The sequence below is a fragment of the Aquitalea palustris genome, from assembly GCF_003693445.1.
In the GTDB taxonomy this organism is placed as follows: domain Bacteria; phylum Pseudomonadota; class Gammaproteobacteria; order Burkholderiales; family Chromobacteriaceae; genus Aquitalea; species Aquitalea palustris.
On record NZ_RFAR01000037.1, the window covers coordinates 1 to 56,696 of the forward strand.

Here is a 56,696-nt window from a genome sequence, read left to right on the forward strand (position 1 = left end):
GCTGCCGGCAGCACTGCTTGTACGTAAACGCCTTTGGGGGACAACTCCAGGCTCAGCCCCTGCGACAAAAACAGCACAAAGGCTTTGGTCGCGCCATAAATCGACATGCCGAATTCCGGCGCGAAACCCACCACCGAGCCAATATTGACGATGGCACCGGTACCGGACTGCGCGAGGCGCGGTGCAATCGCGGCAGCAAGCCGTGTCAAGGCGGTGGTGTTAAGCGTGATCTGGCGTTCAATCGCCTCGGCGGATTGCGCCAGGAAGTCTCCCGATTGCGCCATGCCTGCGTTATTGATCAAGATGCCGATACCTGCGTCATCACGCAGCCTTGCCTCCAGTACGGACAGTTCTGCCGTGTTGGTCAGGTCGGCTTGCAGCACCTCGACAGATACCTGGTGCTCGGCACGCAGGCGCGTGGCCAAGGCCTCCAGGCGCGATTTGTCACGCGCAACAATAATGAGATTGTGGCCGCGACGTGCAAAGCGTTCGGCATAGGTGGCACCAATGCCGCTGGAGGCACCGGTAATGAAAACGGTCGGAAGTGTAGTCATGGCTTTTCTCTGAATCAGTTGATTGGGTGGGAAGCGGAAGTGCCGCGCGCCTTACAGCTTGACCACGACCTTGCCCTTGGATCGTCCCTGGGCCAGGTATTCAAGTGCATTTTTGGCTTGATTGAACGGAAATACCTTGTCGATTACCGGCTTGATCTGCCCTGTTTCCAGTAGCTTGCTGATGGCTGCGAGTTGACTGCCATCCGGACGGACGAACAGAAAGGAATAAGAGACGTCCCGCTGCCGCGCTAGGCGCATGATCTTGCGGCTCATCAAGCCGAACACGAAGCGCAGCACAAAATTCAAGCGTTTTCTGCGGGCAAATGCCGCATCCAGCGGGCCAATGAGCGAGACGATCCGGCTACCCGGTTTGAGAATGGCAAGTGACTTTTCAATGGTGTCACCGCGTGTTGTGCCCAGCACGGCATCGTAGCCACGCAGCACGGTTTCAAATTCCTGCTTTTTGTAGTCGACAACCTCATCGGCACCCAGGCTGCGTACCAGGTCAACATTGCCCGTACTCGTTGTGGTGCCAACCTTTGCGCCCAGGTGCTTGGCCAGCTGGATGGCAAACGTGCCTATCCCGCCGGACCCGGCCGGAATGAAGACCTTCTGGCCCGCCTGCAGATTGGCCCGCTCTTTCAGCGCTTGCCACGAGGTGAGGGCCACCATCGGAATGGAAGCGGCTTGCACAAAGTCCAGATTTTCAGGTTTCAGTGCAGCTGCACGCTCCGGCACGACGGCGTATTCAGCAATTGCCCCGGTGCCCAGGTCGAAAATGCTGGCAAATACGGCATCGCCCGGCTTGAAGCGCGTCACATGACTCCCCACCTCGGTCACGACACCGGCCAGGTCACTCCCCAGGACGGCAGGTAGCTGGAAATGCAGCACCGGCTTGAACATCCCGGTCGGAATCATATTGTCGATCGGGTTAAGCCCGGCGGCGTGAACCTTCACCAGCAGTTCATCAGCTTTGAGTGCTGGCCGGGGCACTTCGGTAATGCCGATCTCTGGCGACTTGCCATAGCGCTTGAAGGTGAGTGCTTTCATGGTTTTCAACTTTCATCCTTGGTTCTTGATTTTTGTCTTGCCTGCTCAACCGGCTCAGCTCAATCCGCGAGAAAGTCCAACACAGCGGACACAAACGTCCGGTAGTGCTGGAACACGCCACCGTGTCCTGAGTCGGGATAAATCGTCAGTTGTGCATTGGGCAAGCGGCGCGCCATGTCTGCGGAATGGCTGCTGTCCACCATCAGGTCACGATCACCGTTGGCGACAAAAACCGGCTGCTTAATCACGGAGAGATCATCTGGCGCACTCAGCCCAGCAGTCTTGATGGCTTTCAATTGGGCAAGTCTGGCTTGCAGGGAAATGCCCTTGTCGCGGTTAGTCGTCCGCATTTTCAGGGCGGTGAAGTAATCCCGCGCAGCGTGCTTTCCTTCAGTGGTACGAGGAAAGAACAGAAAATGTCTGGCATCGCTCCAGGTCAACGCCGCCTTGATGTAGGCCAGAACAGCCACTTTGGTCACTTTTTCAATACCGCCACCACCACGCGGCCCGGTACCGGCCAGCACGATCCGCCGCACCAGATCCGGTGCTTGCAATGCCACCATTTGGGCAACGCCACCGCCCAGGGAGAAGCCGAGCAAATCCACCTGTGTAAACCCCATGGCACGGATAAAGGCAATGGCATCATGCCCCATTTCTTCCACCGTCTCGGGTACACGCCCTGTCGAGGCACCCACCCCGCGGTTGTCAAATGCAATGACGCGACGCTTGGTGGCGATGCCATCGATAACACGCGGGTCCCAATCGTCCAGTACTGCCATCAGGTGATGCAGAAAAATAACCGGCACACCGGAATCGGGGCCCAGATCGCGATAGGCAAAAGACACCCCGCCAGCGTTAATGGTACGGGTTGCGACGTCCTGCCATTTCGCTTTGCGTACCGGCTGCACAACATGCACAGCATGTTGTGCAGCAACTGTCTTGGCGGCCGATGAAGTGCCTGTATTGTTTGTGCGCATCAAAGAAATCTCCCGACGGGTGGATTGCCAGTCCATGAAGTGTTAGTATCAAAGTGATACGAACAATACTACCAATTTCCCGATAAGTCACTATCAAAATAGTATGGACACAGAAAATAGTTGTGAGAACCCTTGCCCGATCTCCCGCAGCCTGAGCGTTGCCGGTGATGCCTGGAGCATTTTGATCCTGCGCGATGCCCATGCCGGACTGACCCGTTTCGACCAATTCCGCAAGAGCATGGGTATTGCGCCCACCATGCTGACCCGCCGTTTGGCGACTCTGACTGAGGAAGGACTGCTGGAAAAACGGCGCTACTCGGAACACCCGCCGCGTGAGGAATACCTGTTGACCGAGGCAGGTCGGGACTTTTTACCGGTGCTGTTCATGATCGGGGCTTGGGGACGCAAATACCGGGGTGGTGGCAAGCTGACGCAGTTCTTTGATGCCGAAACGGGGACTGAAATTCAGGCGATTGCGGTGGATGAAGTGACCGGCGCCAAGATCGGAACGCGTCCGATGCGAGTCGTTGTACCGGATGAGCGCTGACAGCACTGTCAATGTACAGGCTGCCAGCGCAGTGATGATTCAGCTGTCAGTCCGGCTCATTGGCTTCCAACTGCAGGGATGGCAAGCAAGCTGCTGTTTTTGATAGAGGTGTTGGCCTGCTGGCTCGATTGATCTGTAGGCACGGCAAGATCATGGCCAATACCAACAGACATGAATGCGAACACAAGATAAGCCAGTGGGGCTGCAATGATGAACATTTGTTTACTCCTGTATGCAAGATGGAGGGCAACTTATCCTCTATGTCACTCAGGCTGAAGCGAGATTGTTGAGAGGATTAGCATAAGTACTATTTCGGTAGTGACTTTAGCAGCACTCCACCCTCAAGTCACTATCAAATTGATACAAACAAAGAGTTGCTCATCTTGCTGCGTGAAAAAGCCCATTGTGTGCTTTGGTATTTGATGTCAAAGCACTTCCATTGATGTAGAAGCTGGTCTACGTGTTTGACTCCCATCGCCCGCTCCACACCGGATTCCGGCAGATCCCTGATCTGCCAAAGAAAAAAGCCAACCGTCAGCGGTTGGCTTTTTTCTTGTCTGGTCGATATCGGGTCAGCGCTGGGTCAAGCGTTAGCAAGCAGCCAACGCATCCGGAATCAGAATGTGGGATTGGATTTCACGACAGACCAAAGGTTTTGCGCAGCCCCTTCTCGACCGGACCAGCAGGCATGAAACGGCGCAACTTGGCCAGAAGAGAGGCCTCACCTTTCGGCGTATGGCGCATTTTCCACGCGCCTAAAGCAGCATTAACAATGGTAGAGGCGACACCGTCGGGATTGGGCGCTTTCTGGACATTGTTTTGAATGGCTTGGGCAACGACGCCGCGTTCTGCGTCATAGTCGGAGATTCTGGAAACCGTCTGCGGCGCATTGATATCCAGGTTTGTCTTGGTAAAGGAAGGCTCGACCAAGGCCACGCGGATGCCGAATTGGCGAAGCTCGTGATCCAGGGTCTCGGACAGGCCTTCAACAGCATGCTTGGACGCTGAATAAAGCGCCATATAGGGTGCGGGCAGAAAGCCCAACACCGAACTGACGTTGACGATACGTCCGGAGCGTTGCTTGCGCATGTGGGGCAGCACCGCCTTGGAAACCCGCATAAGACCAAAGAGATTGGTATCAAACAGCGTTTGCGCTTCGGCAATCGAGGCTTCTTCCAGTGCGCCCAGCAGGGTCACGCCGGCACTGTTGACCAGCACGTCGATGCGCTTGGCCAGATCGATAACGGTTTGAATCCCTTGCAGAACTGATGTGTTGTCGCGGATATCCATTTCGATGAGCGTTACACCGGCGATGGCCTGCGCTGTTGCAATGTTCCGGACCGTGCCGAATACACGGCAACCTCGTTGGGTAAACTGCTCCGCAGTAGCGCGGCCTATGCCCGATGACACACCAGTAATGATGACAACCCTGGAATTCGACATGATGGTTTTTCCGTGTGTGGTAAATGCTTGGCAAATATGCGGGCCAGGTCCATGACCCTGCCCCTGAGCAGGAGCAGGACAAATGAAGTTGCGCTCAGTCAAGTGTCTCAAGCGCCAGGGCGATGCCTTGACCGCCGCCGATGCACAAGGTCACGATGCCGCGCCGCAGCTTGTCTCGACGCATGGAGTGAATCAGCCGTGTCGTGAGAATTGCGCCGGTGGCACCGATAGCGTGGCCATGCGCAATGGAGCCACCTTCGACATTGACAATGTCCTCGGCAAAGCCAAGTTGCTGTAAGCACAGTAACGAAACGGCGGCAAAGGCTTCATTGATCTCCACACGATCCACATCGGAGGTCTTCCAGCCAGCGCGTTCCATGGCAAGCTTTACCGCAGGTATCGGCCCCATGCCAAACAGGCCGGGTTCAACCGCAGCGACCGCATAGGATGCCAAGCGTACCGATGGCTGCAGACCATGCGTCTCTGCAAAGCTGCGTTGTGCAATCACCATGGCAGAGGCTGCACTGTTGAGCCCTGGCGCATTCCCGGCAGTGATCGTGCCATCGGGGCGGAATGCCGGTTTAAGGCGGCGCAGAGCCTCGATTGTCGTTTCCGGCCGATTGCTTTCGTCCCTGGCAAAAACGACGGTTCCTTTTCGACTCTGCAATTCGACCGGAATGATTTCATCTTCGAATTTTCCGGCTGCTTGCGCCGCCGCAAAGCGCAGCTGAGAGCGCAAGGCCCACTGGTCCTGCTGCTCGCGACTGATATGGAAACGGCTCACCAGATCTTCGGTATGCCAACCGGAATGTTGACCACTGAATGCATCGTTCAGTCCGTCATTCAACATGCTGTCAATGACCTGGCCGTTGCCCATGCGATAGCCCCAGCGCCCAGCCGGAATCAGGTACGGTGCTTGATCCATATTCTCCATTCCGCCGGCAATCGCGCAGTTTCCGTAACCCGCCAGTATTTCGAGCGCGGCAGAGACAATCGCCTGGGCACCAGAACCACAAACTCGATTCACGGTGAAAGCAGGAATATCGACCGGTAAGCCTGCATGAATAGCAGCCTGACGGGCGGGATTCATCCTGGCACCGGCTTGAATGACATTGCCCATCACCACAGCATCAAGGGCTTGAGGCGAGAGGCCAGAGCGCTGCAATGTTGCCTGAACTGCCGCAGCGCCAAGTACCGTTGCGGGTGTGTCTTTCAAGCTGCCGCCATAGTTTCCAATGGCGGTACGTACCGGGTTGCAGATGACAATTTCTCTTTGCTTCATTTCACTTCTCCTTGCGCATCAAGTGGCATCAAGCGGCGAATCGGCTTTTTGATTGAACGGGTTTGATCTTGAACCAGATCGAATACATGGCCGGCAGGAATACCAGGGTCAGGATGGTCCCGGCCAAGGTGCCGCCAATCAGGGTGTAAGCCAGCGTTCCCCAGAACACCGAATGGGTGAGCGGGATGAAGGCAAAAATGGCCGCCAGCGCAGTCAGAATCACTGGCCGTGCCCGCTGCACCGTTGCCTCGACGACTGCGCGGAACGGGTCCAGCCCGGCTTTTTCGTTTTCACGAATCTGGCCGATCAGAATCAGCGTGTTGCGCATCAGGATGCCGGACAAGGCAATCAGGCCCACCAGCGCATTGATGCCGAAGGGTTGCTGGAACAGCAGCAGCGTCGGTACCACGCCGATCAGCCCCAGCGGACTGGTGAGGAAAACCATCACCATCCCGGAGATGGAGCGAACCTGCAGAATGATGATGAGTAGCGTGAGGGCAATCATGATTGGAAACAGCGGCAGCATGGCAGTGCTGGCCTTGCCGGACTCCTCAATGGAGCCAGCTTCTACGATGCGATAGGCACTGGGCAGCATTGCCATGATGGGTTGCAGCTGCTTGGTCATTGCTGTTGATACGTCTGGCGGCTGCAAGCCTTCGGCAATGTCACCACGCACCGTGATGGTTGGCGTACGGTCGCGGCGCCGCAGGATGGGATCCTCCATACGCACCTCGACCTTACCGACCTGGGACAAGGGAATGCGCTGCCCGGCCACGCCGACCAGCGTGAAACCAGCAATCTTCGCGGGATCAAGGCGGATATCACCGGCGGCACGGCCAATCACCTGTACGGAACGGATATCTTCCCGCACCTCGGTCAGCGGCACTCCCGTGAGCAGGAACTGCAATTGCGATGCCACTGCGCTTGAACTCAGACCGAGAGCCTGCAAGCGATCTTGATCAAGCACAAAATGCAGGGTGGGTACGCGCGCGCCCCAATCCGTGTTGACGGTACGCATCATCGGGCTAGCATTCATTACCCCTGCTACTTGCTTGGCAATCTCGCGCAATTTGTCGGGGTCTGGCCCCATCACACGATAGGCAACCGGGAAGGGCGAAGGAGGACCAAACACGATCTGGGTGACACGGACTCTTGCCTCGGGAGCCAAGCCCGCGGCTGCCGCCTCGCGCAGTCGGAACTTGAGGGTTTCCCGCTCCAGGTCATTACCTGTCAGCACCACGATTTTGGCAAAGGACGGATCAGGCAATTCCGGTGCCATGGCCAGGAAAAAGCGGGGTGCACCTTGCCCAATGTAGGACGTCACCACTTTTGCTTCTTTCTGCTTGGCCAGCCACGCTTCTACCTTCGCTGTTGCAGCACTGGTTTGCTGGATCGAAGTGCCATAAGGCATCTGCACTTCAACCAGCACTTCTGGCCGGTCGGAAGTCGGAAAAAACTGCTTCTTCACGATACCCATGCCCACAATGGCCAGCGTAAACATCCCGACAACTGCGCCGGCAACCCACCATTTGCTGGCAATGACGCGCCCCAGTAACTGCCGGAAGCGTTTGTAGCGCGGTGTGTCGTAGAGCGCTCCATGTCCTCCTTCCACCTGCTTGAAGTCTGGTAACAACTTGACCCCGAGATAGGGCGTGAAGACCACGGCCACCACCCACGACGCAATCAGCGCAATCCCGACGATCCAGAACATGTTGCTGGTATATTCACCTGCCGTGGATCGTGCGAATCCGTTTGGCATGAAGCCGATTGCGGTGACCAAGGTCCCCGAAAGCATGGGGGCGGCCGTATGACTCCAGGCATAAGCCGACGCGGCAATACGGTCGTACCCTTCCTCCATCTTCACCACCATCATTTCAATCGCAATGATGGCGTCATCCACCAGCAAGCCCAGTGCCAGGATCAGGGAGCCAAGGGTAATGCGGTCAAAGTTCTTGCCGGAAGCAGCCATGACGACAAACACGGCAGCCAGCGTCAGCGGAACCGCCGCAGCCACCACAATACCGACGCGCCAGCCCATGCTGACAAAGCACACCACCATCACCACCAGCAAGGCGACGAAGAACTTCACCATGAACTCGTCCACTGCGGAGTGGATATTGACCGCCTGGTCTGTCACTTTCGACAAGCTCATTCCCTTGGGGAGTTCGGCATTGATCCTGGTGACTTCGGCCTCAAGTGCCTTGCCCAGATCAAGCCCGTTCCATTCGTCGCGCATCACCACGCCGAGCAATAAGGCCGGTTCACCGCCATTGCGGACCAGGAAGGTAGCGGGGTCTTCATAGCCACGTGCCACAGTGGCCACATCGGACAGCTTCAGCGTGTGCCCCTGTACAACAATCGGGGTCTGCCGAATCTTCTCTAGCTTGTCGAACGCCCCATCGATACGGACAAACACCTCGGGGCCTTTGGTTTCGATCGACCCGGCTGGCGTCAGCACGTTCTGGCTGTTCAAGGCGGCAAATATGTCCTGCGGCGTAACGCCCAGCGTTGCCAGACGATCATGCGAGAATGAGACGAAAATACGTTCCGGCTGCTCGCCGATGATATTGACCTTCTTGACCCCGGCGACATGTAGCAGTTGCTGCCGCAGCGCCTCCGCATCACGCACCAGCAGTCTTTGCGGCTCGCCCTTGGCTTTGAGGGCAAACAGGGCAAACGTCACGTCTGCATATTCATCGTTGACCATGGGGCCAATGACGCCTGCGGGCAGCTTTTTGGCTTCGTCACTAATCTTTTTGCGGGCCTGATAGAACTCTTCCTGAACTTCCGCTGGTGGCGCGCTATCGAGCAGGGAAACCATGGTGAAAGCCAAACCGGGTCGCGTGAAGGTTTCGGTGCGGTCATACCACCGTAGCTCTTGCATACGTTTTTCCAGGGGCTCTGCCACCTGATCCTGCATCTCCTGCGCCGTTGCGCCCGGCCAGGCGGTCACAATCGTCATCTGCTTGATGGTAAATGGCGGATCTTCCGCCCGGCCGAGTTTGAAGAAGGCCAGGACGCCTGCGGCGGAAATCAGCAGGATCAGGAATAAGGTGATGGCGCGCTCCCGTACGGCGAGAGCAGATAGATTGAAGCGGCTCTCGCTCATGGGCGGTCCCCTTCCATAGCGCTATTGAAGACCTGTTTGACAAGCCGGACCTGTTCGCCTTCACGCAGCAGGTGGGCTCCGAGTGCGACGATCTTGTCGCCCGGTACGAGCTTGCCGCTTACGCGTGCATTGTCATCTTCAATACGCTGGACCACGACAGGTTGCCAGGAGACCTTGGCCGGTTTGCCAGTCACGACCCAGACGCCAGGCCCTTTACCCGCGTCGAACAAGGCTGCAATGGGTACCTGCATGCCCGCCGCATCAAGCGCATGACCATACTGAATCTGGATGGAAACGGTCGCGCCCAGCGGCGCATTGGCCAAGTCACCCTCCAGCACATAGCGTGCTTCGAAGGTACGGGTCAGGCGATCGGCAGTCTCCGAGAGCTGACGAAGTTTGGCGGGAACACGATGGGTATCCGATCCATATAGCGTGGCTTGCCCGATGGAGCCTACCGCAGGACGCAAGGTCTCTGGCAGCTGGATGACTGCTTCACGCCGACCGGCATGGGCAAGACGCACGACGGTTTGCCCGGCATTCACCACCTGGCCGGGCTCGGCCAGCGTTTCCATCACCACGCCATCACCATCCGCCAGCAACTCGGCATAACGACTGGCATTACGGGCCACATCAGCCTGGGCTTCTGCTGCGCTCAACTGGGCTTTGGCTGCATCCGCTGCCGCCTTGCTCTGGTCGTAAGCAGAAGCGGAGATGGCACCGGTACCGCGCAGCTCACGGTAACGCGCTTCATCCTGTGCCGCCTGCTGCGCCCGTGCCCGTGCTGCGCTGACCGCTTCCTGCTGGGCATTGGCGGCAAGCCGCAGATCGACCGGGTCGATACGCATCAGCAGTTGGCCGCGCTTGACGGTTTGGCCTGCGTCGACCAGGCGCTCCAGCACCTTGCCGGCAACGCGAAAGCCAAGATCGCTTTGAACGCGGGCGGCTACGGTGCCAGTGAATGAGCGGGATTCAGGCGTGCCGGCCTGCACCAGGGCAGTACGTACCAGCGGGATGCTGGTACGGGAATCTGTCTGAACTTTTTCGCCGCAAGCGACCAGGGCAAACGGCAAGGCACAGATGACGGTAGAGATGGTAAGGCGACGCCGAAGCATGAAAGTCCCTTTGACGAAGTGATCGGGACTTTCAGTATTATTCTTGTGACCAATTTAGTCAATAGTCACTAATCACATATAGCTTCATGGCGACAGGCTGCGTAGTACCAGGCTGGAAAGCTGGGCCGGGGCCACCTCGGTGTAATCAAAGTTGTATTGCAATATCAAGGGGTGCAGAAAGGGCCGTATCACCAGGAAAATTGCCTTGGTCGTTTCATCCAGCGGGGTCTTGCGTTCAAAGTCGCCGCTGAGCCGCCCCTGCTGCACGATGTCTTCCAGCAAATTGCGAATGCGCTCCTCGTAAGCAACGGTCGCCGGCCAGCGCTCACCCGCTGCAGACGCTGCAATCTCGTACAGCTTTCTATCCTGAAAAAACAGCCTGAGGCTTGATTCCACAATGGTTTTAAACATGCGCCGCAGCTTTTCCGGCGGGCCTTCCGCTGCGTCAACAGCAGCTTTGACATCGTTTTCGATCTCGCGCAGGCACTGGCTGCAAATCATCTCGCCAATGGCTTGCTTGGATTCGAAGAACTTGTAGATATAGGCCTTGGAAAAGCCAATGGCTTTGGCAAGGTCAGACACCGTGGTTTTTTCGTAACCATAGAGGCTGAAATGCTCGGTGGCGGCAGTCACGATTTGATCGCGGACTTCGTGATCCGCCGGGCCACGTGCTGCGTTCGGGGATGTGTGTGCATTTTTCATGGCTAGTAGCTTACAGACGTGCTCAAAAATTGACAACAAGTGACTAATATGTATTATGGTCACTATAGTTTATTTTTCTTCGGAGCCTTCCGTGCCAGCCAAACACCCCCTCGCCTTGCTTGTTGCCGCCAGTTTGTTGACCGGCTGTGCCGTTAGTCCTGATTACACGCGGCCCGATATACCGACCTCGGCGAGCTATCTGGGCGCTGCCGCCGTGGAACAACGCCATGCCGCCACCGAGGCCGACCTGGCTACATGGTGGACGGGGTTTGGCGATCCGCAACTGAGTCGATACGTCATGTTGGCACTGGAACAGAATCTGGATCTCGCACAAGCATCCGCACGCGTCCTGCAAGCCCGGGCAGGGCTGGGAGCGGCCACCGCTGCGTTACTGCCCTCAGGCACGATCAGCGGCCAAGCCGCCAGAGCCTACCAGTCGGTTGAAACACCCCTGGGCCAGCTGTTGAATGCGCAACCGGGATTCAAGCGCTATGGCAATACTTACCAGGCAGACCTCGGTGCCAGCTGGGAGCTGGATTTGTTTGCTGGTTTAAGTCGTGACCGGGAAGCGGCACTCGCCGATTACCAAGCCTCTCAGGCAGGTGCAACTGCTACACGTCTGACGGTGGCTGCCCAGACTGCCGACATCTATATCAGCATCCGCGGCTTGCAAACCCGCCTGGACATTGCACGTCAGCAGGTTGAGAAACAACAAGCACTGCTTGATACCATCCAGCTGCTGTATGGCAAAGGATTGGCGGCTGAACTGCAGGTAGACCAAGCGGCAGGGGCGCTGGCAGAAGTTCAGTCCGCAGTGCCTGTGCTGGAAACAGGGCTGGACGCCGCCATGAATGCCCTGGATGTGATGCTGGGCTCGCCCCCCGGCACCCATCGCGCCGAACTGGCCACCGTGAGTGCCATCCCGACCGTTCCTCACATTACCGCCACCGGGTCACCCGCCGACTTGCTGCGGCGTCGGCCAGACCTGATTGTGGCCGAGCGTCGTCTGGCTGCATCCCATGCCCGCATTGGCGTGGCGATTGCCGAGTACTACCCCAAGCTGTCATTAAGTGGGCTGCTGGGTAGTGCCACGGCAGTTTCCTCCGGCAATCTGTTCACCAGTGGTGCCAGCCAGGCCGCAGGCGTACTGGGGCTGCGTTGGCGTCTCTTCGATTTTGGCCGCATCAACGCGCAGATTGAACAAGCCAAGGGGCAAGAGGCCGAGATGCTGGCCGCCTATCGACTTGCCGTGCTGCATGCAACAGAGGATGTCGAAAACGCCTTCTCTTCTTTGCTTAAACGCGAGGAGCAGTCTGTTGTCCTGGCGCGGGGGGTTGATTCGCTGGGCCGTGCCAGGTCCGCTTCGTTTGCGGCATATCAACAAGGGGTCGTCAGTCTGATCGAGGTACTACAGGCTGATGAAAACCTGCTGCGCGCCTCCGACGCGCAAGCACAAGCCAAAACGGAAGCAGCACGTGCGGCGGTTGCAGCCTTCAAGGCACTAGGTGGCGGTTGGCAGCCCAGTGGGGCGGATATGCTGGCAATAAAATGATTGAGCCGCATCTTGTTTACTGGATATTTTTATGGCTGCTTTCAACATTAGAGCAGCCGTCTCATATCTTGTATGCGAAGGACCGCTTTGGCCGAGCTTGAGACCTTGGCTTCGTATTTTGGCAATGGCCGCTCCTGGCCGATAACAGTCATGCTAGCGCATTGGCATGGCAAAGTTTCCTGCCCTGTTTCAGATACCGATCTACACGACCATTCGTATCCGGCAACATCGCACCGAACAGGATGACCGCCCGCTTGCCGACACGGAATAAGAGCCGGTTTTGTAGCGGCTCACGCACAGGGTGGATTCGCTGTCGCCAGGCGCTTAACTCCACTGCTTGATCTGCCGCACGGCAGCGGGTGCTAGGCTGCCCGCCAGGCAAAATGCGCAAAGGAGTGCTGCCAGTAATCCAGCACCGCCCTGCCCGGCCACTGTGCAGCATCAAACAAGGGCTGGCCTGTGCCATCCCTGCCCTGCTGCAAGGCGGCGTGGGTGACGCCTTTGGCCTGCAGGGTGTCGGCCAGCCGGTACAGGCTGTCTGCCGTCATCACGCGCGGGTCCAGCGTGGTACGACATTCCAGTGCAGCCCCGCTTGCCAGCGCAACATCCAGCGCCTGCCACATGCGCGCCTCGCTGCCCGGCACGCCGGTCACGGCATCCACACCGCCGGGGGCAGCCTTGATGTCCAGCCCTATCCAGTCCACCAGCCCGGCCACCGCGGCCAGCCGCTGCGGGTAGATGCCGGCGGTGTGCAGGCCGATGGCCAGCCCCAGCAGGCGGGCGTCGTGCATCCAGTCTGCCAGTTGCGGGGCCAGCGTGGGCTCGCCACCGGAGAACACCACGCCGTCCAGGAAGCCCACCCGCGCCGCCAGCATGGACTGCACGCTGCCCCAGCCAAGCACACCGGCGCCGCGCGCCTGCAGATCGGGATTGTGACAATAGCCGCAACGCCAGGGGCAGCCGGCCACGAATACCGTGGCCACCAGCCGCCCCGGCCAGTCGCAGCTGGAAAACGGCTCGATGCCGGCCAGCGGTAGCAGCGCCGGGCTAGCCGGGCTGGGTGACTCAGCGCTGCAGATGTTCTTCATCAAAATGCAGGCGTTCAGCAAATTCGCCCTGTTTGCCCACATTGAAGGCAGAAACCGGGCGGAAATAGCCCATTACGCGGGTCCATACTTCGCAGCGGGTTCGCAGTGCCGGGTCCAGCTGTTCTGCCTGTTTGGCTAGGATTTGGGATGACATCATTTCTCTCCTGTTGAGGTGTCGGGTGTGTTGCTGGGAGCGGGCTAACAAAATGGCGTGGTGTCCTGAGGCCAGGCGCACCGCCGCAGCATGTTGTCAGCGCTACTCAGCAGCAGCCCGGCGCGGTGGCTGCCGTGGTGCGGGCCAGCAGTTCGGCATCGCACTTGGGGCAGAATTCGTGATGGCCATGCAGATAGCCATGCTGCGGGCACACGGAAAAGGTGGGCGTGACCGTGATATAGGGCAGGCGGAAGCGCTGCAGCGATCGGCGCACCAGCTGTTTGCAGGCGGCGGTGGAGCTGATGGCTTCAGTCATATACAGGTGCAGCACGGTGCCGCCGGTATAGCGCCGCTGCAGCGGTTCCTGATGACTAAGCGCGACGAACGGGTCATCGGTATGTCCGGCCGGCAGCTGGCTGGAATTGGTGTAGTAAGGCTTGTCGACCGGGCCGGCCTGCAGGATGTCCGGGTAGCGCTTGCGATCTTCGCGGGCGAAGCGGTAGGTGGTGCCCTCCGCCGGGGTGGCTTCCAGGTTGTACAGATGGCCGGTGCTTTCCTGCATTTGCACCATGCGCGTACGGATGTGGTCGAGCAGATCCAGTGCCAGCTGTTGGCCGGCAGTGCTGGCAATATCTTCGGCATCGCCGGTGTAATTGCGCACCAGCTCGTTGATGCCATTTACGCCGATGGTGGAGAAGTGATTGCGCAAAGTGCCCAGATAGCGCTTGGTGTAAGGATAGAGGCCGTCATCCATCCAGCCCTGCACTCGCTGGCGCTTGATTTCCAGGCTGATGCGGGCCAGCTCCAGCAGGCGGTCGGTTTCGGCCAGCAGGCCATTCCAGTCGCCACGGAAGCGGTAGCCCAGCCGGGCGCAGTTAAGCGTTACCACCCCCAGCGAGCCGGTTTGCTCGGCGCTGCCAAACAGGCCATTGCCGCGCTTGAGCAGTTCGCGCAGGTCCAGCTGCAGCCGGCAGCACATGGAGCGCACCATTTGCGGCTCCAGATCGGAATTGAGGAAGTTCTGGAAGTACGGCAGGCCGTAGCGCGCGGTCAAGTCGAACAGCAGCTCGGCATTCGGGCTATCCCAGTCGAAATCCGGGGTGATGTTGTAGGTGGGAATGGGAAAGGTAAAAGCCCGGCCATGGGCGTCGCCACTGGCCATCACCCGCAGGAAGGCGCGGTTGATCTGGTCCATTTCCGGCTGGCAGTCGCCATAGCAGAACGGCATTTCCTCACCGGCAATCAGCGGAATCTGGCCGGCCAGGTCGGCTGGGCAGCTCCAGTCGAAGGTGAGATTGGTAAACGGCGTTTGCGTGCCCCAGCGTGAGGGCACGTTCAGGTTGTAGACAAACTCCTGCATGGCTTGCTCCACCTGCGCGTCGTTCAGGCCATCACGCTTGATGAAGGGGGCCAGATAAGTGTCCACGCTGGAAAAAGCCTGTGCCCCGGCCCATTCGTTTTGCAGGGTGCCCAGAAAATTCACCATCTGCCCCAGTGCCGAACCCAGATGGCGCGGCGGCGCGGATTCCACCCGCCCCGGCACGCCGTTGAAGCCCTCGTGCAGCAACTGGCGCAGCGACCAGCCAGCGCAGTAGCCAGCCAGCACGTCCAGATCGTGCAGGTGAAAATCGGCCTCGCGGTGAGCCTGTGCCACTTCAGGCGGATAGATGCCGTCCAGCCAGTAATTGGCAGTCAGTTTGCCGGCGGCGTTCAGAATCATCCCACCCAGGCTATAGCCCTGGTTGGCATTGGCAGAGACGCGCCAGTCGGCGCGACTGAGGTATTCGTCCAGCGTGGCAAGCGGACTGACCATGACAGGTTTTTTCATAACAATATGTAGTGCCTTGAAATTTTCAGACACTATATATTGATTTTTTACACAGCAAAGCCACAGCTGAAAAAGGCTTGATTCGGATCAAGTGCCGCCTCTGCCGGCCGGACAGGCCAGGCAGCTGCCGTCTTTATATGTCCCTGTCTTGTAGGGATTGCCCTACAGGACTACAGCATTTTTCCTGACAGTAAAATCCGCAGCCCCCCGATACCCCTGCTGTCATCCACTTTTTACAATTCAGTCATCACCATTTAAACAGGAGTGGTCATGGCTGAAACGAACGCAAGCGACATCCTGGTCCGCTTCAAGAACGTACAAAAGAGCTACGACGGCGAGACCCTGATCGTGAAGGATCTCAATCTGGACATCCGCAAGGGCGAATTCCTGACCCTGCTGGGTCCGTCCGGCTCCGGCAAGACCACCAGTCTGATGATGCTGGCCGGCTTCGAAACCCCGACCGCCGGCGAGATCATGCTGGGCGAGCGTTCGCTCAACCGCGTACCGCCGCACAAGCGCGATATCGGCATGGTGTTCCAGAACTACGCGCTGTTTCCGCACATGACCGTGGCCGAGAACCTGGCCTTCCCGCTGAAAGTGCGCGGCATGGACAAGACCGATGTCACCGAACGGGTGAAACGCGCCCTGTCCATGGTGCAGCTGGACAAGTTTGCCAACCGCTACCCCGGCCAGATGTCCGGTGGCCAGCAACAGCGCGTGGCCCTGGCCCGCGCCCTGGTGTTCGAGCCGCAACTGGTGCTGATGGACGAACCGCTGGGTGCGCTGGACAAGCAGCTGCGCGAACACATGCAGATGGAAATCAAGCATCTGCACGAACGCCTGGGCGTGACCGTGGTGTATGTAACCCACGACCAGAGCGAAGCGCTCACCATGTCCGACCGCGTGGCAGTGTTCCATCAAGGTGAAATCCAGCAGATCGACAGCCCGCAAGGCCTGTACGAGCATCCGCGTAATACCTTTGTTGCCAACTTCATCGGCGAAAACAACCGCCTGCACGGCAAGCTGCTCAGCCGCGACGGCGAGCGCTGTACCGTGGGCCTGGAAAATGGCGAACGCGTGGAAGCCATGGCCGTGCATGACGCAGCCCCCGGCCAGCCGGTATCGCTGTCCATCCGCCCGGAACGTATCAAGCTGAACGTGGCGCAGGAGCAAAACCGCTTCTCCGGCCGCGTACGCGAATTCATCTATCTGGGCGACCACGTGCGTATCCGCATGGAAGCCTGTGGCAACTCCAGTTTCATCGTCAAACAGCCTATCGCCACCCTCGACCCCAAGCTGGCAGTGGGCGACGTGATTTCCCTGGGCTGGAATGTAGAACACGTAAGAGCGCTCGATCCCGTCGAACTGGCCGAGTGAGTGCGTGCAAGTGAGTAGCGTGTAGTAGCTGTAGTCTCAAAACAATATGGAGATCTATCAAATGAAGAAATGCATGAAAGCTCTTTCGCTGGCCGTGGTTGCTGCTTGCTGTGCTCAGACTGCGCTGGCCGCTGACCTGACCGTGATTTCCTTCGGCGGTGCCAACAAGGCTGCCCAGGAAAAGGCCTACTACGCCCCCTTCACCAAGGCCACTGGCGTCAAGGTGGTAGGCGGTGAGTACAACGGCGAAATGGCCAAGGTGAAGGCCATGGTCGACACCAAGAGCGTGTCCTGGGACGTGCTGGAAGTGGAATCCCCGGAACTGGCTCGCGGTTGCGATGAAGGCATGTTCGAAAAGCTGGACTACAGCAAGATCGGCAACAAGGCTGATTTCGTACCGGGTGCTGCCCAGACTTGTGGCGTGGGCATTTTCGTATGGTCCACCGTACTGGCCTATAACGCCGACAAGCTGAAGGTTGGCCCGAGCGGCTGGAAAGACTTCTGGGACGTGAAGAAATTCCCGGGCAAGCGCGGCATGCGCAAGGGTGCCAAGTACACCCTGGAAGTAGCGCTGATGGCTGACGGCGTAGCCCCGAAAGACGTGTACAAGGTACTGGCCACCCCGGCTGGTGTTGACCGCGCTTTCAAGAAGCTGGACCAGCTGAAGCCGAACATCCAGTGGTGGGAAGCCGGCGCACAGCCGCCGCAGTACCTGGTATCCGGCGACGTGGTGATGAGCTCGGCTTATAACGGCCGTATTGCCAACACCCAGAAGGAAGGCAAGAACCTGAAGATCGTCTGGTCCGGTGGCATGTACGACTTTGATTCGTGGGCTATCCCGAAGGGCTCGCCGAACAAGGACGCTGCGCTGAAGTTCATCGCTTTCGCCAGCAAGCCGGAAAACCAGAAGGTGTACTCGCAGAATATCGCCTACGGCCCGACCAACAAGAAAGCCGTACCGCTGCTGGACAAGAAGCTGGTAGCCGACCTGCCGACCGCCCCGCAGAACATCAAGAGCGGCGTAGCCGTGGATGTGGCTTTCTGGGCTGACTACGGCGAATCGCTGGAACAACGCTTCAACGCCTGGGCTGCCAAATAAGCAGCTGTAAGTAAGCATGACTGCTGCCGGCTCTTTATAACTACCGGCAGCAGGTCCGCCCCCTCGGGGGTTCATCCCCAGGGGGTTCTGTCCCCTTACCTGATCCGGAGCCGGAAGAATGACCGCTTCCTCTGCACCCACCACCGCTATCGCAGCCACCCTGCCGGAGGCCGGCCGTTCTCTGAAACAGAAACTGGCCCGCGCCGAGCGCATGAACAAATTCAAGTCCCAGCTGCTGATCCTGCCGCTGGTGCTGTTCATCCTGCTGGTATTCGTATTGCCGATCACCAGCCTGCTGTTCAAGAGCGTCAACAACCCGGAAGTGGTTGACGCCATGCCGCACACGGTCAAGGCCATCTCCAGCTGGAGCGGCCGCGCCCTGCCGCCGGAAACCGTCTATGCCGCCGCGGCACAGGATATCCAGCAAGCACACGACGACCAGAAACTGGGTGACCTGGGCAAGCGCCTGAACATGGAAGTGGCCGGCTACCGCAGCCTGCTGAACAAGACTGCCCGCGCCCTGCCGATGGACCCGGCCCCCAAATCCTACAAGGACGCGCTGACCAATCTGGACGAGCGCTGGGGTGACCCGGCCTACTGGCAGGCCATCCGCCGCAACACCAGCAGCCAGACCCCGTTCTACCTGCTGGCCTCGCTGGACCACCGTATCGACGACCTGGGTGAAATCAGTCGCTCCGCGCCGGACCAGGCCATTTACCTGGACATCTTCACCCGTACTTTCTGGATGAGCCTGGTGGTCACCGCCATCGCACTGGCCCTGGCCTACCCGCTGGCCTACCTGCTGGTGAACCTGCCCACCCGCAGCAGCAACCTGCTGATGATTCTGGTACTGCTGCCGTTCTGGACTTCCGTTCTGGTGCGCGTTGCCGCCTGGATCGTGCTGTTGCAATCCGGTGGCCTGATCAACTCCACCCTGGAATGGCTGGGCCTCATCGATCATCCGCTGCAACTGGTGTTCAACCGCACCGGCGTGTACATCTCCATGGTGCACATTCTGCTGCCCTTCATGATCCTGCCCATCTACAGCGTGATGAAAGGCATCTCCCCCAGCTATATGAAAGCCGCCATCTCGCTGGGCTGCCACCCGTTTGCCAGCTTCTGGCGCGTGTATTTCCCGCAGACCGTGGCCGGCATCAGCGCCGGGGCCCTGCTGGTGTTCATCCTGTCCATCGGCTACTACATCACCCCGGCCTTGCTGGGCAGCCCGAACGACCAGATGGTGAGCTACTTCGTCGCCTTCTACACCAACACCTCGATCAACTGGGGCATGGCTACCGCTCTGGGCGGCCTGCTGCTGGCAGCCACCATGATCCTGTACATCGTTTACAACTGGCTGGTGGGCGCCAAGAGCCTGCGCCTGGGCTGATCCTCACCCTTTCCCGGAGACATAAAACATGCTGAACCCGACCATGTCGCCCATCGAAAAGGTGTGGCACTACGTACTGCGCATCACCAGCGGCCTGACCTTGCTCTTCCTGATCATGCCGGTGCTGGTCATCATCCCGCTGTCCTTCAACGAGGGTTCCTTCCTGGTGTACCCGCTGACCGGCTTCTCCTTCCGCTGGTATCAGGACCTGTTCAGCGCACCGGAGTGGATCCGCTCCTTGCAGAACAGCATGATCGTGGCTCCGGCCGCCACCGTGCTGGCCATGGTGCTGGGTACGCTGGCCTCCATCGGCCTGACCCGTGGTGAATTCCGTGGCAAGGGCATCATCATGTTCCTGCTGATTTCGCCCATGGTGGTACCGGTGGTAATCGTCGGCGTGGCCAGCTACCTGTTCTTTGCCCCGCTGGGCATGGACAACAGCTATACCACGCTGATCCTGGAGCATGCCGCGCTGGGCGTACCCTTTGTCATCATTACCGTGACGGCCACCCTGCAAGGCTATAACCACAACCTGACCCGTGCGGCGGCCAACCTGGGTGCTTCGCCCATCACCACCTTCTTTCGCATCACCCTGCCGCTGATTGCCCCGGGGGTGATTTCCGGTGCGCTGTTTGCCTTTGCCACCTCGTTTGATGAAGTGGTGGTGACGCTGTTCCTGGCTGGTCCGGAACAAGCCACCCTGCCACGGCAGATGTTCAGCGGCATTCGTGAAAACCTCAGCCCCACCATTGCGGCAGCTGCCACCTTGCTGATCGGCTTCTCCATCCTGCTGCTGCTGACACTGGAATGGCTGCGTGGCCGCAGCGAGCGCCTGCGCACCAGCTAAAGCTGACGATTCCCTCATCTGCTCCATCCATTGCAGAGCATTGCAGGCCGGCCCTAACAGGTCGGCCTGATTTTTGTCAAGAAATCATTATTCATTTTGCAGACGGAACCGCTGTTGCTTGTAATCCGCGGCCAGCAGCTTAGTATTCAGAAAGTCTGCGCCCTGTGCGCCCATTCCTGTGCAAGTTTGTTTATGCGACTTATCCCGGCATTAAGCCTGCTCCTTGTTAGCTCATCCCTGCTTGCCGCCCCAGGCATTGACTCGGCCACCTGGGAATACCAGGTCAAGCCGGGGGATTCGCTGTGGTCGTTTGCTGACCAGCACTTGTCATCCCCCGCCTATGTGCCGCGCCTGCAAAGCCTCAATCACATCGCCGACCCCTACCGCCTGACGCCGGGCAGCCGTATCAAAGTGCCTTATCCCTGGGTACGGCAACATCCGTCCAGTGCACAAATCGAAGAGTTTTCCGGAGAAGTCAGCGCCCACGACGCCAAGGGCAAGCCACTCCCCATCAACAAGGACATGCGTTACCCCAAGGGCGTGCAGTTCCAGACCGGCAACGATGCCATGCTCAAGCTGCGCTTCGAAGACGGCTCCACCCTGCTGCTGAACGCCAATTCCAGCGCCCAGCTGCAAAACGAAATCTACTATCCCAGCACTGGCTCGGCCAAAACTGAAATCAAGCTGGACAAGGGCAATGCCGGCAGCTCAGTGATTCCCAACATCCTGATGCCCAACCGCTACCAGATTCGCACGCCATCGGCGGTCACCACCGTGCGCGGTACCGAATTCCGCGTCAACACGGAGTCGGTCAGCGCCACCATGACCGAAGTGTTGCGTGGCAAGGTCAGCGTCAGTGGCAAGAGCAAGGCCCAGGTTGATGTCCCGGCCGGCTTTGGCACGCTGGCTTCAGGCTCCGGCAAACCCACCACACCGGAAGCCCTGCCCGCCGCGCCAGACCTGGGCCTGCTGCCCGCAAGCAGCAGCTTCAATCCGCCCCTGCTCAAATGGAGCGGAGACCAGCAGGCCGTGGCCTACCGCATCAAGCTGCGCGGACCGGGCGAGCATGGCCGCCTGCTGGCCGAGCGCACGGTGGCAGCACCACAGCTGTTCCCGGCACTGCCCGCCAATGGCGAATACCTGCTATCGGCACGCGCGCGCAACCAGCACGGACTGGAAGGCTTCGACAGCAGCAAGACCTTCACCCTGAATGCCTTCCCGCCACCGCCGCTGCTGTTCGGCACCGCCGGCGTACAGGAAATCCGCAGCCAGTCGCTGCCGCTCAAGCTGCTGGCCAGTCCGCAGCAGCCCGTGCAACTGCAACTATCCCGTAGCAGCGACTTTGCCAGTATCAGCCAGAACCTCACGCTGCAAGATGGCGACATCACCTTGCAGCTGCCAGACAAGGGCCAGTGGTTCTGGCGCGTGGCGCGGCTGGATGACAAGGGCCAGCCCGGCCCCTTCAGCGATGCCCAGCAGGTCGTGGTCAAGGGCCTGTTCTCCAGCATCGGCAACAACACGCCCGCCCTGCTGGGGCGGCGGTATCCGGTGAGCGGTGCACACTACACGCTCAAACTGGCGGACAATCCGGCCATGCACAACATCAGTTACCACGACACCCAGCCGCAACCGGCCTGGTTGCTGGACAAACTGCCACGCGGCCAGTACTTTGCCCAACTCGAAGTCAATGGAGATGATGGATATCACGCGGTGGAAGCGATTGAAAAAATCAACATCCAATGAGCAATCGCATAAAATAAGCGCATGCCATCACCGATAAAACACCGGTCTTACCAACTGCTTCCCCTGCTGGCGGGTCTGCTCGGCCTGCTGCTGGCCCTGACCGGTACCGTGCAGCGACTGGATTACTGGTTTTACGACGCGGCACTCAGCCGCCATGTGCTGCACAAGAGTGCCGACGACCCCATCCTGATCGAAGTGGACAACCGCAGCCTGGCCGAGATGGGCAGCTGGCCCTGGCCACGCGAGTTGCACGCCCGCCTGATCGACCAGCTGCAATACGCCAAGGCCGTCGGCCTCGACATCGCCCTGGCGGAAAGCACGCTGGCCAGCAACAAACCCGACCAGTCGCTGGCCGCCGCCATTCGCCGCAATGGCAAGGTGGTCAGCCCGGTGTTTCCGGAAAGTGCCGGCGACACCCTGACCGAGACCCGGCCGATACCCTTATTGGCCGCAGCGTCCAACCGGCTGGGACACACCGACTTCGAGCGCGACAACGATGGCGTCATCCGCCGCACCTATCTGATGGCTGGCCTTGGCACACCGGACTTTCCCGGCTTTGCCAAGGCAGTGCATGAGGTGGCACAAGGCCTGCCCGCGCCGGCACTGAAACTGCCCTTTCATGCCAACGACGAATCATGGGTACGCGACGACGAAGTGCTGGTGCCCTTTGGCAACGGTGCCGAACCCTTCGAACGCATGTCGTATATCGATGCCCTGTCCAATGCCGAGCGTGAAACATTCCGCGACCGCATCGTGCTGATCGGAGTCACGGCAGCCGGGCTGGGCGATATGCACACCACGCCGATTTCCGCCAATTCCGCCGGCATGCCCGGCGTGGTGATCAACGCTTATCTGCTGCGCGGACTGCAGGATAACAGCCTGATCCGGCCACTCAGCCTGCTGCGCCAGGGGCTGCTGACCCTGCTGCTGATCGTGGCACTGGACTACCTGCTTAGCCCATGGAGCCGGCAGCGCACGGTGCTGCTGGCCTATCCCGCTGCCGCCCTGCTGGTGGCGGTAGGGTCCATGCTGCTGCTAAACCAGGGCCATGTCTGGTTCGCCCCGGCCAGCACCATGCTGGTACTGACACTCGCCGGCCTGACCCGCTTCATTATCCGCCAGGCCAGCCTGCAGACACTGGCCACCACCGACGGGCTGACCCAGCTGGCCAACCGCCGCCATTTCGACGAAGTATTCATCCCGGCCATCGAGCGCCAGCGCAATGCCCAGCAGCCGCTGGCCTTTATCCTGCTGGATATTGACCACTTCAAGCTTTACAACGACCAGTATGGTCACTATGCCGGCGATGTGGTGCTCAAGCGCGTGGCTCATGTGCTGCGTGAGTCATTCCAGCGCAAGGGCGAATTGCCGGCCCGGCTGGGCGGCGAAGAGTTTGGTGTGCTGATGCCCGGCGCCACCATGCAGGATGCGGTTGATGCGGCCGAAACCTTCCGCCAGCGGCTGGAAGACCTGGACCTGCCGCATGATGGCAGCCCGCTGCAAAAGGTCACCTGCAGCATCGGCGTGGCCGCCCGCATCCCCCAGCAAGGCGATACCGCCCAGCGCATCTACGAAGAAGCCGACGGCGCCTTGTATATCGCCAAGCGCTCCGGCCGCAATGTGGTCAGCCCGGCGTCCAGCTAACGGGTGATCCTTGAGAAATGGCCATGAAAAAGGCAGCCATCCGGCTGCCTTTTTTATCAGAGCTAATCTTGCGGACAGAGTACCAACCAGTCCTCTTCCCCCACCGCCAGATGGCAAGCCAGCCGCCAGCCGGCGGACACATCCGGCCAGCTCTCGGCGGCGGCCTCAGCCTTGTCGATCAGCCCGGCCCGCAGCAATACATTGCGCTCCTTACGGCTGGGCAGCACCGGCTGAGCCGGGCCGGCGTGACTGATGCGGACCTTGCAAGTGCCACAAGTGCCCTGCCCGCAGCGCCAGTGCAGCGGCACATCGGCCAGTCTGGCCACATCCAGCAACAGATCACCGGGCTGGGCCTCCAGTTCGGCCAGCAGCCGCTGCTGCTGGTCGACAAATCGCAGCTGCGGCATGACTAGTTCCCGCAGCGCCCGATAGGCAGCAGGCCGAGCAAATCTCCCGGCCGCACCTGCTGGCCGACCGCCAGCCGCACCAGCCCGTCAGCCCAGGCGCAGGAGGTCAGCACACCAGAGCCCTGATTGGGGTAAGGCTGCAACTGCCACTGGCCATCCTGCTGCAGCAGTTTCACCCGCAGGAATTCCTCGCGCCGGCTGTCGGGTCGATCCCAGACAAAGCCGGCCGGATAGTGCTGTACGGCCACGCCGCAGTCTGCCAGCAGGCCGGCACAACGCTGCAGATAGGGTTTGACCAGTACCTGATAGGTGACAAAGCCGGACACCGGATTGCCCGGCAGGCCGACAAAGCCCGCCTGCCCGACCCGGCCACTGGCCAGCGGCTTGCCCGGCTTGATGGCGATCTTCCACAGATCCAGACTGCCCTCGGCCTCCACTGCCGCCTTGACGTGGTCTTCCTCACCCACCGACACCCCGCCGCAAGTCATGATGACATCAGCCAGCGCGGCGGCGTCCTGCAGGATTTCGCGGGTGCGACTGAGCGAATCCGGCACGATACCCAGATCGGTCACCTCGCAGCCCAGCCGCATCAGTTCCGGTACCAGCCAGTAACGGTTGGAGTTATAGATTTGCCCGGCTGCCAGTGTCTGGCCCGGCTCCACCAGTTCATCACCGGTAAAGAACACCGCCACCCGCAGCGGGCGGAACACTGTCAGTTCGGCCACGCCGATGGAAGCCGCTAGCCCCAGATGCGCTGCACTCAGCTGCTGTCCAGCGGACAACACTTCGCTGCCGCAGCGGATATCTTCGCCAGCACGACGGATATTCTGTCCGGGACGGGGGCTCTGGCTGAACGCCACCTGGCCATCGGGCTGCAGCTCGGCCATTTCCTGCATCACCACCCCATCGGCACCAGCGGGAATGGGCGCTCCGGTAAAAATGCGCGCCACACTGCCCGCTTGCAATGCCGCAGGCTGCGTCCCCGCCGGAATGCGCTGCGATACCGGCAGCGGCCCGCTGCCATCGGCACAGCGCACGGCATAGCCATCCATGGCGCTATTGTCGTGCGGCGGCACATCCTGGCTGGACAGCAGCGGCGTCGCCAGAATGCGGCCCAGCGCCTGCAGCAAGGGAACGGTTTCAGTAGTGGTAAGCGGCCTGGCGCGCTGTAGCAGCCAGTCGCGGGCTTGATCAACGGTGAGCATCTTGATGTTGTTCCAGCAAGGCAAGAATGAAACGGGCGAGGCCGGCGGCATCGTCCCGGGCAAAACAGGGTAGCGCAGTATGCGGCGGTGCATCCGACACCATGGCCAGCACCTGCTTATCATGCAGGCAGAGGGGCGCATGGCCCAGCAGCGGGTCGTACACTTCCAGCTTGGGAATGGCTTCATGCTTGAAGCCTTCGGCCAGCACCAGATCACAGGGGCGCAAGGCTGCCACATGGGCGGCCAGCGGCGCATCATTGCCCTGTGGCATGGTTTCCACCAGCAAGCGGCGCTGCGCGCCCGCCAGCAAGACCTGCCGCGCACCGGCCTGGCGGTGTCGCCAGCTGTCCTTGCCCGGCTGGTCCCAGTCCACATCGTGATGGGTGTGCTTGATCACGGCCACATCCACCCCAGCGGCCAGCAGCAGCGGAATGACTTTTTCCAGCAAGGTGGTTTTGCCGCTGCCGGAATAGCCGGCGACTCCCAGGACATACATGGTGGCGCTACTCGATAAAATGGGGCAGGAGCGCATCATAACATGCGCTCCTGCCCCATTATTCAGCCGGATGACCTAGTTATTCGGTACTCAGGCCACCGCCCGGGCAAAATGCGTCGCCTGCTCCTCGGGCTGCTCGAAACGCTTCCAGTCAACAATCATCACCTGGCTCAGCCCGCAATCCAGCGCCAGTTGCGCCTCGATTTCTTCCAGCACCTGATGACAATGGATACTGCCGTTGATGGCCACTTCGGCACGCCGCATGACAGTATCGTCGGGCGTAACAAACCAGATGCAATAGCGACTCATGCTGCCCCTCCTTCCCGTGAATGCATTTACCTTACCAATATCGACGCAAGCAGCAGCAAACCACAAGTTTTCGAACACGGCAAAGCCCTTGCAACCGTGACTAGGGATGGAAAACACCACAAACCGCCCGAGCTGACCTTGCCCTTGGCCACCCGGCAGGCTAGTGCCGGAGCAGCGGACCACATACGGCCAGGTACTAGGCCCCCAGCAGATTGCCCTTGCCCAGCGGGCTGGCACCGGCAATCTTGGCCACCGTACCGCCACGGGTGACATAGGGATGACGGGCAAACACATAGAACACCCCGGCCGTGCCGGCGCGCAGGGTGGTGGTGGAGCCAGTGATGGGGTCGATCACATCGGCAATGGCATCGCCCGCCTGCACCACACTGCCCAGCTCGGCCAGGCTGACAATCACCCCGGCATGGGGTGCGATCAGGGTTTCCGAGCCATCCAGCGGGGTAGCCGGGTGCGGCAGCGCCGGAGCCGGCACTGTCTCGCCACGGATCACGCCGCAGCCGGTCAGGTAATGCAGAATGGCCTGGCTGTCCTGATCGGCCAGCGCATGGCTGACATCGCCCTCGCCACGTAGCTCCACTGTGACAGCCACGCTATCGAAAGGTACGGGGAATTGCGGCAAGGCAGCGCGAATCTTGGCCCAGGGCAGGAAGATAGCCTCGTCGAAGGGCATCACGCCATAGGCATCAGCCAGCAAGGACGCCCCGCATTGCAGGTGGGCGGCCAGCGCCTCCACCAGCGGCCAGTGTTCGCTATGCGCGTAGATATGCACCGGCCCGGCAAAGTCGCAGTGCAGGTCCAGCACCAGGTCAGCATCGATAGCCAGCAGATGCAGGGTCTGGCGCAGGCTTTGCAGCTCGGTGTGAACCGGCTCCGCCGCGATGGCAGCACGCAGCGCCTGGCGGATGATGTCGCGGTTGGCATGGGCATCCTGCGTCAGGCTATCGGCCAGCTGTGGCAGCACGCGGGCCGAAGGTTCGCTGTACAGGCGGTTGAAGTTTTCCCCGCTTTCCAGGTCGAAACGGCCCTGCGGCTGGTAATGCAATTGCTGGGCCAGACCGATGGGGTTGGCTACCGGCACCAGCACGATCTCGGCCTGCAACAAGCCCTGCTGTTCCAGCGCGGCAAACTGCTGCCGCAGCTTGTGTGCCACCAGCATGCCGGGAATCTCGCCCGCATGCAGGCTGGCCTGGATATACACCTTGCGCGGCCAGCTACCCGTTCCGGCAGATCCGAAATGAAAGCTGGTAATGCTGCGCTGGGTGCCCAGGCTGGGCGACAGCAGCGGGTGGATTTCCGTACGCATGAATGACTCCTGTCAATGATAGGTATTGGTGGTCAGCCTTACTTCAGGCTGCCGGACAAAAACTGCTGCAGGCGTTCGCTTTTGGGCTGGCTGAGTACCTGGGCCGGGTGGCCTTCTTCCTCGATGCGCCCCTGGTGCAGAAAGATGACATGGTTGGAGACATTGCGGGCAAAGCCCATCTCATGCGTCACCACCACCATGGTCCGGCCCTCCTCGGCCAGCGCCTGCATCACTCGCAATACTTCGCCTACCAGCTCGGGATCAAGCGCCGAGGTGGGTTCGTCAAACAGCATCACCTCCGGCTCCATCGCCAGCGCCCGGGCAATGGCCACCCGCTGTTGCTGGCCACCAGACAGGTGCGCTGGGTATTTGTTTTCCTGCTGCTCGGTCAGCCCCACCTTGGCCAGGTATTTGCGGGCCCGCTGCAGCGCTTCGGCGCGGCTCAGGCCCAGCACATGCATGGGCGCTTCCATGATGTTTTCCAGCACGGTCATGTGTGACCACAGATTGAAATGCTGGAACACCATGGACAGCTCGGTGCGCATTTTCTGCAATTGTTTCGGATCACGCGCTCGCTGGCTACCTTTCTTGTCCAGCACCGTCTGCAGCAGCTCGCCATTCAGGCTGATTTCACCGGCGCAAGGCTGCTCCAGGAAGTTGATACAGCGCAGAAAGGTGCTCTTGCCCGAACCGGAGGAACCGATGATGCTGATCACATCACCGGCCTTGGCCTTGAGCGAGACGCCCTTGAGCACTTCATGCTGGCCGTATTTCTTGTGCAGGCCGTTTACAGTCAATTTGTACATGGTAATCCTTCGCAATCCGTATCAATGGCCCATGGGGCGCAAAAAAGCCAGCCAGCGGTTTTCACACAGGCGGAACAGCCCGACCAGGGCAAAGGCGATGCAGGCATACAGCACGGCAGCGATGCCGAATGCCTCGAAGGATGCGTAAGTTGCCGCATTGACATCGCGTGCCACCTTGAGGATGTCCGGTACGGTGGCGGTAAAGGCCACGGTAGTAGCATGCAGCATCAGGATGACTTCATTGCTGTAGTAAGGCAGCGCCCGGCGCAGCATGGCGGGAATGATGATGCGGGTGTACTTGACCCAGGGCGACATGCCCAGCGCCCGCGCCGCTTCGATTTCGCCATAGGGAATGGCGCGGATGGCGCCGGCAAAGATCTCGGTGGTATAGGCACAGGTATTGAGGGCAAAGGCCAGGATGGTGCAGTTGAGTCCCTCGCGGAAAAAGTGTTCCAGCAGGTCGACCGAGCGCACCACATGCAGGCTGTACACCCCCGAGTAAAAGATCAGCAGCTGGATATACAAGGGCGTGCCGCGAAACACATAGGTGTAGAACCACACCGGCCCGCTAATCCAGCGCCGCGACGACACCCGCGCCACCGCCAGCGGGATGGACAGGCAAAAGCCGCAGGCAACCGAGGCAATCAGCAGCCACAGGGTCATGGCCACACCGGAGACATGGTAGCCGTCGTTCCACAGCCAGGCCTGCCAGTAATTCTGGATGATATCGCTCATAGCACCGCCTTGCGCACGCCGGCAGAGTAATGGTTTTCCAACCAGATCAGCAGCAGATTGGACACGGTGGTGATCAGCAGATACATCAGCGCGCCCACCACGGCAAACAGGAACATCTGCATGGTGGCCTTGCCGGCATCCTGAGTGGCCTTGACGATGTCGGCCAGCCCGATGATGGACACCAGCGCGGTGGCCTTGATCAGCACCTGCCAGTTATTGGCAATACCCGGCAGGGCAAAGCGCATCATCTGCGGAAACAACACGCGGCGAAAGCTCTGCCATGGTGTCATGCCATAGGCGATGGCCGCTTCGATCTGCCCCGCCGGCACCGACAGGAAGGCGCCACGGAAGGTTTCGGTAAAGTAGGCACCATAGATGAAGGCCAGCGTCACCACCCCGGCCAGAAAGGGATCGATGTCGATCTGCTCCATCCCCAGCGCCTCGGTGCACTGGTTCAGCCCCAGTTGCAGGCTGTAGAACAGCAGCAGCATCAGCACCAGGTCGGGCACGCTGCGAATCAAGGTGGTGTAGGCCGTGGCCCAGCCGCGCAGCAGACTGGTTTTGGCGAGTTTGGAACTGGCACCAGCCAGACCGATGAGCATGGACAGTAACAGCGAGAGCAGCGACAGCTTCAGCGTCACCCAGGTGCCCGCCAGGATGAGCGGGCCGAATCCGGACAGGAACATGGCTATCTCCCGACAGGATGGCAAGGTGAACGGTAGGAATGGCGCGCGGCAATAGCTGCCGCTGCCGGCCAGCGCAGGCGGACGGATGGGTGTTTCATGACATTTCTCCTGGTAGAGGGCAATGCAAGCGGTCGGTCGTCCTTGCTGGACGATTCTCAGCCACTGGCACCCGGCGATGACTGCCGGTGGCGGCAGCACATCTGTCACGATCCTAATCAAGCCTTATTGTATATACAATAACTTTTTCATGTGCATGCGCAGCATGAATTACTCAGTCAAACAGTAGTCAGCAAGACCTGCAGCCGTACGCATATAATCAATACACACGCACAATATATTGTTTTAAATGGGAAATAATTCCAGAAAATAGCAACTGAAGATGTGACACAAGCTTGATGACTGCTAACAATCAGCTGTTAATTTGTATATGCAATTACTGCAAAAGTGTTGCAACAGACACCAAAGCCGGCTCAAGCCAGCGCGGCGCGCAAGGCCAGCCACTGCGCCAGCTTGGCAGAATAAGACAGGGTATAAGCAGGACTGGAAGAAGGCAGATCAAACAATACGGGCAGCGTGGCCATGGCCGCCAGCTGCTTGCGGCCAATGCTAGCCGCGGTGCTGCCATTGAAGGCGACAGCACGCAAAGCCGGCAGGCTGGCACACAGCGCCGGCAAATCATTCGGACTGATGCCACGGATGGCCGCATCCAGACTACCCTGGCGCTGCGCCTGCGCCACCACATCCCACAGCCCGATGCCGTGTTGTTGCAGTGCGGCCAGCCGGGCCGGGTAGTCCAGCGCCACCAGCTCACACCCCAGCAGCTCGCCCAGCAAGCGCCAGAACTGGTTGCGCGGATGGGCGTAGTATTGCGCCGCCTGCAGCGAAGCATCGCCGGGCAAGGAGCCAAGAATCAACAAGCGGGTTTGCGCATTCACCACTGGCGGGAAGCACGATTTCGCGTTATCGCTCATGCTTTCTAGCGCTAGAACAGCTGACCTTGCTGACGAGCCAGCCAGGCCTTGACCGGACCAAAGGATTTGCGGTGCGCGGCCAGCGCGCCATGCGCTTCCAGCGCCGCCAGGTGCTCGGCAGTGGGATAGCCCTTGTGGCGGGCAAAGCCGTATTGCGGGTGCAGGGCATCCAGCGCGATCAACTCGGCATCGCGTGCGGTCTTGGCCAGAATGGAAGCGGCGGAAATGGCCTGCACCTTGGCATCGCCCTTGACGATGGCTTCCGCCGGCAAGGTCAGCTGCTTGGGGACGCGATTGCCATCGATCAGCACCCTCCCCGGCTGCGTTGCCAGCCCCTCCACCGCCCGGCTCATCGCCAGCATGGTGGCGTGCAGGATATTCAGCTGGTCGATTTCCTCGACGCTGGCACTGGCGATACACCAGGCCAGCGCATCGCGCTTGATGAGGATAGCCAGGGCATCGCGCCTGGCCTCGCTCAATACCTTGGAATCGGCCAGCCCGGCAATCGGCCGCGCCGGATCAAGAATGACCGCAGCCGCAAACACCGCCCCGGCCAGCGGGCCGCGCCCGGCCTCATCCACGCCGGCGATCAGCTCGCCGCTAGCCAGCAGCAGGCTCAGGCTGTCCGGCATCCGGCCTCCTGCAGCACGGCGGAGGCCGCCAGACTGGCGGTATCGGCCAGCAGCGACTGGTGCAGATCGGTAAAGGCCTGCACCATTTCCACCCGCGCATCCTGATCGACATACAGACGCTTGACCTCGGCCGCCAGCTTCTCGGCCGTGGCCTCCTTCTGCAACAGCTCCGGCACCACGAAGCGGCCACACAGGATATTGGGCAGCCCCACGTAAGGCAGCTTGATCTTGCGCTTGACCAACTGATAGGTGAGCCAGGACAGCTTGTAGCTGATCACCATCGGCCGCTTGGTCAAGGCCACTTCCAGCGTGGCGGTGCCACTGGTCACCAGCACCACATCACTGGCAATCATCGCCATCTGCGCATGGCCGAACAGCTTGCGCAGCGGCAAATCCCAGGCCTTGTGGCGGGTCAGCAGACGGTCGAACAGGTCCATGGTGGCACGGGTTGCCAGCGGCACCAGGAAAGTCGCGTCAGGATAATCGCGCAGCAGGATGCGGGCGGCTTCGATATACAGCGGGGCCATGAATTCCAGCTCGCTCTTGCGGCTACCCGGCATCAGGGTGAATACCGGCGCCTGCCGTGGCAGACCCAGTTGTTCGCGCATGGCCAGCTGGTCCGGCACCATGGGAATTTCACTGGCCAGCGGGTGGCCGACAAAGTCCGCCTTGACCCCGGCCTTGTCATACAGCGCCGGTTCCATCGGAAACAGGCACAGCACGCGATTGACGGCACGGCCTATCTTGTAGATACGCTCCAGCCGCCAGGCCCACACCGAGGGGCTGACATAGTGCACGGTGGCAATGCCGCTTTTCTTCAGCGCTGCTTCCAGCGCCAGATTAAAGTCGGGTGCATCCACACCGATAAACACATCCGGCTTCGCGGCCTTGAGCCGCTCGCGCAAGTCACGACGAATGCGCAACAGCTCCGGCAGGCAGCGCAGTACCTCGGCATAGCCGCGTACCGCCAGTTTTTCCTGTGGCACCACGGAATGAAAACCGCGCGCTTCCATGCGTGGGCCGCCAATGCCGGCAAATTCGATATCGCCATGCCGTGCCTGCAAGGCGTCCATCAGGTGCGCCCCCAGCACATCGCCGGAGGCTTCGCCCACCACCATGGCTACCTTGAGCGCGCCCTTGCGTTTGAACAGGCTGTCAGACATGGTCAGCGGATAATGCCTCGCTCGGACTGGGCAAAGAAGCGGACAAACGGCTCCAGTTCGGCATGGCCTTGCTGCGCCTCGGCCAGGATGGCCTCCTTGGCCGCATCGTATTGCAGGCCCTGGCGATACAGTGCCTTGTAGGCATTGCGCACGCGGCGGATCTGCTCCGGCGTGAAGCCACGACGCTTCAGACCTTCGGCATTAATGCCGGCCGGTACCGCGCGGTTGCCATGCGCCATCACATAGGGCGGCACGTCCTGCGCTACTGCACTGGCAAAGGCTGTCATGGCGTGATCGCCGACAATGGCAAACTGGTGCACGCTAGTAAAGCCGCCCAGAATCACCCAGTCACCAATATGCACATGGCCACCCAGCGTGGCGTTATTGGCAAAGATGGTGTTATTGCCGATCTGGCAGTCATGACCCAGATGCACATAGGCCATGATCCAGTTGTTGTTGCCCAGGCGGGTGACGCCAACATCCTGCGCGGTACCGATATTGAAGGTGCAGAATTCGCGGATGGTGTTGTTGTCGCCGATTTCCAGCCGGGTAGGTTCGCCGGCGTATTTCTTGTCCTGCGGAATGGCACCCAGCGAGCTGAACTGGAAAATGCGGTTGTTCTTGCCAATGCTGGTATGGCCTTCGATCACCACATGCGGCCCCACCCAGGTGCCGCTGTCTATGCTGACATCCGGCCCGATGATGGAGTAGGCACCGATTTCCACATCGGCGGCGATGCTGGCTTTGGGATCAACAATGGCTGTCGGGTGAATGGCCATGATCAGACCTCGCGCTTGGCACACATGATTTCGGCTTCACAAGCCACCTGGCCATCCACCAGCGCGCGCGCGGTGTACTTGCCGATGCCGCGCTTGACGGTGATCTGCTCCACTTCGAAGATCATCTGGTCGCCCGGCACCACCTGGCGCTTGAAGCGCGCCTTGTCGATGCCGACAAAGAAATACAGCTCGTTGTCAGCGCGTTCGCCCTGGCTCTTGATTGCCAGGATGCCGGCAGCCTGCGCCAGTGCTTCGATGATCAGCACACCCGGCATCACCGGGTATTGCTCGAAATGGCCACAGAAGAAGGGCTCGTTGATGGTGACGTTCTTCAGTGCCTTGATACGGGTATTCGGCACCAATTCGGTGACACGGTCGACCAGCAGGAAGGGGTAGCGGTGCGGCAGGCACTGCATGATTTCCCGTACATCAATCGTCACGGCGTGCTCAGTCATTGGCGTTGTCCTCAGGTTCTTTCAGTTTGCCGATCTCGCGTTCGAGTTGTTTTATGCGCTTGGCGAGATCGTCCAGATGTCTTACATGAACGGCGTTACCCAGCCATTCCTTCATGGTTTGCAGCGGATAGGACGAGGCGTACGTATCCGGCTGGCGGATGGATTTGGACACCAGAGTGCCACCGCCGATATGCGTCTTGTCCGCCACTTCGATATGGCCGACAAACATGGCAGCCCCACCTACGGTACAGTGCGCGCCGATCCTGGTGCTGCCGGCAATGCCGACGCAACCGGCAATCGCCGTGTGTTCGCCGATCTGCACATTGTGGGCAATCTGCACCAAATTATCGATCTTGGCACCACGGCGGATGATGGTATCCGCCAGCGCGCCGCGGTCGATGGTGGTATTGGCTCCGACTTCGACATCATCCTCGATGATGACGCGGCCGGTTTGCGGAATCTTGAACCAGTGATCCTTGGCCCAGGCCAGGCCAAAGCCGTCGGCCCCGATCACGCTGCCGGAATGCACGGCGACCCGGTTGCCCAGCAGGCAGCCGTGATAGACGCTGACATTGGGATAGAGCACCACGTCGTCACCCAGCACAGTGCCGTCGCCGATCACCACACCAGGGTGCAGGATGCAGCGCTCGCCGATGACCACGGCGCGACCGATGCTGACATGCTCGCGCACCTCGGTGCTGGCAGCAATGGCACTGCCCTCGCCCACCACCGCCGTGGCATGAATGCCTGGCTGCGGCTGGGCCGGCGGATGAAACAGCGTGGCCACCTGGGCAAAGTACAGATAAGGGTCGTCCACCACGATCCAGGAGCGTGCCGGATCCAGCTCGGCCGCCAGCTTGGGCGAGACGATCACCGCGCCGGCCGCACAGGTATCCAGCTGCTTGCGGTATTTGGGATTGGACAGAAAAGTGATATCGGCCGGCCCCGCCACATCCAGCGGTGCCAGACGCTCGACCATGCGGTCGGCGCCCTCGAGTACGCCGCCAAGGCGGGCCACGATATGTGAAAGCGTGTACGCCATCAAAAATGAAAGCCGACCACGGGTCGGCTTCTCCCGTAACTGTTAGGCAGGATTACTTCTCAAGTTCCTTCAGCACTTTGCTGGTCAGGTCGAACTTGGGATTGACGTAAACAACATCCTGCAGGATCAGGTCGTACTGTTCGCGATCGGCAATTTGCCTGAGCACACGATTGGCACGCTCCTGCACCGAGGCGAACTCTTCATTGCGGCGCTGATTGAAGTCTTCGGACAATTCACGCCCCTTGGCGCGATAGTCGCGATCCAGCGCAGCATATTCGCGCTCGTAGCGCTTGCGGTCGTCAATGGAAAGCGTGCTCTTGGCCAACAGGCCTTCCAGCTCTTTGGCACGGTTTTCCATTTTCTTCAGCTCGGCCCTGCGGTCGGCAAACTCCTTGTCCAGTTTTTTCTGGATGGCGATTGCCGGCGCAGCTTCGCGGTATACCCGCTCGATATTGACAAAACCCAGCTTGAAATCAGCCGCGGTGGCCTGCAGGCTGACCATGGCCAGCCCGGCAATCAACCATTTGAAAGAAGATTTCATGTTCAGGCCTCTTTCCGTTTAGAAGACAGTACCCAGCTGGAACTGGAAGCGCTGTTGCTTGTCGCCTTCCTTCTTGCGCAGCGGGTCGGCATAGCTGAACTTCATCGGTCCCAGCGGCGACAACCAGGTCACGGCAAAACCGGTGGAGTAGCGCAGTTCGCTGCTGGGCGTGCTGCCAGTAATGGTGGTATCCCACACGGTGCCGGCATCGAAGAACACACTGGCACGTACCGACTTGTTGTCCTTCATGCCCGGGAAGGGGAACAACACTTCGGCATTGGCCACGGCCTTGCGGGTACCGCCCATGTAGTCGCCATTGGTATCTTTCGGACCCAGGCTGTTGGTATCGTAGCCGCGTACCGAACCGATACCGCCCAGATAGAAGTTCTGGAAGAACGGCAGGGTGGAAGTCTTGCCATAACCATTGGCATAGCCCACTTCACCGTTCAGCATCAGGGTATAGGTCTTGGACAGCGGGAAGAACCACTGCTGGGTATGGGTCAGGCGGTAGTACTCGAGATCGCCACCCGGCAGGCCGGCATCAGCCTGCACCTTGATCGAGGCACCACGTGTCGGCCACAGCGAGCTGTCGCGGGTGTCGCGACCCCAGCTGACCGAACCCAGCAGGGTCTTGTTCTTCGCGCCATACTTGTCAACGAAGTCGATATAACGCTGCGGGCTGGTGTCGTAGGTGGTGATCTTGGTCTGTTCCACACCGATACTGAAATTGATGCGGTCAAACTCGGTCACCGGCACGCCAAAACGTACCGCTGCACCATCGGTGGAGGTCTTGTAGGCCGAAGTCGAGGTGGCATCCGGATTGTACACGCGGTGGTACAGGTCGTAGCCCAGGCTGACGCCATCCGGGGTGAAGTACGGATCGGTAAACGACAGCGAGATGTTCTTGTTCACCTTGCCATTGGAAATACCGAAAGACATGTACTTGCCGGAGCCAAAGATATTGCTCTGCGAAATGCTGGCAGACAGCTGGATGCCCTCACCCTGCACAAAGCCCACGCCGGCGGAGATGCTGCCGGTGGCACGCTCTTTCAGGTTGATGTTCATGTCCACCTGATCGGGCGCATCGGCCACAGCCGGGGTGTCCACGGTGACATCTTCAAAGTAGCCCAGCAGCTCGATACGTTCCTTGCTGCGCTTGACGTTGGCCGCATTGTAGGTGGCGCCTTCCAGCTGACGCAGTTCGCGTCGCACCACTTCATCGCGGGTCTTGGTGTTACCGACGATGTTGACACGACGGACATAGGTCTTGCGGCCCGGATCAACGAAGAAGGTGAAACCAACCTGTTTCTTGTCACGGTTGATTTCCGGCAGCGCATTCACATTGGCAAAGGCATAGCCGTCATTGCCCAGGCGGTCGCTCAGCGCCTTGACGCTTTCAGTCACCTTCTCGTTATTGAACACTTCGCCGTTCTTGATGGTGATCAGCTTGCGCAGATCGGCCTCGGGCACTTTCAGATCGCCAGCCAGCTTGATATCGGAAACAGTGAACTTGCCGCCTTCGCTGACATTGATGGTCAGGAACATGTGTTCCTTGTCGGCACTCATGGAAACCTGGGTCGATTCAATATTGAATTCCAGGTAGCCCTGATTCTGGTAGAAGGCCTTGAGCTTTTCCAGGTCGCCGGTCAGTTTCTGCTTGGAGTACTGGTTATCCTTGGTCAGCCAGGACAGCCAGCCGCCGGAAGTCAGTGTCATCTCGTCCAGCAACTGGTCCTGGGTAAAGGCCTTGGTGCCGACGATATGGATGTCTTTGATCTGGGCAGTAATGCCTTCGGTAATGTCCAGCGTCACCGCCACGCGGTTGCGTTCCAGCTTGGTGACCTGCGGGGTGATCTCCACCGCATATTTGCCACGGCTATAGTACTGACGCTTCAGCTCCTGCACCGCACCGTCCAGCAAGGCCTGGTCGAAAATGCGCGACTCGGCAAAGCCGTTGTCCTTCAGTGCCTTTTTCAGCTGATCCTTGCTGAATTCCTTGGCGCCGTTGATGTTGAGCTGGGTAATCACCGGGCGCTCGGCCACGGCCACAATCACCACGCCATTGCGCGACTCTACTCGTACATCATCGAAAAAGCCGGTGGCAAACAAGCTCTTGATGGATTCACGCGCTTTTTCTTCGCTAAAGGTGTCGCCCACCTTGACCGGGAGGTAGTTGAAGACGGTACCGGCTTCGGTACGCTGCAGGCCTTCAACCCGGATATCCTTGATTACGAACGGATCCGCAGCCCAAACAGCTGTTGCCGTAGTCATGCCCAGCACAGCGGCCGCAAGTAGTTTCAATTTCATAGGTTTGTTTTAACCCCCAAAAAGGCGGCTGATATCGTTCAGCACGGCAAATAGCATCAGCGACGCCAGCAGGATGAATCCGATCTTCTGTCCAAACAGTTGCGCACGCTCGCTCAGCGGGCGGCCTTTGACCAGCTCCGCGACATAATACATTAAGTGCCCACCATCCAGCACAGGTATCGGCAATAGATTCAACACGCCGATACTGACACTGATCAGCGCCAGAAATTCAAGATACGGGCTCCAGCCCTCGCGTGCGGTCTGACCGGCGATGCTGGCAATGGTCAGCGGACCGGACAAATTGTCCAGAGAAGCCTGACCGATCACCATGCGCCCGAGGAATTTCAGGCTCATCCAGGCGGTGTTGCCGGTCTTGTGCAAGGCCTCGACGGCAGCTTCGGCCACGCTAGGCTTGTGCATGAAACTCAACTGTTTCATCCAGGCGCTGTCCAGCAGCGGCGCGGCACCGATACGACCTATCATCACATCGCCATCAGCCACGGTGGCCGGGCGCAGTTTGACATCCTGCGGTTTGCCGTCGCGCTCGATGCGAATCAGTAATTCCTTGCCAGGGCTTTCGTGGATCAGCTTGACCCAGGCATCCCAGCTGGCCAGCGGCTTGCCATCTGCCGACAACAGCTTGTCGCCTGCCTTGAGGCCGGCCTTGGCCGCCACGCCACCCTCTTCCACACCACCGATGGCCGGCAGGTAACGCATCGGCATCAGGCCGGGGTTACCCTGCTCCAGCGCCTTGAGTGCATCTTCATCCGCCTGCGCCGGGTCGATACTGCGCAGCTGGGTGGTAGCCTGCGGCGTTTTCACCTGCACGCGAATCGGCACATCACCGCTGCCCGCGGCATCCACCAGCGCCAGCCGCAGCTGCTGCCAGTCAGCCACCGGCTGACCATTGACCGACAATACCCGGTCACCCGCCTGAAAACCGGCAGTCGCCGCCAGACTGGGCGTCAGCACCGTCCCCACCTGCGGTGACAATTGCATCATGCCGCCGGCAATCACTGCCCAGTAAAACAAGACCGCCAGCAGCAGATTAGCCAGCGGCCCAGCCACCACAATGGCCATGCGCTTGAGCACGTGCTGGTTGTTGAAGGCCAGATGCCGCTCTTCGGCCGGCACTTCCATTTCGCGCTCGTCCAGCATGCGCACATAGCCGCCCAGCGGAATGGGACTGATGGCCCACTCGGTATCGCCACGCTGAACAGTAAAGAGCGGCTTGCCGAAACCCACGGAAAAGCGCAGCACCTTGACACCGCACAGCCGCGCCACCCAGAAGTGGCCCAGTTCGTGGAAGGTGACCAATACGCCAATGGCCACCAGGAATGCAATGAATGTCAGCATGAGCCCACCTTGTTTGCGGCAAAGCGTCGCGCCTCGCCATCCTTGTCCAGCAGCGCCGCCAGCGTACTGCTGGCTGACAGGCTGACACCCGCCAGCGTGGCATCCACCACCTTGGCGATATCGACAAAACGCAGGCGACCTTCCAGGAAAGCCGCCACTGCCACTTCATTGGCCGCATTCAGCACCGCCGGCGCATCGCCACCACTTTGCAGCGAAGCGAATGCCAGGCCCAGACAGGGAAAGCGCTGCAAATCAGGCTGCTCGAAGGTAAGCGAGCCCATGGTGAAAAAATCCAGCGATGCCACGCCCGCCTCGATACGCTCCGGCCAGGCCAGTGCACAGGCAATCGGCGTGCGCATATCAGGCGAACCCAGCTGCGCCAGCACCGAGCCATCGCGGTATTGCACCATGGAATGGATGACACTTTGCGGATGGACCACCACATCGATACGCTCCGGCGGCGCAGCAAACAGCCAGTGCGCCTCGATCACTTCCAGTCCCTTGTTCATCAGGCTGGCCGAATCCACCGAAATCTTGCGCCCCATCACCCAATTGGGATGGCGGCAGGCATCTTCCGGCGTGACCTTCAGCAATGCCTCGGCACTGTGCTGGCGAAACGGCCCACCCGAAGCGGTCAGGATAATCTTGCGGATGCCCGAGGCATCCAGATTGCCGGCATAGTCATGCGGCAAGGACTGGAAAATGGCGTTGTGCTCGCTATCTACCGGCAGCAGGGTGGCACCATGCTCGCGCACTGCCTCCATGAACAACCGGCCCGCCACCACCAATGCTTCCTTGTTGGCCAGCAGGATTTTCTTGCCGGCACGCGCAGCCGCCATCGCGGACGGCAGGCCGGCCGCCCCGACAATGGCGGCCATTACCACATCCACTTCCGGCAAGGCGGCCACCCGCTCCAGCGCAGCCGCACCATGCAGCACCTCGGTAGCCAGCCCCTGCTCGCGCAGCCGGCCTTGCAAGGCATTGGCTGCGGCGGCATCGGCCACCACGACATAAAGGGGAAGAAAACGACAAGCCTGTTCGAACAGGCGATCCACCTGGCGGTGGCCACTGAGGGCCACTACCCGGTAACGATCAGGATGACGGGCAACCACATCCAGCGTATTGACGCCGATGCTGCCGGTTGCCCCAAGAACTGCAATGCCTTGAGGTTTCATGAGATGAGCTTACAGCCCGCCCAGCACGCGCAGCGCATTGCTGACTGCCAGAACGGCAATGAGACTATCGATTCGGTCGTAAACGCCGCCATGGCCAGGCAGCAGCTTGCTGCTGTCTTTCATGCCCGAGACGCGCTTGAACCAGGATTCCAGCAGATCACCGCAGACACTGACCGCAGTCAGCGGCAAGGCCAGCAGCACCAGCCCCCACAACGGCAGCCCTACGGATATCCAGCCCAGCTTGCTGACGATGACCACATACACCGCCACGCCGACCAGTGCGCCATACACCCCTTCCCAGCTCTTGCCGGGACTGATGGACGGTGCCAGCTTGCGCTTGCCAAAGGCCTTGCCAGAGAAATAAGCCGCCACATCCGCCACCCACACCAGGCCCATCACGGCCAGCAAGGTCAGGGCATGGGCGCTGTCGGCCTGCGGCCGCCACTCGAGAAAACCATACCAGGCCGGCAGCATCAGCAACCAGCCCAGCAGCATGGCCAGCGGCAGGGACGCCAACTTCCAGCGCCGCACCAGCCACAGGGGCATGATCAGCAGCCAGAACGCCAGCGCCAGGCCATGACCAGCCAGCGGCATATGCCAGCCCTGCTGCCAGGACAGGCCAGCGAATGCGCTGCTCAGCGCCAGGTAGGCCCATTGCAGCGCACCGTGCAGACCGGCCATGCGCGAGAATTCCCACAGCGCCAGCAGGATGATCAGCCAGGAAAAGCCGGCCCAGGCATTAGCCGGAAACAGGAACAATGCTGCCAGCATCAGCGGCAGCAATACCAGGGCAGTCAGAATGCGTGTCTTGAGCATGGAGGATCAGTTTCTGCGCTGCTGGACCGGCAGCTGTTCGCTGGTACGGCCAAAACGGCGCTCGCGTTCGCGATAGGAATTGAGCGCGCCCTCCAGGGCCGTGCGATCAAAGTCCGGCCACAACAGATCGGTAAAGTACAGCTCGGAATAAGCCAGTTGCCACAACAGGAAGTTGCTGATGCGCTGCTCGCCACCCGTACGGATGAACAAATCAGGCTCCGGCGCCCAGTGGGTGGACAAGCGCTCGGCCAGATTCTCTTCGGTAATCTGGCTGACACCATCGGCGATCAGGCCATTGACGGCATTGAGCACATCCCAGCGGCCACCGTAGTCGGCGGCAATACTCAGCACCAGGCCATCATTGCCGGCAGTCTTGTCCTCTGCCGCCTGGATGCGTTCGGCCAGCGCCGGGCTGAAACGCTCGCGCGTACCCAGCACCCGCAGCCGGATATTGTTTGAATGCAGCTTGCTGACTTCGCTTTCCAGCGCGCGGATGAACAGATCCATCAGGAAGGACACTTCATCCTGCGGCCGCCGCCAGTTTTCCGTGGAAAAGGCGAACAGCGTCAGGTACTCCACCCCCAGCTCCTTGCAGGCGGTCACTACTTCGCGCACGGTATCCAGCCCTTTTTTATGGCCGGCTACCCGTGGCAGGAAACGCTTTTTGGCCCAGCGGCCATTGCCATCCATGATGATGGCGATATGCCGGGGTACGCAGCGTACCTCCGGCACGTCCTTGGTGGAGCTTCCAAACAAGGCTATTTCCTTTATACCGCCATCAGGTCTGCTTCTTTGGCTGCCAGCGCCTTGTCGATCTCGGCAATGAACTTGTCAGTCATTTTCTGGATGTCGTCCTGGCCGCGGCGCTCGTCATCCTCGGTAATCGACTTGTCCTTGAGCAGGTTCTTGAAGTCATTGTTGGCATCGCGGCGGATATTGCGCACGGCCACGCGGGCACCTTCAGCCTCGCTCTTCACCACTTTGATCAGGTCGCGGCGACGCTCTTCGGTCAGCATCGGCATCGGCACGCGGATGATCTCGCCCATGGAGGCCGGATTCAGGCCCAGATCAGAATCACGAATGGCCTTTTCGATCTTGGCCACCATATTCTTTTCCCAGGCTTGCACACCGATGGTGCGGGAATCGATCAGGCTGACATTGGCGACCTGGTTCACCGGCACATCGCTGCCATAGTAGTCGACCATGACATGATCAAGAATGCCGGTGTGGGCGCGACCTGTTCGCACTTTGGTCAGGTCGGTCTTGAACGCCTCCAGAGACTTGGTCATCTTCTGCTCGGCGGATTTCTTGACTTCATTAATCATGCTTGCTCCAAAAATCGGTACTTTGAAAAACAAGGCGGAAAGCGGCTTCCAGCCGTTTCCGCCCCTTGGTATTCGTCAAGCTCAGCAGTGTACCAGCGTGCCTTCATCTTCGCCAAGCACTACGCGCTTGAGCGCGCCCTGCTTGAAGATGCTGAACACCTTGATATTGAGGTGCTGGTCACGGCACAGCGCGAAGGCGGTGGCATCCATCACTTTCAGATTGCGGCCGATGGCCTCATCAAAAGTCAGGGTCTGGTAGCGCACGGCATCGGGATTCTTTTTCGGATCATCGGTATACACGCCATCGACCTTGGTGGCCTTGAGCATGATGTCCACATTCATTTCCATGCCGCGCAGTGCAGCTGCGGTATCCGTGGTAAAGAAGGGGTTGCCGGTACCGGCACCGAAAATCACCACCTTGCCCTCTTCCAGATACTGCATGGCCTTGCCGCGCACATAGGGCTCGGCAATCTGCTGCATGGTCAGTGCGGATTGCACGCGGGCAATCAGGCCAACCTTGCCCATGGCATCCTTCAGCGCCAGTGCATTCATCACCGTCGCCATCATGCCCATGTAGTCGGCAGTGGCGCGGTCCATGCCGCTGGCAGCGCTGGAGACGCCACGGAAAATATTGCCGCCACCAATCACGATACCCACCTGCACGCCAAGCTCTACCACTTCCTTGATCTGGCCAACAATCTGCTCGATGGTCGAGCGGTTGATGCCATAGTTATCGTCACCCATCAGGGCTTCACCAGACAGCTTGAGCAGAATGCGTTTATAGGAAGGAGCTTGGCTCATGATAACCTCGAGTTGGGTGTTTTTAGGGCGTTCAGTTTGCAAAACGGCACCCTGCAGGCAGGGTGCCGTTCGATCATACAGTCTTGTCAGACTTACAGCTTGGCAGCGGCAGCCACTTCAGCAGCATAGTCTACAACCTTCTTCTCGATGCCTTCACCAACAACAAACATGGTGAATGCCTTCACAGAAGCGGATTTTTCAGCCAGCAGCTTTTCAACGGTCACGTCCGGGTTCTTGACGAAAGGCTGACCCACCAGGGTCACTTCAGCCAGGTACTTGTTGACGCGGCCTTCTACCATCTTGGCGACGATATCAGCCGGCTTGCCGGATTCGGCAGCTTGCGCGGTGTAGATCTTGCGTTCTTGTTCCAGGGTTTCGGCCGGAACCTGATCCTTGGAAACACAGATCGGCTTGGAAGCAGCGATGTGCATGGCAATGTCGCGACCCAGCGCTTCGTCACCCTTCAGATCAACGATAACGCCGATCTTGGCACCGTGCAGGTAGGTGGCGATGGTGCCGTCGGTTTCGTAACGCACGAAACGACGGATGGTCATGTTCTCACCCAGCTTGGCGATGGCAGCCTTGCGGATTTCTTCTACGGACACGCCGTCTACTTCAACAGCGGACAGGGCTTCAACATCAGCCGGGTTCGCAGTTGCAGCAGCCTGGGCAGCAGCAGCAGCCAGGGCCAGGAAGGTCGGGTCCTTGGCAACGAAGTCGGTTTCACAGTTCACTTCAACCAGGGCGCCAACGCCACCAGCCACGAAGGAACCGATGATACCTTCGGCAGCCAGACGGCCAGCCATCTTGGAAGCCTTGTTACCGGACTTGATACGCAGAATTTCTTCGGCCTTGGCAGCGTCGCCTTCAGCTTCAACCAGGGCTTTTTTGCACTCCATCATGCCCAGGCCGGTAGCAGCGCGCAGATCCGAAACCATCTTTGCGGTAATTTCCGCCATTTGTAACTCCTGTATTCGATACGTAAGGTAATCAGGTCTAAAAAAAGGGGCTTGCGCCCCCTTTCGAGTCTGCTTACTCAGCCTGGGCCGTTTCAGCAGCGGCTACGACTTCTTGCAGCGACTGAGCGCGGCCTTCCAGTACGGCGTCGGCGATGCCGCGAGCGTACAGGCGGATAGCGCGACTGGAGTCATCGTTACCCGGAACTACGTAGTCGATGCCGTCCGGGGAGTTGTTGGTATCAACAACGCCGATAACCGGGATGCCCAGTTTCTTGGCTTCAACAATGGTACCTTTCTGGTAGCCAGTGTCGATAACGAAGATGGCGTCCGGCAGGCCCTTCATATCTTTGATACCGCCCAGCGAGCGTTCCAGTTTGTCAACTTCGCGTTGCAGGTCCAACAGTTCTTTCTTGTTGTAACCCATGTCAGCGCCTTCCAGGATGGCACGCTTCTCTTCAAGACGCTTGATGGACTGCTTCACGGTCTTGTAGTTGGTCAGCATGCCGCCGAGCCAGCGGTGATCAACAAACGGCATGCCAGCGCGAGCGGCTTCTTCACGGACGATCTCACGTGCCTGACGCTTGGTACCAACAAACATTACGGTACCCTTGTTGGCGGCCAGACGACGCACATATTCCTGGGCGCTGATGAACAGCGGCAGAGTCTTTTCCAGGTTGATGATGTGGATCTTGTTGCGGCTGCCAAAGATGTACTGAGCCATCTTCGGGTTCCAGAAACGGGTTTGGTGGCCGAAGTGAACACCGGCCTCAAGCATTTGACGCATGGTAACGTTGGTGGACATGCAAAAACTCCTTAAAGGGTTAAGCCTCCATCCGCGCAGACAACCGTCAGTATCAGAAATTGACGGCACCCTTTGGCACGGATGTGCGTAGTTTATTCCCCTACCCAATGTAGAGGACGCAAGATTCTAGCACCACAGCACAAGCTCACTCAAGCGTCTTGCCTGCATTTGCCTGCTCACGGGCCAATTCCTGCCGTTTTCGCAGGCGGCGCCGTGTCATTCTTGCAATAAACAGGGTGGGCAGGAAGCCGAGGAAAAACAGGATGGAAAACGTAGCCCACAGGCTGTTCTGCGCCACCGCCAGCATCAACACCACGTAGAGCCAGCCGATCAATACCATGTACATAATCAAACAACCGTTTGAAATTTTCGAAAAAAGCCTGAACAATAGCCCGACATTGTAAACCACCTGCCCGGCCACCATCATGCAAACCCGCTTTACCGAAACCTTTGGCGTGCGCCTGCCACTCGCCTGCCCCGGCATGAGCTATATCGCCACTCCCGAACTGGTAGCCGCCACCGCCAATGCGGGTGGACTGGGCATTCTGGCTACCGGCCCGCTCAATCCAGAACAGACCCGCGCCGCCATCCGCCGCATCCGTGAACTGACCGACCGCCCTTTCGGCATCGGCTGCACACTGATGATGCCGGGCGCGCGCGAAAACTGCGAAGTTGCCTTGCAAGAGCAGGTGCCGGTCATCAACTTTTCGCTGGGCAAGGGTGACTGGATCGTCAAAGCTGCACACGCCTATGGTGGCAAGGTGATTGCTACCGTCGTCACCGAGAAGCATGCCATCTCCGCAGAGAAAGCCGGTGTGGATGGCCTGCTGGTCACCGGCCACGAAGCAGCCGCCCATGGCGGCGAGGTGACGTCGCTGGTACTGATCCCGGCCATCCGCAAGGTATGCGCACTGCCCATCATCGCCGCTGGTGGCTTTGGCAGTGGCGCCGGCTTGCTCGCCGCCCTGGCACTGGGGGCGGATGCCGTAGCCATGGGCAGCCGCCTGGCCATGACGCAGGAAAGTCCGGTGCACGAGCGCAGCAAGGAGATGATTCGCCAGCGCAGCGTGGCCGATACTTTGTATTCGCGTAATTTCGACGGCCTGTGGTGCCGCATGATGGACACCCCCACCTCCCGCGCCGCCACCCGCAAGCCGATGAACCTGCTGGCAGCCGCCTGGAAAGCCAGCACCATCGCCCGCAAGATGGGCATGCCGGTATGGAAAGTCGCCCTGGGCGGCATGCTGCAAAAGCCGCAGGAGTTGCGCCAGCTGGCGCTGTTTGGCGCAGCTACCGAATCCATCCGCCTGGCCATTGAAGAAGGCAATCACCAGCAAGGGGTACAACTGATCGGCCAGGTACAGGGACTGATTGACGACGTGCCCACCGTGCAACAGCTATTCGAACGCATCATGCAGGAGGCCGGACACAGCCTGAGCCGCCTGCAGCAGCTGAACCAAGCCTGATCACCGCGCCGCCCGTCCATTCCATGCGACTGGCGGCGCATTTTTCACACTGCATCGCCGCAAACAGCAGGATTTACCTCGATTAAACCCGCCTTGCACGCAACAAGATGCTGAATCGCCGCATCTTGCTACATTGCCCGCCCCCATCCCTTCCCGTATTCTCTCAGGCTGACTCAACCGCCCACAGCAGGCCGCCACAGAGCGGCCAGCGCAGACACAAGAGATTACCCATGATCCCGCCACACAATGAGGCCAAGCTCAGCCCACCACGCCCGCTCAATCGCCAGGACTATCGCACCCTGGCCCTCGCCGCCCTGGGCGGCGCGCTTGAGTTTTACGACTTCATCATTTTCGTATTTTTTGCCCTGGTCATCGGCAAGCTGTTTTTCCCACCGAACATGCCGGACTGGCTGCGCCAGTTCCAGACCTTCGGCATCTTTGCTGCCGGCTATCTGGCGCGTCCGCTGGGCGGCATTGTCATGGCGCACTTTGGTGACAAGCTGGGGCGCAAGCGCATGTTCACCTTGTCCATCGTGCTGATGGCCGTTCCCACCCTGCTGATGGGCATGCTGCCCACCTATGCCAGCATCGGCATTGCCGCGCCGCTGGCACTGCTGGCTTTGCGCATCCTGCAGGGTGCGGCAATTGGCGGCGAAGTGCCGGGTGCCTGGGTATTCGTGGCCGAGCATGTCCCCGCTCGTCACACCGGTTATGCCTGCGGCACGCTGACTGCTGGCCTCACTGCCGGCATCCTGCTGGGTTCGTTGCTGGCCACCCTGATCAACAGCAGCTTCAGTCCGGCACAAATCAGCAACTGGGCCTGGCGACTGCCTTTCCTGGTGGGCGGTATCTTTGGCCTGCTGGCCATGTATTTGCGCCAATGGCTGCAGGAAACACCGGTCTTTGCCGAGATGCAGGCACGCAAAGCCCTGGCTGATGAATTGCCACTGAAAACCGTACTGCGCGAGCACAAACGCGCCGTCATCATTTCCATGCTGCTGACCTGGCTGCTTTCTGCCGCCATCGTGGTGGTCATCCTGATGACGCCCACCTATCTGCAAAAGCAGTTCGGCATGGATGCCGCCACCACCCTCAAGGCCAACAGTCTGGCCACCATTGCCCTGACCGCAGGCTGCATAACGGCCGGCCGCATCATCGATCGCCTGGGCAGTGGCCTGACCTTCATTGTCGGCAGCCTGCTGCTGGGCGCTTGCAGCTATCACTTTTACAGCAGCGTGGCCAGCGATGGCAGCCAGCTGTATGCGCTATACAGCCTGACCGGCTTCAGCGTCGGCATTGTCGGGGCCGTCCCCTTCGTCATGGTGCGCGCCTTTCCGCCGGCAGTGCGCTTTAGCGGCCTGTCATTTTCCTACAATGTCGCCTACGCCATTTTCGGCGGCCTCACACCGATGGCGGTTTCGCTGTGGCTAAAGGCCGACCCACTAGCCCCTGCCCATTACGTGGTCAGCCTGTGTGGCATGGGTGTGCTACTGGGTATTTACCTACTACTAAGCGAATCGCCACAGCGTGCAGATAGTGCATCGGCCAACTGCTGACCACACTCGGCAAAGTACTTTTTCCACGGCCCTGCGGGGCCGTTTTGCATGGCGTAGCGGCCAGATAATTCTGCAGTGCAGCAAGAATTAATTCACTCAGCAATGGAACCCTTGCAGCAAATCAGCAGTCCCTAATTTACACATCCGGCATTTCAATCTGCCCGCAACACAGTTCAACGCAACACTCCCGGCCTCATCCCGCCCCGGCGGGCCTCACCCACAGACCACGGAGACGCCCATGAGCCAACTACCCTGGCACAGCCTGTCCCTTAACCCGCTGGCGGCCTTTGGCATTCTGCTGACGCTGGGCGTCATCGGCGGCCAGATCGCCAACCGTGCCGGGCGCCTGCCCGCCATTACCGGCTATGTATTGACCGGCCTGATCATTGGCCCGGCCAGCCTGCATCTGCTAAACCAGGAATTACTCAGCGCGGCCGACCTGTTCGTCAATCTGGCCCTGGGGCTGGCACTATTTGAAAGCGGCCGCCGGGTCGACCTGCACTGGCTGCGCGTGGAGCGCACCTTGCTGCTGACCACGCTGTGTTATTGCCTGGCAGTATTTGCCGCGCTATGCGCACTGCTACTGCAAGGCGGGCTGGGCTGGCAGGCCAGCTCCATGATGGCTGCACTGGGCATGGCCACCTCGCCCATCGTCATTCTGGAGATGCTGCGCGAGACCCGCGCCGAGGGCCAGGTCAGCGAAAGGCTGACCACGGCCACCGCGCTGTCCAGCGTGCTGTCAGTCATTGTGTTCGCCATTGCCCTGAGCTCGGCCCATCTGCAAAACCAGCACAGTACCGAGGATGCCATCCTGTCGCCGGCCTGGCTGATTCTGGGGTCCTGCCTGCTCGGCCTGCTGGCCGGCTTGCTGGCCATCGCCCTCAATCGCTGGCTAGGCAGCCAGCAACGCCAGCGGCAGACCGTCCTGCTATTCGGCCTGATCGCTCTGCTGGTGGGGCTGTCCGTCATGCTGAACGTGCTGCCCTCACTAGCCCTACTGGTTTTTGGCCTGGCCACGCGCAATCTGCGCGGCGGGCACACGGTGAGCGAACCGGGCCTGCTCAGCAGCAGTCATTTTTTCTTCGTCGCTTTTTTTGTTGCAGCCGGCGCCCAGCTGGCACCACAGGCGCTGGCCAGCCATTGGCCACTGGCCTTGGCCTACCTGCTGCTGCGCTCGGCCATCCCCATGCTGTGCTGGTGGCTGCTGGCCCCGCAAAACTGCCTGAGCCGCCAGCGCGGCCTGTGGCTGGGGCTGGCACTCAACCCGCTGTCCGGTGGCAGCGCCATGCTACTGGGCATGAGTACGCTGGCACTGGGCGCGGATGCCAGCGCCTTTAGCGGCAGCATGATGGCGGTTTTTGTCATCAGCGAACTGGCTGGCCCCCTGCTGACCCACCTGGCACTACGCCGGGCTGGCGACATTCCATCGGAGGACTGACATGCTGCACTTCAATAACAGCACCCCGCTGACGCTGGGGGTGGAACTGGAACTGATGATTCTCAACCGGCGCGACTACAACCTGACGCGCGGCTCGGACGACTTGCTGCTGCTGATAGACCGCCAGCCGCACGGCTACGACATCAAGCCGGAAATCACCCAGGGCATGATCGAAATCGGCACGGCCATTCACCAGGGCAGCGACACCATGCTGCAGGAGCTGCAAGGCATCCGCACCCTGCTGGTGAGCAGCGCCCAAAAGCTCAACCTGGGGCTGGCGGGCGGCGGATCCCACCCTTTCCAGCACTGGAGCGAGCAGCAGATCTACCCCAAGGAACGCTACCAGCTGGTTTCCGAGCTGTACGGCTACCTGGCCAAGCAGTTCACCGTGTACGGCCAGCACATCCATATCGGCTGCCCCGATGGCGACAGTGCCATCCGTCTCAGTCACTACCTGGCGCGTTACATTCCGCACTTTATCGCCCTGTCCGCTTCGTCGCCCTTTTACCAGGGCATGGACACGCTGTTCCAGACCTCGCGCCTGACCAGCGTCAATGCCTTCCCCTTGTCCGGCTGTATGCCCTGCGTGGAAAACTGGACGCAGTTCAATGCATATTTTCAGCACATGGCCGGGCTGGGTATTGTTGCCAGCATGAAAGACTTTTACTGGGACATCCGCCCCAAGCCGGAATATGGCACGGTGGAAATCCGCATCTGCGACACCCCACTGGACATTGTCACCCCCACCCTGCTGGCAGCCTATGCCCAGATGCTGGCGCATCGCTGCCTGGAGGATGGATGGCACGACATCCAGGCCGCGCACTATCACACTTACAACTACAACCGCTTCCAGGCCTGCCGTTTCGGCTTTGATGGCGTGCTGGTCGATGGCGCGGCAGGGCAACAGATCGGCCTGCAGGAAGACCTGCTGAGCACGCTGAACGCCCTGCAGCCGCAAGCCCGGGCACTGAACTGCGAAAAGGAGCTGAGCCTGCTGCGCGAACGCGCGCTCAAGCGCCAGTCCGACAGCCAGTGGCTGCGCGCCATCTATCGCGCCAGCGGTTCCTTGTCGGAAGTGGTACGCCGCCAGAGCGAGCACTGGATGTATGGCAGCACCGCGTGAAGTCGACACACGCGCCAAGCAGCAGTGCAATGCAGCAGACATCGTCGTGCTCAGCAGCTAAACTGGCGGCTTAGCGTCCCAAAGCCCCATCATGCCGCTCGAACTGCCCGAACACCGCAATCCCGACCTCCCCACACGCTGGTGCATTTTCGATGGCCCGCGTCTGTTATTCCAAAACCAGGCACTACCCGGCGATGCTGCCCGCCACTGGCCGCTGGCCAACCGCCTGTTCATCGACCAGCAGCAAGGCAGCAATCTATACGCTGCCGACCTGATCGGCCCGCCGCCGCCCGACTGCGAATGGCTGCCGCTGCGTGCCGCATTGATGGCACTGCCGCCCGAGCAAACCGCAGGCATCGCCCGTGCTGCGCAGCTGCGCCAGTTTCAGCACACCCACCGCTTTTGCGGCCACTGCGCCAGCCCGCTGCAACAGCACGGCCACGATCAGGGCAAGCACTGCCCCGGCTGCGGCCAGCTCTACTACCCACGGCTGTCGCCGGCGATGATGGTGGCGGTGTATCGCGGCCAGGAGCTGCTGCTGGCACGCAGCCCGCACTTCCTGCCCGGCGTGTACAGCGCACTGGCCGGCTTTGTCGAGCCAGGCGAAACGGTGGAGCAGTGCGTACACCGCGAAACCCTGGAAGAGGTAGGCGTACGGGTGAAAAACCTGCGCTATGTCTGCTCGCAATCCTGGCCTTTCCCGCATTCGCTGATGCTGGCATTCACTGCCGAATATGATGGCGGGGACATCCGCCCGCAGCCCGGCGAGATCGAAGATGCGGGCTGGTATCACATTGATGCCCTGCCCACCATTCCGGCCCAGCTGTCGGTGGCCTATCAGCTGATTCGCCACACCAGCGACTGGCTGCGCCAGCCACACAACTGAGCAAGAACCATGACAAAGGGGAGCCAGCGGCTCCCCTTTATTTATTCCGTGCAAACATTTACGCCCGGCACCGGGCCGGCTCAGGCTGACAGCACGCAGCCCTCGATCAAGCGCAGCAAACGATCCAGCGCCGTCAACACGGTCTGCTGCCGTACCGCTGCCCGATCACCATCAAAGTGGCAGACAAAGGCCTGACTCAGGCCATCCGGCCCGGCCAGGGCCAGCCATACCATGCCCACCGGCTTGGCCGGCGAGCCGCCACCCGGGCCGGCAATGCCGGAAACAGCAACTGCCCAATCGGCAGCGGCACGCTTGCGCGCTCCGGCAGCCATCTGCCGCACCACGGCCTCACTGACCGCGCCGTGCTCGGCCAGCGTGGCGGCCCCCACCCCCAGCAGATCCTGCTTGGCCTCATTGCTGTAGCTGACCAGGCCATAGCCGAACCAGGCCGAGCTGCCAGCGATATCGGTCAGTGCAGCGGCGATCATGCCACCGGTGCAGGACTCTGCCGTCGCCACTGTTTCGCCCCGAGCCAGCAGTAGCTGGCCCAGTTGTGCCGCCAGCGCGGCTGCCTGCTTATCCATGTATTTTCCTGAAATATTCGATCAAACCGCGAGTTGAACTATCGTGTGTCACTGGCAGGGCCGCCGCTGCATCCAGCTCGGGCAGTATGCGCCGGGCCAGTTGCTTGCCGTATTCCACACCCCATTGATCGAAGGAATTGATGCCCCAGATCACCCCTTGTACGAAGACCTTGTGTTCGTACAAGGCCAGCAACATGCCCAGGGTGTGAGGCGTTACCTTGTCCAGTGCAATGGTATTGGACGGCTGATTACCCGGAAACAGCTTTTGCGGCAGCAGCATGTCCAGCTCTTCACCGGGCATGTCCGGCAATTCGGCCATGACCTCGGCCTCGCTCTTGCCGCGCATCAGCGCCTCGGACTGGGCAAAGCAATTGGCCACCAGCACGCGATGCTGCTGCTCCAGCCCGTAATGACTGTTCATTGGCACGATGAAATCACAGGGCACCAAGCGTGTACCCTGATGCAGCAGCTGGAAAAAGGCATGCTGGCTATTAGCCCCTTCCTCGCCCCAGATCACCGGCCCGGTATCAAAATCCAGCGGTGCGCCAAAGCGCCCCACCCGCTTGCCGTTCGATTCCATGTCCAGCTGCTGGATATGGGCTGGCAGGCGGCGCAAGCCATGGTCGTACGGCATGATGGCGTGGGTGTGCGCCTGATAGAAGGTGTTATACCAGATGCCGATCAGCGCCAGCAGCACCGGCATGTTCTGCGCCAGCGGCGCATGGAAGAAATGTTCATCCATGGCATGTGCGCCATCGAGAAACTGGCGGAAGCTGTCGTAGCCCACCGCCAGCATTACCGGCAGACCAATGGCCGACCAGACCGAATAACGCCCGCCTACCCAATCCCAGAAGCCGAACATGTGTTCGGTATCGATGCCAAAAGCCTGCACTGCCGGCGCATTGGTGGACACAGCAACAAAATGCCGGGCAATGTCGCCCTGGCTACCAGCCTGCAAAAACCAGGCCTTGGCCGCCTCGGCATTGAGCAGGGTTTCCGGCGTGGTGAACGATTTGGATGCCACCACGAACAGCGTCGTCGCCGGGTCCAGCTGCGCCAGCGTACGGGCGATATGCTGGCCGTCGACATTGGAGACAAAGTGTACGTTCAGCTCAGGATGGGCATAGGCCGACAGCGCCTCTTTCACCACCAGCGGCCCCAGATCCGAGCCACCGATGCCCAGATTCACCACATCACGTATCGGCTGGCCGGTATAGCCCAGCCACTGCCCGCCACGCACCTTGTCGCAGAATACCCGCATGCGCTGCAGCACGGCGTGCACTTCGGGCACCACGTCCTGCCCATCCAGCAACAGACTGGCGGATTGCGGCAGGCGCAGCGCGGTATGCAGCACCGAGCGCCGTTCGCTGACATTGATGCGTTCACCACGGCGCATGCGCTGCATCCAGCCGGGCAGATCGGCCTCGTATGCCAGATCGATCAACAACTCCAGCGTGCGTTCAGTGATACGGTTTTTCGAGTAATCCAGCAACAAGCCATCCAGTTGCAAGGAAAAGCGCTGGAAACGCTGGGCATCGGTCTGGAACAGTTCACGCATCTGCATGAAACGGGTGGCACGCTGGTGCTGGTGCAGCCTGGCCCAGACTGGGCTGTGATTAATGCCGATTTTGCTGTCGTCAAACATGGTCGTGAAATGGCTGCATTCAAAAATGGAATTGGACTGTGCTTTACTCACCCCGCCACCGATGGCCGGGCTGGCAAGAATAAAGGGGACTGGCGTCCCCTTTGCTGAATGCATATTACCACTGTAGTGCCAGCGCTACATCACACCTTGAGAAAGTGCTCGCGGTAGTACTTCAGCTCTTCGATGGACTCCTCGATATCCGCCAAGGCTTCGTGCTTGCCGCGCTTGACCACGCCACGCGCCACCTCTGGCCGCCAACGCTTGCACAGCTCTTTCAGCGTGGACACATCCAGGTTGCGGTAGTGGAAGTACTCTTCCAGCTGCGGCATCCAGCGCACCATGAAACGGCGATCCTGATGGATGGTATTGCCGCACATCGGCGAGGTACGCGCCGGCACATACTCGGCCATGAAGGCCAACAGCGTAGCCTCGGCCTCGGCCGCAGTCAGGGTGGAAGCCTTGACCTTGGCAATCAGGCCGCTCTTGCCATGGGTATTCTTGTTCCAGTCATCCATGGCATCCAGCACGCTGTCCGGCTGATGAATCACCAGCACAGGAGACTGCCCCAGCACATTCAGCTGGCTGTCGGTGGCGATCATCGCCACTTCGATAATGCGGTCGGTTTCAGGATTCAGCCCGGTCATTTCCATGTCGAGCCAGATGAGGTTGTTCTGATCTTGTGCCATACTGTCCAATCTTTGCGAAACCCAAGCATTTTCCTTCATTGCCGCCGTGGCGGCAAACCCACCTGCGTAAATCATGACCGAGGCATTCCGCTATTTCTTTCTGGCCGCGCTGGCGCTGACCCTGATTCTCAAATTGTGGCTGGGCTTGCGCCACATTCGCCACATTGCGCGCCATCGCGCCCGCGTTCCGGCAGAATTTGCCGACGCCATCACGCTGCAGCAGCACCAGCATGCCGCCGACTACAGCATGGCCAAAACCCGGCTGGGCTTGCTGTCCAGCTGCATCGACACCGCACTGATCGCCGGCCTGACGCTGGGCGGTGTACTGGACTGGCTGGCGCGGCAGATTAGCAGCCTGGCACTGGGTGAAATCGGCAGCGGCCTGCTGCTGGTCGTGGCAATGACCCTGCTGTCCTCTGCCATCAGCCTGCCCATCTCGCTATATAGCACTTTCCGCATCGAGGCGCGCTTCGGCTTCAACAAGATGACGCTGGCGATGTTTGTGCTGGATGCCATCAAAGGCAGCGCCATCGGCGCGCTGATCGGCCTGCCGCTGCTGGCGCTGGTACTGTGGCTGATGGCCCAGGCCGGGCCGCTGTGGTGGCTGTGGGTGTGGCTGGTATGGTCGGCTTTCCAGCTATTGATGGTGGCACTCTACCCCACGCTGATCGCCCCCCTGTTCAACCGCTTCCAGCCACTTGAAGACCTGGAGCTGAAGCAGCGCATCGAAGCCCTGCTGGCACGCACCGGCTTTACCAGCCAGGGCGTGTTCGTCATGGATGGCTCGCGCCGCTCCAGCCATGGCAATGCCTACTTCACCGGCTTTGGCAGCGCCAAACGCATTGTGTTTTTCGATACCCTGCTCAAGCAGTTGTCGGCAGAGGAAATCGAAGCCGTACTGGCGCACGAACTGGGCCATTTCAAGCGCAAGCACATCGTCAAGCGCATCGGCTTTGCCTTTGCCCTGTCGCTGGGCTTTCTGTTCATCTTGGATCAATTGCTGCATGCCGGCTGGTTCTACCAGGCTCTCGGCGTCAGTACGCCCAGCACCGCCATGGCACTGATCCTGTTCTTCCTTGCCGTGCCGGCCTTTACTTTCCCGCTGACACCGCTGTCCAGCCTGCTGTCACGTCGTCATGAATACGAGGCAGACGAATTTGCCGCCAGCCAGTCCGATGCGCACCATCTGGTCGCTGCGCTGGTCAAACTCTATCGTGACAACGCCTCCACCCTGACACCAGACCCGCTGCACTCGGCGTTTTACGACTCCCACCCTCCGGCGAGCCTGCGCATCGCCCATTTGCAAGGAGCCCGTCCATGAATCTGCTCGCCCTGCATTGCGAGGCCCAGCACGGCAAAAGCCCGCTGGACTCCAGCACCATCAATCAATTCCTGACCACCCTGCCCGGCTGGGAAGTCAAAGGCATCGAGCTATGCAAGACCTTCCGTTTTGACGACTATTACCAGACCATGGCCTTTGTAAATGCCCTGGCCTGGATTGCCCATCAGGAAGACCATCACCCCGACATGTCGGTGCACTACAACCGCGCCGTGGTGCACTTCAGCACCCACGACGCCGGCGGCTTGACCCTCAACGACTTCATTTGCGCGGCGAAAACCGAAGCGCTGCAAGGCCGGACATGAGAGCAGCCATCGGACAGATCATCCGCAGCCACGGCCGCCGCTTCATCGTGGAGGCCGAAGGCCAGACCTATGGCTGCTCCACCCGCGGCAAACGGGTGGACTTCGCCTGCGGTGACCGCGTGGAAATCCTGATTCAGAACAAGGAACAGGCCGTCATCGAGGAAAGCCTGCCGCGCAGCAGCCTGCTCTACCGCCAGGACGACTGGAAAACCAAGGTGATTGCCGCCAATGTCAGCCGCATCCTGTTTGTGATTGCCGCTGTTCCCAGCCCTAACGAGGAACTGCTCAACCGCTGCCTGATTGCCGCCGAGGCCGCCGACATCGACCCGGTCATCCTGATCAACAAGGCCGACCTGCCGGAAACCGCCGCGCTGATCGAAAAGCTGCAGCCCTATGCCGCGCTCGGCTACAAGATGATCACCCTGTCAGCCAAACAGGACATGAACCCGCTGCTGCCGCTGCTGGATGGTGAAACCTGCGTTTTTGTCGGCCAGTCCGGCATGGGCAAGTCCACCCTCACCAATGCCCTGCTGCCCGAGGCCAATGCCCGCATCGGCGATATTTCCGAAGCACTGGATTCCGGCAAGCACACCACCACCCACGCCACGCTCTATCATCTGGACACGCTGTCGCCAGGCAGTGACCTGATCGACTCCCCCGGTCTGCAGGAATTCGGCCTCAAGCATTTGCAGGCCACCGACCTGCTGCACTACTTCCCGGAGATGCGCCCGCTGATCGGCCAATGCCGCTTCCACAACTGCACCCACCGCAAGGAACCAGATTGTGCGATCAAGCAAGCCACAGAAGATGGCACAATCTCTCGACAAAGATTGGATTTACTACAACGTTTAAGTAATGAATTGTTAAATCATACGGCATAAAACGTTTTGTCATCTGGCCTGTTTACAATTCGGTGCAGGACTCATATTCTGGTAAGAAAAAAGTCATATCAGACTTCAGATCAGCGAGTTTTTCGCCCCAACAAAGACAAGGAGCCAGCATCATGACAAAACGCATCGCACTCGTAACCGGAGGCATGGGCGGCATTGGCACCGCCATCTGCAAGGCTCTGGCCGAATCCGGC

The 56,696-nt window shown here is 60.0% G+C and carries 57 protein-coding genes (1 of these 57 running past the window's edge); 17 read left to right on the forward strand and 40 right to left on the reverse strand.

The features are described 5' to 3' along the window. The 3 genes from EAY64_RS09365 to EAY64_RS09375 form a co-directional block, all read right to left on the reverse strand. Positions 1-554, reverse strand: a 554-nt coding sequence (locus EAY64_RS09365) for an SDR family NAD(P)-dependent oxidoreductase (RefSeq protein WP_103524507.1), incomplete at its 3' end; no start/stop codon positions are given. Between the two features lie 51 nt (positions 555-605). Beyond that, positions 606-1,604: an NADP-dependent oxidoreductase gene (locus EAY64_RS09370; RefSeq protein ID WP_103524565.1), complete on the reverse strand. Its 999-nt coding sequence runs from the start codon at positions 1,602-1,604 to the stop codon at positions 606-608. 59 nt (positions 1,605-1,663) lie between these two features. Continuing rightward, positions 1,664-2,617, reverse strand: coding sequence for an alpha/beta fold hydrolase (locus EAY64_RS09375; RefSeq protein ID WP_226034130.1), 954 nt, complete (start codon positions 2,615-2,617; stop codon positions 1,664-1,666). Between the two features lie 67 nt (positions 2,618-2,684). Between EAY64_RS09375 and EAY64_RS09380 the strand changes: the two genes are divergently transcribed. After that, a complete protein-coding gene (locus tag EAY64_RS09380; RefSeq protein WP_103524509.1) occupies positions 2,685-3,128 on the forward strand; it encodes a winged helix-turn-helix transcriptional regulator in 444 nt (147 codons plus the stop codon). 56 nt (positions 3,129-3,184) lie between these two features. Here the strand turns inward: EAY64_RS09380 and EAY64_RS20390 are convergent, their stop codons facing one another. The 6 genes from EAY64_RS20390 to EAY64_RS09405 all read right to left on the reverse strand — a co-directional run bounded on the left by EAY64_RS20390 (position 3,185) and on the right by EAY64_RS09405 (position 10,776). Further along, positions 3,185-3,346 carry a hypothetical protein gene (locus EAY64_RS20390; protein ID WP_158604649.1) on the reverse strand — a complete coding sequence of 54 codons (162 nt, stop codon included), beginning with the start codon at positions 3,344-3,346 and terminating at the stop codon, positions 3,185-3,187. Positions 3,347-3,764: 418 nt separating this feature from the next. Then, complete coding sequence (locus EAY64_RS09385; RefSeq protein ID WP_103524510.1) at positions 3,765-4,571, reverse strand: oxidoreductase; 807 nt, start codon at positions 4,569-4,571, stop codon at positions 3,765-3,767. Positions 4,572-4,665: 94 nt separating this feature from the next. Then, positions 4,666-5,853: a thiolase family protein gene (locus tag EAY64_RS09390; protein WP_103524511.1), complete on the reverse strand. Its 1,188-nt coding sequence runs from the start codon at positions 5,851-5,853 to the stop codon at positions 4,666-4,668. A gap of 28 nt (positions 5,854-5,881) precedes the next feature. Beyond that, a complete protein-coding gene (locus EAY64_RS09395; protein ID WP_103524512.1) occupies positions 5,882-8,962 on the reverse strand; it encodes an efflux RND transporter permease subunit in 3,081 nt (1,026 codons plus the stop codon). After that, positions 8,959-10,074 carry an efflux RND transporter periplasmic adaptor subunit gene (locus EAY64_RS09400; RefSeq protein WP_103524513.1) on the reverse strand — a complete coding sequence of 372 codons (1,116 nt, stop codon included), beginning with the start codon at positions 10,072-10,074 and terminating at the stop codon, positions 8,959-8,961. Before EAY64_RS09400 ends, EAY64_RS09395 begins: the two co-directional genes overlap by 4 nt. An 84-nt stretch (positions 10,075-10,158) precedes the next feature. Further along, entirely contained in the window at positions 10,159-10,776 is a 618-nt protein-coding gene (locus tag EAY64_RS09405) for a TetR/AcrR family transcriptional regulator (protein ID WP_103524514.1), read from the reverse strand. Positions 10,777-10,867: 91 nt separating this feature from the next. Here EAY64_RS09405 and EAY64_RS09410 point away from each other — a divergent pair, with 91 nt between their 5' ends. Continuing rightward, a complete protein-coding gene (locus tag EAY64_RS09410) occupies positions 10,868-12,328 on the forward strand; it encodes an efflux transporter outer membrane subunit (protein ID WP_226034129.1) in 1,461 nt (486 codons plus the stop codon). 362 nt (positions 12,329-12,690) lie between these two features. Here EAY64_RS09410 and EAY64_RS09415 read toward each other — a convergent pair whose 3' ends face one another. From EAY64_RS09415 to EAY64_RS09425, 3 genes are all read right to left on the reverse strand, one after another. Then, the gene (locus tag EAY64_RS09415; protein ID WP_158604651.1) at positions 12,691-13,416 is read right to left on the reverse strand and encodes an anaerobic ribonucleoside-triphosphate reductase activating protein; all 726 of its coding nucleotides are present in this window, start codon (positions 13,414-13,416) and stop codon (positions 12,691-12,693) included. Continuing rightward, positions 13,394-13,573, reverse strand: coding sequence for an anaerobic ribonucleoside-triphosphate reductase (nrdD, locus tag EAY64_RS09420; protein WP_103524517.1), 180 nt, complete (start codon positions 13,571-13,573; stop codon positions 13,394-13,396). Before nrdD ends, EAY64_RS09415 begins: the two co-directional genes overlap by 23 nt. 103 nt (positions 13,574-13,676) lie before the next feature. After that, the gene (locus EAY64_RS09425) at positions 13,677-15,464 is read right to left on the reverse strand and encodes a ribonucleoside triphosphate reductase (RefSeq protein WP_103524518.1); all 1,788 of its coding nucleotides are present in this window, start codon (positions 15,462-15,464) and stop codon (positions 13,677-13,679) included. 204 nt (positions 15,465-15,668) lie between these two features. On the opposite strand from EAY64_RS09425, the gene EAY64_RS09430 reads away from it, so the two are divergent. From EAY64_RS09430 to EAY64_RS09455, 6 genes are all read left to right on the forward strand, one after another. Next, complete coding sequence (locus tag EAY64_RS09430; RefSeq protein ID WP_103524519.1) at positions 15,669-16,775, forward strand: ABC transporter ATP-binding protein; 1,107 nt, start codon at positions 15,669-15,671, stop codon at positions 16,773-16,775. Positions 16,776-16,848: 73 nt separating this feature from the next. Then, on the forward strand, positions 16,849-17,874 hold the full coding sequence (locus EAY64_RS09435) for an ABC transporter substrate-binding protein (RefSeq protein ID WP_226034128.1): 1,026 nt from the start codon (positions 16,849-16,851) through the stop codon (positions 17,872-17,874). Positions 17,875-17,992: 118 nt separating this feature from the next. Beyond that, positions 17,993-19,261 carry an ABC transporter permease gene (locus EAY64_RS09440; protein WP_103524521.1) on the forward strand — a complete coding sequence of 423 codons (1,269 nt, stop codon included), beginning with the start codon at positions 17,993-17,995 and terminating at the stop codon, positions 19,259-19,261. A gap of 28 nt (positions 19,262-19,289) precedes the next feature. Beyond that, the gene (locus EAY64_RS09445; protein WP_103524522.1) at positions 19,290-20,108 is read left to right on the forward strand and encodes an ABC transporter permease; all 819 of its coding nucleotides are present in this window, start codon (positions 19,290-19,292) and stop codon (positions 20,106-20,108) included. 192 nt (positions 20,109-20,300) lie between these two features. Next, on the forward strand, positions 20,301-21,851 hold the full coding sequence (locus EAY64_RS09450; protein WP_103524523.1) for a FecR family protein: 1,551 nt from the start codon (positions 20,301-20,303) through the stop codon (positions 21,849-21,851). 21 nt (positions 21,852-21,872) lie between these two features. Then, positions 21,873-23,495 (forward strand): CHASE2 domain-containing protein, encoded by a 1,623-nt coding sequence (locus EAY64_RS09455; protein WP_103524524.1) that lies wholly within the window; start codon positions 21,873-21,875, stop codon positions 23,493-23,495. A gap of 62 nt (positions 23,496-23,557) precedes the next feature. Here the strand turns inward: EAY64_RS09455 and EAY64_RS09460 are convergent, their stop codons facing one another. From EAY64_RS09460 to EAY64_RS09580, 25 genes are all read right to left on the reverse strand, one after another. After that, positions 23,558-23,902: a 2Fe-2S iron-sulfur cluster-binding protein gene (locus EAY64_RS09460; RefSeq protein ID WP_103524525.1), complete on the reverse strand. Its 345-nt coding sequence runs from the start codon at positions 23,900-23,902 to the stop codon at positions 23,558-23,560. Between the two features lie 2 nt (positions 23,903-23,904). Continuing rightward, positions 23,905-25,107 carry a molybdopterin molybdotransferase MoeA gene (locus tag EAY64_RS09465; protein WP_103524526.1) on the reverse strand — a complete coding sequence of 401 codons (1,203 nt, stop codon included), beginning with the start codon at positions 25,105-25,107 and terminating at the stop codon, positions 23,905-23,907. Then, positions 25,094-25,603 (reverse strand): molybdopterin-guanine dinucleotide biosynthesis protein B, encoded by a 510-nt coding sequence (gene mobB, locus EAY64_RS09470; protein WP_103524566.1) that lies wholly within the window; start codon positions 25,601-25,603, stop codon positions 25,094-25,096. Before mobB ends, EAY64_RS09465 begins: the two co-directional genes overlap by 14 nt. A 90-nt stretch (positions 25,604-25,693) precedes the next feature. Next, positions 25,694-25,912 carry a hypothetical protein gene (locus EAY64_RS09475; RefSeq protein ID WP_103524527.1) on the reverse strand — a complete coding sequence of 73 codons (219 nt, stop codon included), beginning with the start codon at positions 25,910-25,912 and terminating at the stop codon, positions 25,694-25,696. Positions 25,913-26,108: 196 nt separating this feature from the next. Further along, positions 26,109-27,233, reverse strand: coding sequence for a succinylglutamate desuccinylase/aspartoacylase family protein (locus tag EAY64_RS09480; RefSeq protein WP_103524528.1), 1,125 nt, complete (start codon positions 27,231-27,233; stop codon positions 26,109-26,111). Between the two features lie 38 nt (positions 27,234-27,271). Then, positions 27,272-28,039 (reverse strand): ABC transporter ATP-binding protein, encoded by a 768-nt coding sequence (locus EAY64_RS09485; protein WP_103524529.1) that lies wholly within the window; start codon positions 28,037-28,039, stop codon positions 27,272-27,274. Between the two features lie 21 nt (positions 28,040-28,060). Next, positions 28,061-28,774: an ABC transporter permease gene (locus EAY64_RS09490; RefSeq protein WP_103524530.1), complete on the reverse strand. Its 714-nt coding sequence runs from the start codon at positions 28,772-28,774 to the stop codon at positions 28,061-28,063. After that, positions 28,771-29,460 (reverse strand): ABC transporter permease, encoded by a 690-nt coding sequence (locus EAY64_RS09495; protein WP_103524531.1) that lies wholly within the window; start codon positions 29,458-29,460, stop codon positions 28,771-28,773. The genes EAY64_RS09490 and EAY64_RS09495 overlap by 4 nt, the downstream gene beginning before the upstream one ends. Before the next feature lie 470 nt (positions 29,461-29,930). Further along, the gene (locus EAY64_RS09500; protein WP_103524532.1) at positions 29,931-30,431 is read right to left on the reverse strand and encodes a DNA-deoxyinosine glycosylase; all 501 of its coding nucleotides are present in this window, start codon (positions 30,429-30,431) and stop codon (positions 29,931-29,933) included. Positions 30,432-30,442: 11 nt separating this feature from the next. Continuing rightward, positions 30,443-31,063 (reverse strand): ribonuclease HII, encoded by a 621-nt coding sequence (gene rnhB / locus EAY64_RS09505; protein ID WP_181836403.1) that lies wholly within the window; start codon positions 31,061-31,063, stop codon positions 30,443-30,445. Next, positions 31,048-32,226, reverse strand: coding sequence for a lipid-A-disaccharide synthase (gene lpxB, locus EAY64_RS09510; RefSeq protein ID WP_103524533.1), 1,179 nt, complete (start codon positions 32,224-32,226; stop codon positions 31,048-31,050). The genes rnhB and lpxB overlap by 16 nt, the downstream gene beginning before the upstream one ends. Before the next feature lie 2 nt (positions 32,227-32,228). Then, on the reverse strand, positions 32,229-33,005 hold the full coding sequence (gene lpxA / locus EAY64_RS09515) for an acyl-ACP--UDP-N-acetylglucosamine O-acyltransferase (protein WP_103524534.1): 777 nt from the start codon (positions 33,003-33,005) through the stop codon (positions 32,229-32,231). 2 nt (positions 33,006-33,007) lie between these two features. After that, complete coding sequence (gene fabZ / locus EAY64_RS09520) at positions 33,008-33,460, reverse strand: 3-hydroxyacyl-ACP dehydratase FabZ (RefSeq protein WP_103524535.1); 453 nt, start codon at positions 33,458-33,460, stop codon at positions 33,008-33,010. Continuing rightward, on the reverse strand, positions 33,453-34,502 hold the full coding sequence (lpxD, locus tag EAY64_RS09525) for a UDP-3-O-(3-hydroxymyristoyl)glucosamine N-acyltransferase (protein WP_103524536.1): 1,050 nt from the start codon (positions 34,500-34,502) through the stop codon (positions 33,453-33,455). The genes fabZ and lpxD overlap by 8 nt, the downstream gene beginning before the upstream one ends. 52 nt (positions 34,503-34,554) lie before the next feature. Continuing rightward, positions 34,555-35,043 (reverse strand): OmpH/Skp family outer membrane protein, encoded by a 489-nt coding sequence (locus tag EAY64_RS09530; RefSeq protein WP_103524537.1) that lies wholly within the window; start codon positions 35,041-35,043, stop codon positions 34,555-34,557. Positions 35,044-35,061: 18 nt separating this feature from the next. Then, positions 35,062-37,350 (reverse strand): outer membrane protein assembly factor BamA, encoded by a 2,289-nt coding sequence (bamA, locus tag EAY64_RS09535; protein ID WP_103524538.1) that lies wholly within the window; start codon positions 37,348-37,350, stop codon positions 35,062-35,064. Positions 37,351-37,359: 9 nt separating this feature from the next. Then, on the reverse strand, positions 37,360-38,706 hold the full coding sequence (gene rseP, locus EAY64_RS09540; protein ID WP_103524539.1) for an RIP metalloprotease RseP: 1,347 nt from the start codon (positions 38,704-38,706) through the stop codon (positions 37,360-37,362). Then, complete coding sequence (ispC, locus tag EAY64_RS09545) at positions 38,700-39,881, reverse strand: 1-deoxy-D-xylulose-5-phosphate reductoisomerase (protein ID WP_103524540.1); 1,182 nt, start codon at positions 39,879-39,881, stop codon at positions 38,700-38,702. The genes rseP and ispC overlap by 7 nt, the downstream gene beginning before the upstream one ends. A 9-nt stretch (positions 39,882-39,890) precedes the next feature. Continuing rightward, positions 39,891-40,697, reverse strand: a complete 807-nt coding sequence (locus EAY64_RS09550; RefSeq protein WP_103524541.1) for a phosphatidate cytidylyltransferase — start codon at positions 40,695-40,697, stop codon at positions 39,891-39,893. A gap of 6 nt (positions 40,698-40,703) precedes the next feature. Then, positions 40,704-41,453: an undecaprenyl pyrophosphate synthase gene (uppS, locus tag EAY64_RS09555; protein ID WP_199104960.1), complete on the reverse strand. Its 750-nt coding sequence runs from the start codon at positions 41,451-41,453 to the stop codon at positions 40,704-40,706. 11 nt (positions 41,454-41,464) lie between these two features. Further along, positions 41,465-42,022 carry a ribosome recycling factor gene (frr, locus tag EAY64_RS09560; protein WP_103524542.1) on the reverse strand — a complete coding sequence of 186 codons (558 nt, stop codon included), beginning with the start codon at positions 42,020-42,022 and terminating at the stop codon, positions 41,465-41,467. A gap of 81 nt (positions 42,023-42,103) precedes the next feature. After that, positions 42,104-42,823 carry a UMP kinase gene (gene pyrH, locus EAY64_RS09565; RefSeq protein WP_103524543.1) on the reverse strand — a complete coding sequence of 240 codons (720 nt, stop codon included), beginning with the start codon at positions 42,821-42,823 and terminating at the stop codon, positions 42,104-42,106. A gap of 92 nt (positions 42,824-42,915) precedes the next feature. After that, complete coding sequence (tsf, locus tag EAY64_RS09570) at positions 42,916-43,782, reverse strand: translation elongation factor Ts (RefSeq protein WP_103524544.1); 867 nt, start codon at positions 43,780-43,782, stop codon at positions 42,916-42,918. A 73-nt stretch (positions 43,783-43,855) separates the two neighbouring features. Next, positions 43,856-44,584, reverse strand: coding sequence for a 30S ribosomal protein S2 (gene rpsB, locus EAY64_RS09575; protein ID WP_059285475.1), 729 nt, complete (start codon positions 44,582-44,584; stop codon positions 43,856-43,858). Positions 44,585-44,729: 145 nt separating this feature from the next. Beyond that, positions 44,730-45,011 (reverse strand): hypothetical protein, encoded by a 282-nt coding sequence (locus tag EAY64_RS09580; protein WP_226034127.1) that lies wholly within the window; start codon positions 45,009-45,011, stop codon positions 44,730-44,732. On the opposite strand from EAY64_RS09580, the gene EAY64_RS09585 reads away from it, so the two are divergent. From EAY64_RS09585 to nudC, 5 genes are all read left to right on the forward strand, one after another. Then, entirely contained in the window at positions 45,010-46,050 is a 1,041-nt protein-coding gene (locus EAY64_RS09585; RefSeq protein ID WP_103524545.1) for an NAD(P)H-dependent flavin oxidoreductase, read from the forward strand. The genes EAY64_RS09580 and EAY64_RS09585 overlap by 2 nt on opposite strands. Positions 46,051-46,280: 230 nt before the next feature. Beyond that, positions 46,281-47,606 carry an MFS transporter gene (locus EAY64_RS09590; RefSeq protein ID WP_103524546.1) on the forward strand — a complete coding sequence of 442 codons (1,326 nt, stop codon included), beginning with the start codon at positions 46,281-46,283 and terminating at the stop codon, positions 47,604-47,606. 238 nt (positions 47,607-47,844) lie between these two features. Beyond that, entirely contained in the window at positions 47,845-49,044 is a 1,200-nt protein-coding gene (locus EAY64_RS09595) for a cation:proton antiporter (protein WP_103524547.1), read from the forward strand. A 1-nt stretch (position 49,045) separates the two neighbouring features. Continuing rightward, complete coding sequence (locus EAY64_RS09600) at positions 49,046-50,167, forward strand: YbdK family carboxylate-amine ligase (protein ID WP_103524548.1); 1,122 nt, start codon at positions 49,046-49,048, stop codon at positions 50,165-50,167. 91 nt (positions 50,168-50,258) lie between these two features. Further along, positions 50,259-51,053, forward strand: a complete 795-nt coding sequence (gene nudC / locus EAY64_RS09605; protein ID WP_103524549.1) for an NAD(+) diphosphatase — start codon at positions 50,259-50,261, stop codon at positions 51,051-51,053. A gap of 80 nt (positions 51,054-51,133) precedes the next feature. Here nudC and EAY64_RS09610 read toward each other — a convergent pair whose 3' ends face one another. The 3 genes from EAY64_RS09610 to orn all read right to left on the reverse strand — a co-directional run bounded on the left by EAY64_RS09610 (position 51,134) and on the right by orn (position 53,968). Continuing rightward, positions 51,134-51,637, reverse strand: coding sequence for a CinA family protein (locus EAY64_RS09610; protein WP_103524550.1), 504 nt, complete (start codon positions 51,635-51,637; stop codon positions 51,134-51,136). After that, positions 51,630-53,282 (reverse strand): glucose-6-phosphate isomerase, encoded by a 1,653-nt coding sequence (gene pgi, locus EAY64_RS09615; protein WP_103524551.1) that lies wholly within the window; start codon positions 53,280-53,282, stop codon positions 51,630-51,632. The genes EAY64_RS09610 and pgi overlap by 8 nt, the downstream gene beginning before the upstream one ends. 140 nt (positions 53,283-53,422) lie before the next feature. Beyond that, the gene (gene orn, locus EAY64_RS09620) at positions 53,423-53,968 is read right to left on the reverse strand and encodes an oligoribonuclease (protein WP_103524552.1); all 546 of its coding nucleotides are present in this window, start codon (positions 53,966-53,968) and stop codon (positions 53,423-53,425) included. Positions 53,969-54,041: 73 nt separating this feature from the next. Between orn and EAY64_RS09625 the strand changes: the two genes are divergently transcribed. The 4 genes from EAY64_RS09625 to phbB form a co-directional block, all read left to right on the forward strand. Then, the gene (locus tag EAY64_RS09625; RefSeq protein WP_103524553.1) at positions 54,042-55,289 is read left to right on the forward strand and encodes a M48 family metallopeptidase; all 1,248 of its coding nucleotides are present in this window, start codon (positions 54,042-54,044) and stop codon (positions 55,287-55,289) included. Then, entirely contained in the window at positions 55,286-55,612 is a 327-nt protein-coding gene (locus tag EAY64_RS09630) for a 4a-hydroxytetrahydrobiopterin dehydratase (RefSeq protein ID WP_103524554.1), read from the forward strand. The genes EAY64_RS09625 and EAY64_RS09630 overlap by 4 nt, the downstream gene beginning before the upstream one ends. Then, the gene (gene rsgA / locus EAY64_RS09635; protein WP_103524555.1) at positions 55,609-56,493 is read left to right on the forward strand and encodes a ribosome small subunit-dependent GTPase A; all 885 of its coding nucleotides are present in this window, start codon (positions 55,609-55,611) and stop codon (positions 56,491-56,493) included. Before EAY64_RS09630 ends, rsgA begins: the two co-directional genes overlap by 4 nt. A gap of 122 nt (positions 56,494-56,615) precedes the next feature. Continuing rightward, on the forward strand, positions 56,616-56,696 hold the start of the coding sequence (phbB, locus tag EAY64_RS09640; RefSeq protein WP_103524556.1) for an acetoacetyl-CoA reductase. It continues 660 nt past the right edge of the window; 81 of the gene's 741 nt are visible here — the first part of the coding sequence; its start codon is at positions 56,616-56,618; its stop codon lies off the right edge, out of view.

Coding starts and splice junctions, on each gene's coding strand:
- EAY64_RS09370 (WP_103524565.1), bottom strand. CDS start 1,604: ATGAAAGCACTCACCTTCAAGCGCTATGGCAAGTCGCCAGAGATCGGC.
- EAY64_RS09375 (WP_226034130.1), bottom strand. CDS start 2,617: ATGGACTGGCAATCCACCCGTCGGGAGATTTCTTTGATGCGCACAAAC.
- EAY64_RS09380 (WP_103524509.1), top strand. CDS start 2,685: ATGGACACAGAAAATAGTTGTGAGAACCCTTGCCCGATCTCCCGCAGC.
- EAY64_RS20390 (WP_158604649.1), bottom strand. CDS start 3,346: ATGTTCATCATTGCAGCCCCACTGGCTTATCTTGTGTTCGCATTCATG.
- EAY64_RS09385 (WP_103524510.1), bottom strand. CDS start 4,571: ATGTCGAATTCCAGGGTTGTCATCATTACTGGTGTGTCATCGGGCATA.
- EAY64_RS09390 (WP_103524511.1), bottom strand. CDS start 5,853: ATGAAGCAAAGAGAAATTGTCATCTGCAACCCGGTACGTACCGCCATT.
- EAY64_RS09395 (WP_103524512.1), bottom strand. CDS start 8,962: ATGAGCGAGAGCCGCTTCAATCTATCTGCTCTCGCCGTACGGGAGCGC.
- EAY64_RS09400 (WP_103524513.1), bottom strand. CDS start 10,074: ATGCTTCGGCGTCGCCTTACCATCTCTACCGTCATCTGTGCCTTGCCG.
- EAY64_RS09405 (WP_103524514.1), bottom strand. CDS start 10,776: ATGAAAAATGCACACACATCCCCGAACGCAGCACGTGGCCCGGCGGAT.
- EAY64_RS09415 (WP_158604651.1), bottom strand. CDS start 13,416: ATGAAGAACATCTGCAGCGCTGAGTCACCCAGCCCGGCTAGCCCGGCG.
- nrdD (WP_103524517.1), bottom strand. CDS start 13,573: ATGATGTCATCCCAAATCCTAGCCAAACAGGCAGAACAGCTGGACCCG.
- EAY64_RS09430 (WP_103524519.1), top strand. CDS start 15,669: ATGGCTGAAACGAACGCAAGCGACATCCTGGTCCGCTTCAAGAACGTA.
- EAY64_RS09435 (WP_226034128.1), top strand. CDS start 16,849: ATGAAAGCTCTTTCGCTGGCCGTGGTTGCTGCTTGCTGTGCTCAGACT.
- EAY64_RS09440 (WP_103524521.1), top strand. CDS start 17,993: ATGACCGCTTCCTCTGCACCCACCACCGCTATCGCAGCCACCCTGCCG.
- EAY64_RS09445 (WP_103524522.1), top strand. CDS start 19,290: ATGCTGAACCCGACCATGTCGCCCATCGAAAAGGTGTGGCACTACGTA.
- EAY64_RS09450 (WP_103524523.1), top strand. CDS start 20,301: ATGCGACTTATCCCGGCATTAAGCCTGCTCCTTGTTAGCTCATCCCTG.
- EAY64_RS09455 (WP_103524524.1), top strand. CDS start 21,873: ATGCCATCACCGATAAAACACCGGTCTTACCAACTGCTTCCCCTGCTG.
- EAY64_RS09460 (WP_103524525.1), bottom strand. CDS start 23,902: ATGCCGCAGCTGCGATTTGTCGACCAGCAGCAGCGGCTGCTGGCCGAA.
- EAY64_RS09465 (WP_103524526.1), bottom strand. CDS start 25,107: ATGCTCACCGTTGATCAAGCCCGCGACTGGCTGCTACAGCGCGCCAGG.
- mobB (WP_103524566.1), bottom strand. CDS start 25,603: ATGTATGTCCTGGGAGTCGCCGGCTATTCCGGCAGCGGCAAAACCACC.
- EAY64_RS09475 (WP_103524527.1), bottom strand. CDS start 25,912: ATGAGTCGCTATTGCATCTGGTTTGTTACGCCCGACGATACTGTCATG.
- EAY64_RS09480 (WP_103524528.1), bottom strand. CDS start 27,233: ATGCGTACGGAAATCCACCCGCTGCTGTCGCCCAGCCTGGGCACCCAG.
- EAY64_RS09485 (WP_103524529.1), bottom strand. CDS start 28,039: ATGTACAAATTGACTGTAAACGGCCTGCACAAGAAATACGGCCAGCAT.
- EAY64_RS09490 (WP_103524530.1), bottom strand. CDS start 28,774: ATGAGCGATATCATCCAGAATTACTGGCAGGCCTGGCTGTGGAACGAC.
- EAY64_RS09495 (WP_103524531.1), bottom strand. CDS start 29,460: ATGTTCCTGTCCGGATTCGGCCCGCTCATCCTGGCGGGCACCTGGGTG.
- EAY64_RS09500 (WP_103524532.1), bottom strand. CDS start 30,431: ATGAGCGATAACGCGAAATCGTGCTTCCCGCCAGTGGTGAATGCGCAA.
- rnhB (WP_181836403.1), bottom strand. CDS start 31,063: ATGCCGGACAGCCTGAGCCTGCTGCTGGCTAGCGGCGAGCTGATCGCC.
- lpxB (WP_103524533.1), bottom strand. CDS start 32,226: ATGTCTGACAGCCTGTTCAAACGCAAGGGCGCGCTCAAGGTAGCCATG.
- lpxA (WP_103524534.1), bottom strand. CDS start 33,005: ATGGCCATTCACCCGACAGCCATTGTTGATCCCAAAGCCAGCATCGCC.
- fabZ (WP_103524535.1), bottom strand. CDS start 33,460: ATGACTGAGCACGCCGTGACGATTGATGTACGGGAAATCATGCAGTGC.
- lpxD (WP_103524536.1), bottom strand. CDS start 34,502: ATGGCGTACACGCTTTCACATATCGTGGCCCGCCTTGGCGGCGTACTC.
- EAY64_RS09530 (WP_103524537.1), bottom strand. CDS start 35,043: ATGAAATCTTCTTTCAAATGGTTGATTGCCGGGCTGGCCATGGTCAGC.
- bamA (WP_103524538.1), bottom strand. CDS start 37,350: ATGAAATTGAAACTACTTGCGGCCGCTGTGCTGGGCATGACTACGGCA.
- rseP (WP_103524539.1), bottom strand. CDS start 38,706: ATGCTGACATTCATTGCATTCCTGGTGGCCATTGGCGTATTGGTCACC.
- ispC (WP_103524540.1), bottom strand. CDS start 39,881: ATGAAACCTCAAGGCATTGCAGTTCTTGGGGCAACCGGCAGCATCGGC.
- EAY64_RS09550 (WP_103524541.1), bottom strand. CDS start 40,697: ATGCTCAAGACACGCATTCTGACTGCCCTGGTATTGCTGCCGCTGATG.
- frr (WP_103524542.1), bottom strand. CDS start 42,022: ATGATTAATGAAGTCAAGAAATCCGCCGAGCAGAAGATGACCAAGTCT.
- pyrH (WP_103524543.1), bottom strand. CDS start 42,823: ATGAGCCAAGCTCCTTCCTATAAACGCATTCTGCTCAAGCTGTCTGGT.
- tsf (WP_103524544.1), bottom strand. CDS start 43,782: ATGGCGGAAATTACCGCAAAGATGGTTTCGGATCTGCGCGCTGCTACC.
- rpsB (WP_059285475.1), bottom strand. CDS start 44,584: ATGTCCACCAACGTTACCATGCGTCAAATGCTTGAGGCCGGTGTTCAC.
- EAY64_RS09585 (WP_103524545.1), top strand. CDS start 45,010: ATGCAAACCCGCTTTACCGAAACCTTTGGCGTGCGCCTGCCACTCGCC.
- EAY64_RS09580 (WP_226034127.1), bottom strand. CDS start 45,011: ATGATGGTGGCCGGGCAGGTGGTTTACAATGTCGGGCTATTGTTCAGG.
- EAY64_RS09590 (WP_103524546.1), top strand. CDS start 46,281: ATGATCCCGCCACACAATGAGGCCAAGCTCAGCCCACCACGCCCGCTC.
- EAY64_RS09595 (WP_103524547.1), top strand. CDS start 47,845: ATGAGCCAACTACCCTGGCACAGCCTGTCCCTTAACCCGCTGGCGGCC.
- EAY64_RS09600 (WP_103524548.1), top strand. CDS start 49,046: ATGCTGCACTTCAATAACAGCACCCCGCTGACGCTGGGGGTGGAACTG.
- nudC (WP_103524549.1), top strand. CDS start 50,259: ATGCCGCTCGAACTGCCCGAACACCGCAATCCCGACCTCCCCACACGC.
- EAY64_RS09610 (WP_103524550.1), bottom strand. CDS start 51,637: ATGGATAAGCAGGCAGCCGCGCTGGCGGCACAACTGGGCCAGCTACTG.
- pgi (WP_103524551.1), bottom strand. CDS start 53,282: ATGTTTGACGACAGCAAAATCGGCATTAATCACAGCCCAGTCTGGGCC.
- orn (WP_103524552.1), bottom strand. CDS start 53,968: ATGGCACAAGATCAGAACAACCTCATCTGGCTCGACATGGAAATGACC.
- EAY64_RS09625 (WP_103524553.1), top strand. CDS start 54,042: ATGACCGAGGCATTCCGCTATTTCTTTCTGGCCGCGCTGGCGCTGACC.
- EAY64_RS09630 (WP_103524554.1), top strand. CDS start 55,286: ATGAATCTGCTCGCCCTGCATTGCGAGGCCCAGCACGGCAAAAGCCCG.
- rsgA (WP_103524555.1), top strand. CDS start 55,609: ATGAGAGCAGCCATCGGACAGATCATCCGCAGCCACGGCCGCCGCTTC.